The organism is Marinobacterium marinum, assembly GCF_013868415.1.
GTDB lineage: Bacteria > Pseudomonadota > Gammaproteobacteria > Pseudomonadales > Balneatricaceae > Marinobacterium > Marinobacterium marinum.
In genome coordinates this window covers 116516-173611 of the sequence record NZ_JACEMT010000053.1, presented here as the reverse complement: position 1 = coordinate 173611, position 57096 = coordinate 116516, and the positions used below count along the sequence as shown (strand labels likewise).

General features: G+C 57.2%; 59 protein-coding genes (2 of these 59 only partly in view). 19 read left to right on the top strand and 40 right to left on the bottom strand.

Features of this window, described 5'->3' with window-relative positions; translation table 11 throughout:
* The 3 genes from ntrC to glnA form a co-directional block, all read right to left on the bottom strand.
* Nucleotides 1-379 carry the 5' end (the start) of a nitrogen regulation protein NR(I) gene (gene ntrC, locus H1S06_RS13970; RefSeq protein WP_181741277.1) on the bottom strand. 1058 nt of this gene lie to the left of the window's left edge, so the window shows 379 of its 1437 coding nt (coding positions 1-379); its start codon is at nt 377-379; its stop codon lies off the left edge, out of view.
* Complete coding sequence (gene glnL / locus H1S06_RS13965; RefSeq protein ID WP_181741275.1) at nt 363-1436, bottom strand: nitrogen regulation protein NR(II); 1074 nt, start codon at nt 1434-1436, stop codon at nt 363-365. Before glnL ends, ntrC begins: the two co-directional genes overlap by 17 nt.
* A 214-nt stretch (nt 1437-1650) precedes the next feature.
* A complete protein-coding gene (gene glnA / locus H1S06_RS13960; protein WP_181741273.1) occupies nt 1651-3057 on the bottom strand; it encodes a glutamate--ammonia ligase in 1407 nt (468 codons plus the stop codon).
* 354 nt (nt 3058-3411) lie between these two features.
* Between glnA and H1S06_RS13955 the strand changes: the two genes are divergently transcribed.
* The 5 genes from H1S06_RS13955 to dtd all read left to right on the top strand — a co-directional run bounded on the left by H1S06_RS13955 (nt 3412) and on the right by dtd (nt 7990).
* Entirely contained in the window at nt 3412-3777 is a 366-nt protein-coding gene (locus H1S06_RS13955) for a hypothetical protein (RefSeq protein ID WP_181741271.1), read from the top strand.
* Between the two features lie 66 nt (nt 3778-3843).
* Nucleotides 3844-5655, top strand: a complete 1812-nt coding sequence (gene typA / locus H1S06_RS13950) for a translational GTPase TypA (RefSeq protein WP_181741269.1) — start codon at nt 3844-3846, stop codon at nt 5653-5655.
* Between the two features lie 120 nt (nt 5656-5775).
* Nucleotides 5776-6267: a YehS family protein gene (locus tag H1S06_RS13945; RefSeq protein ID WP_181741267.1), complete on the top strand. Its 492-nt coding sequence runs from the start codon at nt 5776-5778 to the stop codon at nt 6265-6267.
* A gap of 307 nt (nt 6268-6574) precedes the next feature.
* Complete coding sequence (gene pip, locus H1S06_RS13940; protein ID WP_181741265.1) at nt 6575-7525, top strand: prolyl aminopeptidase; 951 nt, start codon at nt 6575-6577, stop codon at nt 7523-7525.
* 15 nt (nt 7526-7540) lie between these two features.
* Nucleotides 7541-7990 (top strand): D-aminoacyl-tRNA deacylase, encoded by a 450-nt coding sequence (gene dtd, locus H1S06_RS13935; RefSeq protein ID WP_181741263.1) that lies wholly within the window; start codon nt 7541-7543, stop codon nt 7988-7990.
* A 19-nt stretch (nt 7991-8009) separates the two neighbouring features.
* On the opposite strand, the gene H1S06_RS13930 is transcribed toward dtd, so the two are convergent.
* Both H1S06_RS13930 and H1S06_RS15625 read right to left on the bottom strand, forming a co-directional pair.
* Nucleotides 8010-8465 (bottom strand): OsmC family protein, encoded by a 456-nt coding sequence (locus H1S06_RS13930; RefSeq protein ID WP_181741261.1) that lies wholly within the window; start codon nt 8463-8465, stop codon nt 8010-8012.
* Nucleotides 8466-8594: 129 nt separating this feature from the next.
* Nucleotides 8595-8726 carry a hypothetical protein gene (locus tag H1S06_RS15625; protein ID WP_255483110.1) on the bottom strand — a complete coding sequence of 44 codons (132 nt, stop codon included), beginning with the start codon at nt 8724-8726 and terminating at the stop codon, nt 8595-8597.
* Here H1S06_RS15625 and H1S06_RS15790 point away from each other — a divergent pair.
* On the top strand, nt 8712-9332 hold the full coding sequence (locus H1S06_RS15790; protein WP_407658787.1) for an RHS repeat domain-containing protein: 621 nt from the start codon (nt 8712-8714) through the stop codon (nt 9330-9332). The two genes, H1S06_RS15625 and H1S06_RS15790, sit on opposite strands and share 15 nt — an antisense overlap.
* Before the next feature lie 20 nt (nt 9333-9352).
* Entirely contained in the window at nt 9353-9727 is a 375-nt protein-coding gene (locus tag H1S06_RS13920; protein WP_181741259.1) for a hypothetical protein, read from the top strand.
* A 312-nt stretch (nt 9728-10039) separates the two neighbouring features.
* Here H1S06_RS13920 and lipA read toward each other — a convergent pair whose 3' ends face one another.
* The 13 genes from lipA to H1S06_RS13855 form a co-directional block, all read right to left on the bottom strand.
* Nucleotides 10040-11032, bottom strand: coding sequence for a lipoyl synthase (lipA, locus tag H1S06_RS13915; RefSeq protein WP_181741257.1), 993 nt, complete (start codon nt 11030-11032; stop codon nt 10040-10042).
* Between the two features lie 5 nt (nt 11033-11037).
* Nucleotides 11038-11694, bottom strand: coding sequence for a lipoyl(octanoyl) transferase LipB (gene lipB / locus H1S06_RS13910; protein WP_181741255.1), 657 nt, complete (start codon nt 11692-11694; stop codon nt 11038-11040).
* Nucleotides 11694-11969 (bottom strand): YbeD family protein, encoded by a 276-nt coding sequence (locus H1S06_RS13905; RefSeq protein ID WP_181741253.1) that lies wholly within the window; start codon nt 11967-11969, stop codon nt 11694-11696. Before H1S06_RS13905 ends, lipB begins: the two co-directional genes overlap by 1 nt.
* On the bottom strand, nt 11969-12832 hold the full coding sequence (locus H1S06_RS13900; protein ID WP_181741251.1) for a D-amino acid aminotransferase: 864 nt from the start codon (nt 12830-12832) through the stop codon (nt 11969-11971). The genes H1S06_RS13905 and H1S06_RS13900 overlap by 1 nt, the downstream gene beginning before the upstream one ends.
* A 66-nt stretch (nt 12833-12898) precedes the next feature.
* Entirely contained in the window at nt 12899-14071 is a 1173-nt protein-coding gene (locus tag H1S06_RS13895; RefSeq protein WP_181741249.1) for a D-alanyl-D-alanine carboxypeptidase family protein, read from the bottom strand.
* Nucleotides 14072-14157: 86 nt separating this feature from the next.
* Entirely contained in the window at nt 14158-14985 is an 828-nt protein-coding gene (locus tag H1S06_RS13890) for a septal ring lytic transglycosylase RlpA family protein (protein WP_181741247.1), read from the bottom strand.
* A 3-nt stretch (nt 14986-14988) separates the two neighbouring features.
* Nucleotides 14989-15999, bottom strand: a complete 1011-nt coding sequence (gene mltB / locus H1S06_RS13885; RefSeq protein ID WP_181741245.1) for a lytic murein transglycosylase B — start codon at nt 15997-15999, stop codon at nt 14989-14991.
* Nucleotides 16000-16010: 11 nt separating this feature from the next.
* Complete coding sequence (rodA, locus tag H1S06_RS13880) at nt 16011-17153, bottom strand: rod shape-determining protein RodA (protein WP_181741243.1); 1143 nt, start codon at nt 17151-17153, stop codon at nt 16011-16013.
* Nucleotides 17153-19051, bottom strand: a complete 1899-nt coding sequence (gene mrdA / locus H1S06_RS13875) for a penicillin-binding protein 2 (protein WP_181741241.1) — start codon at nt 19049-19051, stop codon at nt 17153-17155. Before mrdA ends, rodA begins: the two co-directional genes overlap by 1 nt.
* A gap of 8 nt (nt 19052-19059) precedes the next feature.
* Nucleotides 19060-19527: a 23S rRNA (pseudouridine(1915)-N(3))-methyltransferase RlmH gene (gene rlmH, locus H1S06_RS13870; protein ID WP_181741239.1), complete on the bottom strand. Its 468-nt coding sequence runs from the start codon at nt 19525-19527 to the stop codon at nt 19060-19062.
* A 10-nt stretch (nt 19528-19537) separates the two neighbouring features.
* Nucleotides 19538-19885, bottom strand: coding sequence for a ribosome silencing factor (gene rsfS / locus H1S06_RS13865; RefSeq protein WP_181741237.1), 348 nt, complete (start codon nt 19883-19885; stop codon nt 19538-19540).
* A gap of 18 nt (nt 19886-19903) precedes the next feature.
* Nucleotides 19904-20548, bottom strand: a complete 645-nt coding sequence (gene nadD, locus H1S06_RS13860) for a nicotinate-nucleotide adenylyltransferase (RefSeq protein ID WP_181741235.1) — start codon at nt 20546-20548, stop codon at nt 19904-19906.
* Complete coding sequence (locus H1S06_RS13855; protein WP_181741233.1) at nt 20548-21804, bottom strand: glutamate-5-semialdehyde dehydrogenase; 1257 nt, start codon at nt 21802-21804, stop codon at nt 20548-20550. Before H1S06_RS13855 ends, nadD begins: the two co-directional genes overlap by 1 nt.
* 165 nt (nt 21805-21969) lie before the next feature.
* Between H1S06_RS13855 and H1S06_RS13850 the strand changes: the two genes are divergently transcribed.
* A complete protein-coding gene (locus tag H1S06_RS13850; RefSeq protein WP_181741231.1) occupies nt 21970-23529 on the top strand; it encodes a hypothetical protein in 1560 nt (519 codons plus the stop codon).
* A 22-nt stretch (nt 23530-23551) separates the two neighbouring features.
* Here H1S06_RS13850 and parC read toward each other — a convergent pair whose 3' ends face one another.
* Nucleotides 23552-25801, bottom strand: a complete 2250-nt coding sequence (parC, locus tag H1S06_RS13845; RefSeq protein WP_181741229.1) for a DNA topoisomerase IV subunit A — start codon at nt 25799-25801, stop codon at nt 23552-23554.
* A 265-nt stretch (nt 25802-26066) separates the two neighbouring features.
* Between parC and H1S06_RS13840 the strand changes: the two genes are divergently transcribed.
* The 7 genes from H1S06_RS13840 to H1S06_RS13810 all read left to right on the top strand — a co-directional run bounded on the left by H1S06_RS13840 (nt 26067) and on the right by H1S06_RS13810 (nt 32484).
* Entirely contained in the window at nt 26067-27959 is a 1893-nt protein-coding gene (locus H1S06_RS13840; RefSeq protein ID WP_181741227.1) for a TonB-dependent receptor plug domain-containing protein, read from the top strand.
* 81 nt (nt 27960-28040) lie between these two features.
* The gene (locus H1S06_RS13835) at nt 28041-28202 is read left to right on the top strand and encodes a hemin uptake protein HemP (protein WP_181741225.1); all 162 of its coding nucleotides are present in this window, start codon (nt 28041-28043) and stop codon (nt 28200-28202) included.
* Between the two features lie 103 nt (nt 28203-28305).
* Nucleotides 28306-29385, top strand: a complete 1080-nt coding sequence (locus tag H1S06_RS13830; RefSeq protein WP_181741223.1) for a hemin-degrading factor — start codon at nt 28306-28308, stop codon at nt 29383-29385.
* Complete coding sequence (locus tag H1S06_RS13825) at nt 29382-30269, top strand: heme/hemin ABC transporter substrate-binding protein (protein ID WP_255483109.1); 888 nt, start codon at nt 29382-29384, stop codon at nt 30267-30269. Before H1S06_RS13830 ends, H1S06_RS13825 begins: the two co-directional genes overlap by 4 nt.
* Nucleotides 30259-31299, top strand: coding sequence for a FecCD family ABC transporter permease (locus H1S06_RS13820; protein WP_181741220.1), 1041 nt, complete (start codon nt 30259-30261; stop codon nt 31297-31299). The genes H1S06_RS13825 and H1S06_RS13820 overlap by 11 nt, the downstream gene beginning before the upstream one ends.
* Nucleotides 31296-32072 (top strand): heme ABC transporter ATP-binding protein, encoded by a 777-nt coding sequence (locus H1S06_RS13815; protein WP_181741218.1) that lies wholly within the window; start codon nt 31296-31298, stop codon nt 32070-32072. Before H1S06_RS13820 ends, H1S06_RS13815 begins: the two co-directional genes overlap by 4 nt.
* 82 nt (nt 32073-32154) lie before the next feature.
* Nucleotides 32155-32484 carry a hypothetical protein gene (locus H1S06_RS13810; protein WP_181741216.1) on the top strand — a complete coding sequence of 110 codons (330 nt, stop codon included), beginning with the start codon at nt 32155-32157 and terminating at the stop codon, nt 32482-32484.
* A gap of 43 nt (nt 32485-32527) precedes the next feature.
* Here H1S06_RS13810 and H1S06_RS13805 read toward each other — a convergent pair whose 3' ends face one another.
* Nucleotides 32528-33001: an LEA type 2 family protein gene (locus tag H1S06_RS13805; RefSeq protein WP_181741214.1), complete on the bottom strand. Its 474-nt coding sequence runs from the start codon at nt 32999-33001 to the stop codon at nt 32528-32530.
* A gap of 154 nt (nt 33002-33155) precedes the next feature.
* Between H1S06_RS13805 and H1S06_RS13800 the strand changes: the two genes are divergently transcribed.
* Nucleotides 33156-33977: a TlpA disulfide reductase family protein gene (locus H1S06_RS13800; RefSeq protein WP_181741212.1), complete on the top strand. Its 822-nt coding sequence runs from the start codon at nt 33156-33158 to the stop codon at nt 33975-33977.
* Here the strand turns inward: H1S06_RS13800 and H1S06_RS13795 are convergent.
* Together H1S06_RS13795 and H1S06_RS13790 are read right to left on the bottom strand one after the other, a co-directional pair.
* The gene (locus H1S06_RS13795; protein WP_181741210.1) at nt 33962-34552 is read right to left on the bottom strand and encodes a YcbK family protein; all 591 of its coding nucleotides are present in this window, start codon (nt 34550-34552) and stop codon (nt 33962-33964) included. The genes H1S06_RS13800 and H1S06_RS13795 overlap by 16 nt on opposite strands.
* 93 nt (nt 34553-34645) lie before the next feature.
* Nucleotides 34646-36301: a L,D-transpeptidase family protein gene (locus H1S06_RS13790; protein WP_181741208.1), complete on the bottom strand. Its 1656-nt coding sequence runs from the start codon at nt 36299-36301 to the stop codon at nt 34646-34648.
* A gap of 137 nt (nt 36302-36438) precedes the next feature.
* Between H1S06_RS13790 and H1S06_RS13785 the strand changes: the two genes are divergently transcribed.
* A complete protein-coding gene (locus tag H1S06_RS13785; protein ID WP_181741206.1) occupies nt 36439-38568 on the top strand; it encodes a hypothetical protein in 2130 nt (709 codons plus the stop codon).
* A 73-nt stretch (nt 38569-38641) separates the two neighbouring features.
* On the opposite strand, the gene parE is transcribed toward H1S06_RS13785, so the two are convergent.
* The 18 genes from parE to ffh all read right to left on the bottom strand — a co-directional run bounded on the left by parE (nt 38642) and on the right by ffh (nt 55751).
* Complete coding sequence (gene parE, locus H1S06_RS13780; RefSeq protein ID WP_181741204.1) at nt 38642-40537, bottom strand: DNA topoisomerase IV subunit B; 1896 nt, start codon at nt 40535-40537, stop codon at nt 38642-38644.
* Nucleotides 40538-40550: 13 nt separating this feature from the next.
* Nucleotides 40551-41168 (bottom strand): YqiA/YcfP family alpha/beta fold hydrolase, encoded by a 618-nt coding sequence (locus H1S06_RS13775; RefSeq protein ID WP_181741202.1) that lies wholly within the window; start codon nt 41166-41168, stop codon nt 40551-40553.
* The gene (locus H1S06_RS13770) at nt 41161-41955 is read right to left on the bottom strand and encodes a metallophosphoesterase (protein WP_181741200.1); all 795 of its coding nucleotides are present in this window, start codon (nt 41953-41955) and stop codon (nt 41161-41163) included. The genes H1S06_RS13775 and H1S06_RS13770 overlap by 8 nt, the downstream gene beginning before the upstream one ends.
* A complete protein-coding gene (locus tag H1S06_RS13765) occupies nt 41952-42395 on the bottom strand; it encodes a DUF1249 domain-containing protein (protein ID WP_181741198.1) in 444 nt (147 codons plus the stop codon). Before H1S06_RS13765 ends, H1S06_RS13770 begins: the two co-directional genes overlap by 4 nt.
* Nucleotides 42385-43017 (bottom strand): NUDIX domain-containing protein, encoded by a 633-nt coding sequence (locus tag H1S06_RS13760; protein ID WP_181741196.1) that lies wholly within the window; start codon nt 43015-43017, stop codon nt 42385-42387. Before H1S06_RS13760 ends, H1S06_RS13765 begins: the two co-directional genes overlap by 11 nt.
* An 84-nt stretch (nt 43018-43101) precedes the next feature.
* A complete protein-coding gene (gene nfo, locus H1S06_RS13755) occupies nt 43102-43947 on the bottom strand; it encodes a deoxyribonuclease IV (RefSeq protein ID WP_181741194.1) in 846 nt (281 codons plus the stop codon).
* 136 nt (nt 43948-44083) lie between these two features.
* The gene (locus H1S06_RS13750) at nt 44084-44263 is read right to left on the bottom strand and encodes a hypothetical protein (protein WP_181741192.1); all 180 of its coding nucleotides are present in this window, start codon (nt 44261-44263) and stop codon (nt 44084-44086) included.
* 99 nt (nt 44264-44362) lie between these two features.
* Entirely contained in the window at nt 44363-46105 is a 1743-nt protein-coding gene (gene recJ / locus H1S06_RS13745) for a single-stranded-DNA-specific exonuclease RecJ (protein ID WP_181741190.1), read from the bottom strand.
* A gap of 90 nt (nt 46106-46195) precedes the next feature.
* Nucleotides 46196-47590 carry a threonine synthase gene (gene thrC, locus H1S06_RS13740; RefSeq protein WP_181741188.1) on the bottom strand — a complete coding sequence of 465 codons (1395 nt, stop codon included), beginning with the start codon at nt 47588-47590 and terminating at the stop codon, nt 46196-46198.
* 10 nt (nt 47591-47600) lie between these two features.
* Nucleotides 47601-48902 carry a homoserine dehydrogenase gene (locus H1S06_RS13735; protein WP_181741186.1) on the bottom strand — a complete coding sequence of 434 codons (1302 nt, stop codon included), beginning with the start codon at nt 48900-48902 and terminating at the stop codon, nt 47601-47603.
* Nucleotides 48903-49039: 137 nt separating this feature from the next.
* Entirely contained in the window at nt 49040-49774 is a 735-nt protein-coding gene (locus H1S06_RS13730; RefSeq protein ID WP_181741184.1) for a DsbC family protein, read from the bottom strand.
* A gap of 58 nt (nt 49775-49832) precedes the next feature.
* Nucleotides 49833-50714: a site-specific tyrosine recombinase XerD gene (gene xerD / locus H1S06_RS13725; RefSeq protein WP_181741327.1), complete on the bottom strand. Its 882-nt coding sequence runs from the start codon at nt 50712-50714 to the stop codon at nt 49833-49835.
* A 44-nt stretch (nt 50715-50758) separates the two neighbouring features.
* Complete coding sequence (locus H1S06_RS13720) at nt 50759-52120, bottom strand: hypothetical protein (protein WP_181741182.1); 1362 nt, start codon at nt 52118-52120, stop codon at nt 50759-50761.
* A 136-nt stretch (nt 52121-52256) separates the two neighbouring features.
* Nucleotides 52257-52613, bottom strand: a complete 357-nt coding sequence (rplS, locus tag H1S06_RS13715) for a 50S ribosomal protein L19 (RefSeq protein WP_181741180.1) — start codon at nt 52611-52613, stop codon at nt 52257-52259.
* Nucleotides 52614-52622: 9 nt separating this feature from the next.
* Nucleotides 52623-53381 (bottom strand): tRNA (guanosine(37)-N1)-methyltransferase TrmD, encoded by a 759-nt coding sequence (gene trmD, locus H1S06_RS13710; protein ID WP_181741178.1) that lies wholly within the window; start codon nt 53379-53381, stop codon nt 52623-52625.
* 3 nt (nt 53382-53384) lie between these two features.
* Entirely contained in the window at nt 53385-53924 is a 540-nt protein-coding gene (rimM, locus tag H1S06_RS13705; protein WP_181741176.1) for a ribosome maturation factor RimM, read from the bottom strand.
* Between the two features lie 15 nt (nt 53925-53939).
* Nucleotides 53940-54191: a 30S ribosomal protein S16 gene (gene rpsP, locus H1S06_RS13700; protein WP_181741174.1), complete on the bottom strand. Its 252-nt coding sequence runs from the start codon at nt 54189-54191 to the stop codon at nt 53940-53942.
* Between the two features lie 177 nt (nt 54192-54368).
* Nucleotides 54369-55751 carry a signal recognition particle protein gene (gene ffh, locus H1S06_RS13695; protein WP_181741172.1) on the bottom strand — a complete coding sequence of 461 codons (1383 nt, stop codon included), beginning with the start codon at nt 55749-55751 and terminating at the stop codon, nt 54369-54371.
* 151 nt (nt 55752-55902) lie between these two features.
* On the opposite strand from ffh, the gene H1S06_RS13690 reads away from it, so the two are divergent.
* Nucleotides 55903-56700: a cytochrome C assembly family protein gene (locus tag H1S06_RS13690; protein WP_181741170.1), complete on the top strand. Its 798-nt coding sequence runs from the start codon at nt 55903-55905 to the stop codon at nt 56698-56700.
* Nucleotides 56701-56772: 72 nt separating this feature from the next.
* Nucleotides 56773-57096, top strand: the start of a protein-coding gene (locus H1S06_RS13685; protein ID WP_181741161.1) for an HlyC/CorC family transporter. It continues 951 nt past the right edge of the window; the window shows 324 of its 1275 coding nt (coding positions 1-324); the start codon lies at nt 56773-56775; its stop codon lies beyond the right edge, outside the window.

The following is a 57096-nucleotide window of genomic DNA, read 5'->3' as shown; positions in this document are numbered from 1 at the left end:
CCTGCTCACGGGCATGTGCAACTGCACGCTGTACCAGCGAGACGGCTTCATCCACATCAAAGGGCTTGGGCAAATACTCGAACGCACCGCCCCGATAAGAGGACACGGCACTATCCAGATCGGAGTGCGCGGTCATGATGATTACCGGCAATGCCGGATAATTGTCATGCAGATGCTCCAGCAACTTGAGTCCATCGATTCCCGGCATGCGCACATCACTGAGCACCGCATCCGGCATACTCTCTTCCAGACGGGTCATCAACGCGGAGGCTGTGTCAAAGGTTTCAACATCCAGGCCCGCCGAGGTTAAAGCCTTGTCCAACACCCAGCGAATGGAACGATCGTCGTCTACGATCCAGACATTAGCGACTTGTGTCATGACTTGGCTCCAGTGGTATAAACAGGTTGAAACGGGTGCAGCCGGGCACCGAGGTAAACTCGATCAACCCCTTATGTTGATTCATAATCGATTGCGCAATCGACAGCCCCAGTCCTGATCCCTGGGCGCGGCTGCTGACCATCGGGTAGAACAGCGTGTCCAGCAGTTCGTCCGGTATGCCCGGGCCATTGTCGGTAATCTCCAGCGCACAGACCAGACGATGGCGCTCGGCACCCAGAGTGATCTGCCGCAACGCCCGGGTTTTCAGCGTGAGGCAGGGATCCGGAGTCTGCGCTTCTTCCATGGCCTGCATGGCATTGCGGACAATATTGAGTACAGCCTGTATCAGCTGGCCACGCGCACCGCTGAACTCGGGAATACTGGGATCATAGTCACGCACGATGGTGATTTGTCCCCCCGCTTCCGCGCTGACCAGACTGCACACATGCTCCAGTACGGCATGAATATTGACCGCTTCTATCGGTGGCAGGGTATGCGGCCCCAGCAGTCGATCCACCAGGTGACGCAGACGATCGGCTTCATCGATGATCACTTGGGTGTATTCATGCAGTTCTTCACGGTCCAGCTCCCGATCCAGCAACTGAGCCGCCCCTCGAATACCACCCAGGGGGTTCTTGATTTCATGCGCCAGTCCACGCACCAGCACACGCGCACTGGCATGACGGGTCAGCAGCTCCTCTTCACGCTCGATCCTGATCAATCGATCCCGTGCCTGAATTTCCAGCAAGACCCCCGCCTCGGGAACCGGGTTCACACTGTAATCCACTGTCATTTCGCGCCCCACCTGAGTGATCAGGCGCGCTTCACGCTTGCTGTAGGGGTGTCCACTGGCCAACGATTGACGCAAGACCGACAGCTCATCCTCACTGGAGGACAACCACTCCTCAATGGGCCGGTGTTTCAAACGCCGCGCTGTCGCCTCCAGCAACATTTCAGCCGCCGGGTTCATGTATTGGATACACAGCTGTTCATCCAGCACCAGCACGGCACTGGTCAGGTTATCCAGAATCTGTTTATGCGACTGTGTATAAGACATAGGCTCTCGTCACGCGGGTCTGTCGTTACAATTAACTAAGCAAGAAAAGCGCCAACTCCCGTGTTTACCGGCTTCACGCAGCCAGAACACATCTCTTACACCCTCAGCCTTGCCACCTATGCACCATATTAGTGCACAGCAGTAACAACTGCCCGGCAGACCCGGCATAAAAAAGGCTTCCCGAAGGAAGCCTTGTTCATACGACCGCTCCTGCTTAAACGGAGTAGTACAGGTCGAATTCAACCGGGTGAGTCGTCATATTGACCTTGGCCACTTCTTCACGCTTCAGCTTGATGTAGGCATCCAGCATATCGTCGGTGAACACACCACCACGCGTCAGGAACTCGCGGTCTTCTTCCAGTGCATCCAGAGCTTCGGTCAAGTCTGCAACAACGGTCGGGATCTCTTTCGCCTCTTCCGCCGGCAGGTCGTACAGATCCTTGTCCGCCGGATCGCCCGGGTGGATCTTGTTCTGGATACCGTCCAGACCAGCCATCAGCAGCGCCGCGAAGCACAGGTACGGGTTGGCCGCCGGGTCAGGGAAGCGAGCTTCTACACGACGCGCTTTCGGGCTGGTCGTGTACGGAATGCGCAGGGATGCAGAACGGTTGCGAGCCGAGTACGCCAGCATAACCGGCGCTTCGAAACCCGGCACCAGACGCTTGTAGGAGTTGGTGGACGGGTTGCAGATCGCATTCAGCGCCTTGGCGTGCTTGACGATACCACCGATGTAGTACAACGCGTAGTCGCTCAGGCCACCGTAACCGTCACCGGCGAAGATGTTGGCGCCGTCCTTGGACATGGACAGGTGCACATGCATACCGGAGCCGTTATCACCTACCAGCGGCTTCGGCATAAAGGTAGCCGTCTTGCCATAGGCATGAGCAACGTTGTGGACGCAGTACTTCAGGATCTGGACTTCATCTGCCTTGCTGACCAGGGTGTTACCGCGTACGCCGATCTCGCACTGGCCGGCTGTCGCCACTTCGTGGTGGTGCACCTCGATGGTCAGCCCCATGGCCTCCATGGCATCACACATCGCGGCGCGCAGATCATGCAGGGAGTCGATCGGCGGAACCGGAAAGTAACCGCCTTTCACGCGCGGACGGTGACCGGTGTTGCCGCCCTCAATCTTGTGATTGGATGCCCAGGCCGCTTCTTCGGACTGAATGCTGTAGCCACAACCGCTGATATCAGCGTGCCACTCGACACCGTCAAACACGAAAAACTCAGGCTCCGGCCCCAGCATGGCAGAGTCGGCAATACCCGTGGACTTCAGGTACTCTTCGGCGCGCTTGGCAACAGAACGCGGGTCGCGTTCGTAGCCCTGACCGGTGGCCGGCTCGATAATGTCACAGCGCACGATAACGGTCGCATCTTCAGCGAAGGGGTCCAGTACGGAAGCGCTGTCATCCGGCAACAGGATCATGTCGGACTCTTCGATGCCCTTCCAGCCGGCAATGGAAGAACCGTCAAACATCTTGCCTTCTTCGAAGAAATCATCGCCCATGTCGGTGACAGGGATGGTGACGTGCTGCTCCTTGCCCTTGAAGTCGGTAAAGCGCATGTCGATCCACTTTGCGCCACTCTCTTTGATCAGATTCAGAGTCTTCTCTGACATTTGGCTATCCCCACTCGTTATCAGTTTGCCAGGGCAAAACATCTTTACATTAGGATCCGGAAACCGGTTGCCAGAACATAAAGCAAAGGTCGTGCCAGCTTCAAGAAAAAGCTAAGTCTTTGATTTGTTTAATTCGTCAGGTATAGATACGCCCACAACGCACCAAAATAGTGCACAAAAAGACCTTTTGCACCAAACCGGTGCGTCCGTATCCAGAACCCGAGTACATACCTGCACTCACGCTGCCTATAATAGTGCAAAGCAAAAATGAATGCTGCCTGTCGGTGCACTTCTCATCACTTCCGGAGCAGAGTACCCTGCACTTTCTTTCACCCTTATGAACACTGTCACTCCATGTCCATGAAAGCTCTACTTTCCCTGTTGTGCTGCACCCTGCTGCTGGCGATGTCTGCGGGGGCTTCAACCGGTTCACATCTTGGCTATGGCAAGCGCTTTCCGGCTCGCTGGCTGGAACACGAGAATCAAATCCGACTGGACACCGTGTGCTACAACTACCCCGAAAGCAGCTACATGTACCATTTTTGCCGCCAGGAGGCCGGCAAGACATTGGCGACACGTTGTCAGCGCTACCGCAACGCCCAACAGCGCCAACCGGACAACAGCCACTACCTGAAACTGACCGAGAAATACTGTACCGCCGCCCGGCTGTACCAGCCTTTTCCATCCCGAGAACACGCCCGATACGATAACGATCAGTAAATGATCGATTGTTTCACATCCCTTCCGTATAATGACGCGCTTTAACACATCACCAAGGTACTACGCGTGATCGATAACCTCCGAAATATTGCCATTATTGCCCACGTTGACCACGGCAAAACCACTCTGGTCGACAAGTTGTTGCAACAGTCCGGCACTCTGGGGCGCCGTGACGAAGGCGCCGAGCGCGTCATGGACTCCAACGACCAGGAACGTGAGCGCGGCATTACCATTCTGGCCAAAAATACGGCCATCAGCTGGAACGATTACCGCATCAACATCGTCGACACCCCGGGACACGCGGACTTCGGTGGTGAGGTTGAGCGCGTTCTATCCATGGTAGACTGCGTACTGCTGCTGGTGGATGCGCAAGACGGCCCCATGCCGCAGACTCGCTTCGTAACTCAAAAGGCCTTCTCCCGTGGCCTGCGCCCCATCGTGGTAATCAACAAGGTCGACCGCCCCGGCGCTCGCCCTGACTGGGTTCTGGACCAGGTTTTCGACCTGTTCGACAACTTGGGTGCGACCGATGAGCAGCTGGATTTCCCGGTTGTCTATGCCTCAGCCCTGAACGGCATCGCCGGCAATGACCCCGCTGAAATGGCCGACGACATGACCCCCCTGTTCGAGGCCATCGTGCAGCATGTCGATGCGCCGCATGTGGATACCGAAGGTCCTTTCCAGATGCAGATTTCAGCACTGGACTACAACAGCTACACCGGTGTTATCGGTGTCGGCCGTGTTTCCCGCGGCAGCGTCAAAACCAACACCCAAGTCAAAGTCATCGATAGCCACGCCAAGGTACGCAGCGGCCGCGTTCTCAAAATCATGGGCTATCACGGCCTGGAACGTGTTGAAGTCGACTCCGCTCAGGCCGGCGACATCATCTGCATCACCGGTCTGGACGAACTGAACATCTCCGACACCCTGTGTGATCCGGAAGTTGTGGAAGCGCTGCCGGCCCTGTCCGTAGACGAACCGACCGTTTCCATGACCTTCCAGGTCAACGATTCGCCGTTCGCCGGTCAGGAAGGCAAGTTCATCACCAGCCGTAACATTAAAGACCGTCTGGAGCGTGAACTGATTCACAACGTCGCCCTGCGCGTTGAGCCGGGCGACACCCCGGAGAAATTCCGCGTTTCCGGCCGTGGCGAGCTGCACCTGTCAGTACTGATCGAAACCATGCGCCGTGAAGGTTTCGAGCTGGGTGTTTCCCGTCCGGAAGTTATCCAGAAAGAAGTCGATGGCGAAATCCACGAGCCATACGAAGTTGTCATGATCGACGTGGAAGACGAGCACCAGGGTTCAATCATCGAGGAACTGGGCAAACGTCGCGCCGACATGACCAACATGGAAGTGGATGGCAAGGGCCGTGTGCGCCTGACCTTCATGATGCCGTCACGCGGTTTGATCGGCTTCCGTAGCCAGTTCATGACCATGACCTCCGGTACCGGCATCATGACCTCCATCTTCGACCACTACGGTCCGGTCAAGCAGGGTGACGTGGTCTCCCGTCACAACGGCGTTCTGGTCTCCATGGTCAACGGCAAGGCGCTGGGCTACGCCCTGTTCACTCTGCAGGAACGTGGCCGCCTGTTCATCGACCCGAACATCGAGGTCTACGAAGGCATGGTGCTGGGTATCCACAGCCGCAATAACGACCTGGTCGTCAACCCGACCAAGGGCAAGCAGCTGACCAACGTTCGTGCCTCCGGTACCGACGAAAACATCGTGCTGACCCCGCCGATCAAGTTCTCCCTGGAGCAGGCGCTGGACTTCATCGAAGATGACGAACTGGTCGAAGTTACTCCGGAAAGCATTCGTATCCGCAAGAAGCTGCTGAAAGAAAACGAGCGCAAGCGCGCCAACAAGAAGTAAGCACTACAACTGTGGATAACACCAAGGCCGGCGGCGCAAGCCCCGGCCTTTTTTATTATTGCCGCCCTCTCATACACCTATCAGCCATGCCCCTGCGCATGGGCAACATCAGGACCAACCGTGAACAACAACGATATTCTACGCCGCCTGCGCTATGCCTTCGACTTCAAGAATACGAAGCTGATTGAGATCTTTGCTGCGGCCGACCATCAGGTCACTCAGCTGCAGGTGATGAACTGGTTGAAGAAAGAGGATGACGCGGCGTACTGCGCGGCGACCGATCGCGAACTGGCCATTTTCCTCAACGGCCTGATCAACACCCGGCGCGGCCGACGAGAAGGCGAACAGCCCCAGCCGGAAACACGGCTGAGCAACAACATGATCCTCATGAAGCTGAAGATCGCCCTCAACATGACTTCGGATGATATGCTGCAAACCCTGCAGGCCGCCGAGTTCTGCCTGAGTAAGCATGAACTGAGCGCGTTTTTGCGCAAGCCTGGCAACAAGCACTACCGCGAATGCAAGGACCAGGTTCTGCGCAATTTTTTGGTGGGCATACAACGCCGCTTTCGCCCCGGTACGCAGCAGCCCGTGACACGCCAGCCCGTTTGAGGGCGACCCGGTCAAATAGCGCCTCAGGCGCCCGGAGCTTTCCCCCTGTAGCTTCACGCTTTTATCACGGGCAACAGCGCCATACTGGGACGAAAGTACCTATTACCAGTGTGGCAGCCACACTTCGTGTCGGCCTCTAGCTGGCAAACGACCAGCCTGCCGCTATCTCGATCCGTGAGGACCGCAACAGAATCACTCAGAACCAGTCCCGCTTCCTGCCTTATATCATTCCGGATTGACGCCAGTCCTGTTCAAGTCCCGCGTGCCGCTGGCTATACTGGGGCCTCAGCGGCTCAAGGAGACCCCTATGCGCACCCTCTACCCCGAAATCGGCATCAATCACGAGTACTGTCTGAACGTGGACACAGGCCACGCACTGTTCGTGGAGGAAAGCGGCAACCCCAACGGCATTCCCGTCCTGTTCGTCCATGGCGGCCCCGGCGGCGGTTGCAGCCCCGAGCATCGGCGCTTCTTTAATCCCGAACGCTATCGCATTGTCCTGTTCGATCAACGAGGCTGTGGCCGCTCCACCCCCCACGCCAGACTGGAGGATAACAACACCCAGGCGCTGGTCGATGACATGGAACGCATCCGAGAACACCTTGGCATCGAGCAGTGGCTTCTGTTTGGTGGCAGCTGGGGATCAACACTAAGCCTGGTCTATGCTGAAACATATCCCGAACGCGTTTCCGGCATGATTCTGCGCGGCATTTTTCTCTGCCGCGATCGGGATATCCACTGGTTCTATCAACAAGGGGCCAGCGCCCTTTTTCCTGATTACTGGCAGGACTATCTTGAGCCCATTCCCGCAAGCGAGCACAATGACCTGCTCGGCGCCTACTACACGCGTCTGACTTCCAGTAACGAGCTGGCACAAATGCAAGCAGCCAAAGCCTGGTCTGTGTGGGAAGGTCGCTGTTCCACTCTGATGCCCAACCCCAGTGTAGTTGATCATTTCGGTGACCCTCATTTTGCCCTGGCAATGGCACGTATCGAGGCGCATTACTTTATCCACAAGGCGTTTCTGGAGCCGGATCAGATTTTGCGCAATGCGGCCAGGCTACGCGATATCCCGCTCACCATTGTCCATGGACGTTATGATGTGGTGTGCCCACTTGAGCAGGCCCATGCACTGCATCAAGTGTTGCCACAATCGCGTCTGCACATTGTGCGCAATGCCGGCCACTCCGCCTTCGAACCCGGCATCATCGACAACCTGGTGCAGGCAACCGACGAATTTGCCGCACAAAGCGCATAACCACAAGGAGCTGTAGTGAAAGGACTGATCCAACGTGTACGTCACGCCAGCGTAACGGTAGAAGGTGAAATCATCGGCCAGATCGAAAACGGCATACTACTGTTGTTGGGGGTCGAAAAAGGCGATAACGAAACAACTGCCGACAAACTGCTGCAGAAGGTATTGAAGTACCGTATCTTTGCTGATGCCGACGACAAGATGAACCTGAGCCTGACCGATATTGGTGGCGGCCTGCTGGTAGTATCCCAGTTCACTCTGGTGGCCGATACCCGCAAAGGGCTCAGACCCAGCTTCTCATCCGGCGCAACACCCACTGACGGCGAGCGCCTCTACAACCATTTCGTTGATCAGGCTCGACATGCCCACACCCCGGTTGCAACTGGCTGCTTCGGTGCCGACATGAAGGTAGAACTGCTGAACGACGGGCCGGTAACCTTCCTGCTGGACGTACCGCCCGCCGATTAAATCAACGCCGGGCTGACGTTCAGGCCATGCAGCTCGGCGCTACCAGGCTGTGGGTAACTCGCGTTTCCAGCTTGATGTTGTCATGCAATGGACAACGCTCACAAATCGCATCCAGAAATGCCAGCTTTTCTTCGTCGGTCATATCCGCATCGATTTCCGCCGACACCTGCACCTGTTGAAACCCCGTACGGTCTTCGCTCGGTTTGCCCAGTAAGCCCGCCGGATTGTAATCTCCCTCAACACTCACTTTCATACCGCGCAGATTAATTTTCTGTTGCATCGCGGCAATACGGCCAATGGTGCAGATACACCCGCCGAGCGAAAACAGAAAATATTCCAGTGGTGTAGGCCCCTGATCACTGCCACGAGCCGCTTCCGGCTGGTCTATTTTGACTTGGTGACCTCGAATATCGGCACTGACCAGAAATCCTGCGTTCATCTCGGCACTGACGGAAACACGCTTGTTCGCACTCATCACATACCCTCGAATTTTAAATAAGAATTTACTAATACTATGGATTTGAGCGCTCCTGCGCAATCCGTAACAGCACGAGACATGACTGCCGAACCTCCGAGCACACTCGGCTACTTGTCACGTGTATTCTTACTCAATCCATGAAAGGCAGGCGAATATGATGCCAACGGCCAGCTCATTCAGGAAACCGTCTGGCTTGGCAACATCCCGGTTGCAACCCTGCGCCCCGCCGGCACTGGTGTTGCGGTGTATTACATCCATACGGATCACCCCAACACCCCACGACGCATTAGCCGAGCCAGTGACAACCAAATTGTCTGGCGTTGGGATAACGACCCCTTTGGTCGCCACACAGCCAATGAAGACCCGGACGGTGACAGTCAGCTATTCACCTTCTCTCTGCGCTACCCAGGGCAGTACTACGATGAGGAAACCGGGTTACACTACAACTATTTCAGGGATTATGACCCCAGTCTTGGGCGGTATTTGCAGAGTGATCCGATTGGTCTTCAAGGCGGCATAAACACCTACCTTTACACCAATGCAAACCCTCTTGTTTATATTGACCCTTTAGGTTTAGCTCCTGGTATGGGAAGTCGAGGTGCCTCTGCTATGGAAGCTATAGGGGATGCTATTGACCAAGGTTTGTGTGGGTGGTGGCCTGGTCATCCTGATTGTTGGTCTATGTGTGTACGCTGGAGATGTGAACGGGATGGTGACTGTGGTGAAAAAGAATATTACTCCATTGGTCGAGGATCTCCTTACGTTGCCAGTCCGAGTTATGACCCGAATAATGATGATAAATGTGAATGTGTCATGCGTTGCGTCCCAGGACAGCCTAATTGTAGAGGCCTGAATACGCAGTAATATTAACGGAGGATGGTGGCATGAAAAATCGTATCTTATTTAGTTTAGCTATTTTTTCTATGCTTATTGCCTATTTTATAGGTGTGTCCGTTGGGAAGCAGGGAATTAGTTATGCGCTTGATGTTACCCAAGGGGAGTTGGCTTTCAACCATCTTAAAAGGTATCGGGTGATAAAAGAAGATCTGGAAAGTGGGTGTCTTGAGGAGGCCTTAGAAAAACTAAGTTTCTATGTTGATGAACAAATGATGTTACTGGCTGAATATGTTCAGCATCATAAAGTTGAAGCAATTAACTCTTACATTGCTAAAAGGGACGACACTTTATTAGGCCAATTAAAATCTTATGAAATTGATTGGAAAAAGGAATGGGTTGAGAAAAAATGCCAGGAAATATGAGGGTTTTCAAAACTCTGCATCAGCCAATTAGCCCTCATAGGCTGATGTGATTTTCCAAGTTTTGGGGAATATATCCTAGCGGTTATTACACATCTGAGATGACTCCAATTCGTTGTGGAAATGTTCCACCAGCTCCGCCGGAGGGTTCGGTTGGCATGAATATGTGGATAGCCGATGTAGTTATAACCCTTTCTGGTATAAGGCCCAGGTAAGAGGAAAAGCTCCATGGGACTATAAGCAGCAAGAGAGTCCCGGAGCAACGCATGACCCATTGATACTCAAAGTCAAACGTTACCCAGGGCATCGGAAAATTTACTTTTCCTTGTAACCAACCACTTTTTCGCCTTTTGCTTGAAGATCGGCATGGTAAGAAGAGCGCACCAACGGCCCGCTGGCCACATGGCTAAAGCCGATTTCTTTGGCTATGCGCTCAAATTCGGCGAATTCTTCCGGCGTTACATATCGATCCAGTGCCAAGTGGTTACGGCTTGGCTGCAGGTACTGACCAATGGTGATCATATCGACATTGTGGGCACGTAGATCATGCATCACTTCGATAATTTCCTCATTGGTTTCACCACAGCCCACCATCAGGCCAGATTTGGTACGTACATTCGGTTGCAGTGCCTTGTAGCGCTTGAGCAAATCCAATGACCACTGATAATCGGCTCCCGGGCGCACCTTGCGGTACAGACGTGGGACAGTTTCCAGGTTGTGGTTGAAGACATCCGGCGGTGTCTGATCCAGAATTTCCAAAGCGACATCCATGCGGCCTCGGAAATCCGGTACCAGGGTTTCGATCTGAATGCTGGGAATACGTTCACGTGTCTCACGAATACAATCGGCAAAGTGCTGCGCACCACCATCGCGCAGGTCGTCTCGGTCTACCGAGGTAATCACGACATACTTCAGCCCCATGTCGGCGATTGCTTCTGCCAGTTCACGTGGCTCTTCCGGCGCCAGCGCATTAGGGCGCCCATGAGCCACGTCACAGAATGGGCAGCGACGAGTACAAATATCGCCCATAATCATGAAAGTGGCGGTACCATGACTGAAGCACTCCCCCAGATTGGGGCAACTGGCTTCTTCACAGACTGATGCCAACTTATGTTTGCGCAGCTTATCCTTGATCCGTTTTACTTCCGCATTGGAGCCCATACGTACGCGTAACCAGTCAGGTTTGCGTAGCATTTCTTCCTTTTCCGTTGGAATAACCTTAATCGGAATGCGGGCAACCTTGTCGGCACCACGCAGTTTAACGCCTTGCTCGACCCGGCCGGTTTTGTTTTCGGAGGATTCAGCCATACTAATCAGTCTTCCAATATCTGTGTGCGGGTGAGGGCAGTATACCCCAATCTTTTAACCAAGTAATTCACTAGGTTATTCGGAACAGATGTCAGATCGGCATTCGGAGCCAGGGCATGTAACTGTGTCATCTGCAGTCCTGCGTAACCGCAGGGGTTGATCCGCAAAAAGGGTTCAAGATCCATGTTCAGGTTCAGAGCCAATCCATGGAAGGAACACCCCCGCCGAATGCGCAACCCCAGCGAGCATATTTTCTGTTCATCGACATACACCCCGGGTGCATCGGCCTTGGGATAAGCACGGACACCATAGTCAGCAAGCAATGCGACAATCGACTGCTCAATGATATCGACCAGTTCACGCACACCCAGTTTGCGTCGGCGCAAATCCAGCATAAGATAGGCAATCTGCTGTCCCGGCCCGTGATAGGTAACCTGGCCACCACGATCCACCTGTACGACCGGAATATCTCCCGTCGCCAACAAATGTTCGGCCTTACCGGCCTGCCCTTGGGTAAAAACCCGTTCATGCTGCAATAGCCAGATTTCATCCACCGTGTCGGCATCACGGCGAGCCGTCAAGGCCTGCATCGCCTGCCAAGCGCGCTCATAGGGCTGTAGCCCAGGCAGTTCGCGGATGATCAACTCGTCAGCAATCGCCATCAGAGGACCATTTTAACGCGCCCGGTGGCCTTGAGTTCCTCGTGCAGACTCACCAGTTGCTGCTCACTGGTTGCAGTAATTTTGAATCGCACAGAGCTATAGTTACCCTTACCGCTCTCCTGTACAACCACCTGCTCGATATCCAGATCGGGCACATGCACCTGCACGATTTCGATGACCATTCCCTTGAAGTCAGCCTGGTTATCTCCGATCACCTTGATCGGATAGTCGGGGTGCGGAAATTCGATTTTTGGTGCTTCGATCTCAGTACTCATTAAGCCTCTCCGGTCATTAGCCGGTGTTGAAAACAGGTAAACAAGGCAAACATTTTCTGCCATAGCGGGCCTTTCCGGCCATCGGCTACGGGTTCGCCGTCAATACTCAACACAGGTATAACACCTCGTGTCGAGCTGGATATCCACACTTCATCGGCCGTGGCCAGCTCTTCCGGTCGCAGATCAACCTCCTGATAAGGAATACCGGCTTCTGCGGCCAGCTCCAGTATCAGCTCTCGCGTTGTGCCACCCAGAATTTCCGAACTGCGCTTCGGGGTATAAAGCACTCCCTGGCGTACCAGAAACAGGTTGCTCGATGTACCCTCACTGAGCAGGCCATCACGCACTAACAAAGCTTCATCGGCACCGGCTTCCCTCGCCTGCTGCAAGACCAAAATATTGGGCAACAGACCGGTCGATTTAATATCGCAGCGATGCCACCGCAGATCTGCGGTGACAATCACGTGGTACCCCTGAACCTGATCCGCCCCTTCGCCATAAATATCCCGAATGGGCGAGGTGCAGGCAAATACCGTTGGCTGCATACGGTCATCGTAGGTATGGGTACGGTAACCGGCGCTGCCACGACTGACCTGTAAGTATACGGATAGACTGCCGCCGCCATTGCGCTGTACCAGTTCGTCCAAAATAGCGGCCCAGTCTTCATTAGCCTGGATACGAATGGCTCTCAAACTATGGACAAGTCGATCCAGGTGCTGTTGCAGCCGAAAGCCAATTCCTCGGTAGTACGGAATGACTTCATAAACACTGTCAGCAAACAGAAAGCCCCTATCAAAGACGGACACGGATGCTTGATCAGGCGCTACAAACCGCCCATTGAGGTATACGACTTCGTTATTCATAAAATGCAACTGCCCACATCCTTAGATGTGGGCAGCATAAACCGGTTTCAAGGTTTTGTCTGTTTTTTAGCCGATCAGGCCCAGGAAGAACAGCAGGATTGCATGCCAGATCCGCTTGAACAGACCACCTTCTTCAACTGACTCCAGTGCCACCAAAGGAACAGTTGTCACTGTTTCCCCACCTAGGCTCACACGTACCTTGCCAAGCTCCTGACCTTGCGCCACAGGCCCCTTGATCACCTTATCCAGTTCAATACTGGCTTCCAGCTGATCTGTCTTGCCACGCGGAACCGTAACAGCCAAATCTTCCTTCAAACCCAGACGAATCTGATCGCGGCTGCCCGCCCAGACCTTGCTGTTTTCCAGCACCTGTCCGGCCGTGTACAGCTGGTGGGTACGATAGTAACGGAAACCGTAGGCCAGCAGTTTCTGGCTTTCACGTGAGCGGGCTTCTTCGCTGTCAGTGCCCATCACAACTGACACCAGTCGCATGTCATCACGTTTGGCTGAAGCCACCAGGCAGTAACCGGCGTCGTCAGTGTGCCCTGTTTTGATACCGTCCACGCTGTTGTCACGCCACAGCAACTGGTTGCGGTTCGGCTGGCGAATATTGTTGTAGGTAAAATATTTCTGTGAATAAATCGCGTAATGATCCGGGAAACGGGTAATCAGCGCCTTGGCCAGTTTGGCCAGATCGATAGCGGAAGAGTAATGATCATCTGCAGGAAGCCCTGTCGCGTTAACAAAGTGAGTGTCATCCATGCCCAGCAGGCGCGCATGCTGGTTCATCAAGTCGGCAAACGCACGCTCACTCCCCGCGATGTGCTCAGCCAAGGCAACTGACGCATCATTACCCGACTGGATAATAACACCACGCAGCAAGTCCCCCACCTTCACCTGGGTTCCTTCCTGAATGAACATGCGCGACCCTCCTGTACGCCACGCTTTTTCACTCACCAGAACCAGATCGTCTTCAGCAATATTACCTTTGCTGATTTCATATTCGACGATGTAGCTGGTCATCATTTTGGTCAGACTGGCGGGAGCGAAACGCTCGTCCTCCCGATCGGCCGCAATGATATGCCCGGTGTCGGCATCCATCACCAGATAGGAGCGCGCCGACACCTGCGGCGGGGCCGGAATCAACGATGAAGCAGCCTGCGCCGTACTGGTCAGCAGCAATGCCGATAACAGGGTTAAGTAGAAGAGTGCTGTCGAGAAGGGAATTCGTTGCGCCATAGTCTGTCAGTTACATCGTTTTTAATGGGTGAAGGTGCAGCCGCCTGTGCGACCCCACACACAAGGTTTCCACTCTACCGGTGGCATCAGGGCAAGTCTACCAGATGCGCGCCGGAGTACCCTGCCTGTGACAACTGCTGCAGCAACCAGTTCAATGTATGGCTGCCACTCAATGGCCCCAGACGAACACGGTACAGGGCCCGGCCGTCCCGTTCTGCAGACTCGACAAGCGCAGGCTCGTTCAACAAAGCCTGCAGCTCTGCCGCTAGAGCTTCGGCCCCGCTGACACTACTCAACGCCGCGACCTGTAACAGCCGCCCGGTAATCGCGGCGTCGCCGGCCGGTACGCCGCTGCGCCCGTGCTCAGCAGTCATCAACCCGGCATCGGCAGTGATCGCTTCCACCTCGACCCGTGCAGTCCCCTTACCCAACATATCGAGACGATAGGCGGCGGCATAAGAGAGGTCGATAATGCGCTCGTCGTGAAAGGGTCCTCGATCATTGACCCGGACGACAACCTGACGGCCATTATCCAGGTTAGTCACGCGGACATAGCTCGGCAGCGGCAACGCTTTGTGTGCCGCGCTCATCTGGTACATGTCATAAACTTCGCCATTGGACGTAGTATGACCATGAAATTTCTTGCCATACCAGGAGGCGACGCCACGTTGCTGATAGCCCTCGGCACTGGGCATAACGCTGTAGCGCTTGCCCAGGACCGTATATGGGCTCTTGTTGCCCCAGCGACTGGGCGGCTCCACACGTGGAACCGCATCAGGTACCTTCGACATATCCACATCGCTGTCAGGCCCCCGATCCTGCTGGATACTATAACGCCCTGCGTTATCCTGCTTGGAAGCGCAACCACCCAGTAACAGAGCGGCACCAAGACCCGCTATCAGCCAGGGTTTCATAAATCAGGACTCCTGCGCGGTTGCCGAGGGCCCACGTGCATCCTTGATCGCCTGGCTGAGTTCGTACACGGCCATGGCATACAGGCGGCTGTGGTTATAGCGGGTGATAACGTAGAAGTTATGCAAACCGAACCAGTAGTGCTCGCCATCTTCCATGGTCATTTCCATCAACGTGGCGGGCTGCTGCAAATTCAGCCCGTCTCGGGTAGACACGCCTCGCTCCGCCCACTGCTCCAAAGTCAGCTCGGGTTTAAGCCCGGCGTTGAACCAGCTTGCATCCGCTTCCTTGTTGAACACCACATTCGACCGAACCGGTTCCCCCGCCTTCCAGCCATGCTGGCTGAAGTAGTTGGCGACACTACCGATAGCATCCACTTCATTGGTCCAGATATCACGCTTGCCGTCGCCGTCAAAATCAACCGCATAATGGCGGAAGCTGGAGGGAATGAATTGCCCATACCCCATGGCACCGGCATAAGAGCCCAGAGGCTCGGACGGGTCCAACTGTTCTTCACGTGCCAACTGCAGGAAATGTACCAGCTCTCCACGGAAGAAGTCGGCGCGTTTGGGGTAATCAAAACCCAACGTTGCCAAGGCGTCCAGAACCCGGTAACGCCCCATGATGCGGCCGTAGCGTGTTTCGACACCGATAATGGAAACGATAATTTCGGCCGGTACGCCATAGGTCTCTTCAGCACGCTTCAATGTTTCTTCGTGCGTGTTCCAAAAAGCGACACCCTGTTTGATCCTTGGGGTCTCAACAAAAATCTTGCGGTATTCGCCCCAGGTCAGGCGTCGCTCGGCGGGACGCGAGATCGCTTCCAGGATAGACTCCTGACGTTTGGCCTTGGCCAGTACTGCACGTATTTCATCGGCTTCAAATCCTTCATCCACCAGCTGCTTGACCAGCTCTTCCGCCCGCGGATGTGCTTCGTAGCCGCTCGTAGCCCAGGCCGTCGCACCGGTTGTCATCAGGGCGCCGGTCAGCAGCACGCGTCCTAGTGTTTTGCGCATTTTTTTCTCCATCATCGGGTCAACATCTGCCGGTGTGTACTGATTGACATCAGGATACCAAAACCGGCCATCAGAGTTACGATCGAGGTGCCGCCATAGCTGACCATCGGCAGCGGGACACCCACCACCGGCAGCAAGCCGGTGACCATGCCAATATTCACGAACACATAGACAAAAAATGTCAGTGTTATACTCCCCGCCAATAAACGGGAAAAACTGTCCTGCGCACGAGTGGCAATAATCAGACCTCGAGCGATAATCATCAGGTAGATACCGAGCAGAATCAGCACCCCGGTCATGCCCAGTTCTTCACCAATCACCGCAATAATGAAGTCGGTATGCGATTCGGGCAAGAAATCGAGCTGTGATTGCGTCCCCTGCAACCACCCCTTGCCCGGCAACCCTCCCGAGCCAATTGCTGTTTTCGACTGGATAATATTCCAGCCCGCGCCCAAGGGATCACTTTCAGGATCAAGAAACGTCAGTACGCGCTGCCTTTGGTAATCTTTCATCACAGCCCAAAGTGCCGGCAATGCAGCTCCAGCCAGCCCCAAGGCGATGAAAATCCAGCGCCAGTACACACCCGACAACAGAATAACAAACACACCTGACGCCGCGATTAACAGCGACGTCCCCAGGTCGGGCTGTTTCATGATCAGGGCCGTGGGTATGGCCAACAACACCAGGGTGCTCAACAGGTGCTTGAACTGAGGCGGCAACTCTTCTCGCGTCAGCCAGGCTGCCACCATCATCGGTAACACCAGCTTCATGACTTCCGACGGCTGGAATCGGAACCCTGATACTTCCAGCCAGCGCTGAGCACCTTTCGCCCCGACACCGAACAGCAACACACCAACCAGAAGCCCGGCTCCGGCCAGATAGCCCCAGGGTGCCAGGCGACGGAAGGTACGCGGCTTGAATTGGGCCAGCAGAATCATCACACCAAGACCGGCTCCCATGCGCGCCGCCTGGCGATAGACATAGTCCATGTTCTGCCCTGAGGCACTATAGAGCACAAACAGACCGAACCCACACAGAATCAGCAACAACGACAACAGCCAGGCATCCAGATGGGTGTAATGCCAAAGGCCTGTCGGGCGCTGCAGGTGAACGCTGCTGCCCGGCATGGTGCGCTGAAAGTCACGATTGACCATTACTTGGCCTCCAGGTCATTTACGTAATCTCCCAACAACCAGGCGTCCAGTATTTCACGCGCAACCGGTGCCGCCGTACTGGAGCCGCCGCCGCCGCGTACACCACCATTCTCCACCACGACTGCCAATGCAATTTTGGGGTCTTCCACCGGCGCGAAGGCTACAAACAGGGCATGGTCACGATGGCGCTCCTCCAGTGCTTCGGCATCATAGACCGCGTCCTGAGCGATACCGACGACCTGCGCCGTACCCGTCTTGCCCGCTATATTGTAGGTTGTACCCTTGGCTGAGCGACGCGCCGTCCCCCTCGGGCCGTGCATCACCGACACCATGCCGTCAATGACTTGCTGCCAGTGCTCAGGGTTCTTCAACACGATATCATCCGGCTTGGTTTTTCGATTCAGCATGGGAGCAAAGGGTTGAGGGTCACCGCCCGGCTGCTCCAAAATCCCCTGCAGCATGCGCGGCTGTACCCAGCGCCCCCGGTTGGCCAATACGGCGGTTGACGTCGCCATCTGCAACGGCGTCATCACCAGAAAGCCCTGACCGATACTGAGGTTGATCGAGTCCCCCGGATACCAGGGCAAACGACGACTGCCTTCTTTCCATTCCCGGGACGGCAAAAAGTTGGTGAGTGCCTCCGGCTGGTCCAGACTGGCATCTTCGCCGACGCCAAACTTGCCCAGCATTTCCGACATGGGGCCAACCCCCATTTTATGACCGGCCTCGTAAAACCAGACATCACAGGATTGCGCCAGAGCATCATCCAGGTTCACCCAGCCATGCCCCCAACGTCGCCAGTCACGATAGCGGCGGCCGTTTTTGGTAATCTGATAAAACCCAGGGTCCCACACCTTGTCCTCAGCGCTCAACGTACCGGTTTCCAGCACTGCCAGGGCAATGATCGGCTTTACTGTCGAGGCTGGCGGATAACTGCCGCGCAGGGAGCGATTGAACAGCGGAAGATCCGGGGAGTCACGCAAGGCGCTGTAATCCTTACTGGAAATACCGGTAACAAACAGGTTGGGGTCATAGGTCGGCGTACTCACCATCGCCAGGATTTCGCCGCTCTTGGGGTCAATGGCGACAACAGACGCTCGCTGGTCCTTGAGCAGGGTTTCGATGAACTGCTGCAGACGCAGGTCCAGGCTCAGCTGCAAGTCTCGGCCCGGCACGGGGTCTTGCCGTTCAAGAACACGCAGGATGCGCCCGCGTGCATTGGTCTCAACTTTTTGAAACCCTACCTGCCCGTGCAACACATCTTCATAGAATTTCTCGATGCCAAGCTTGCCGATATAATGGGTGGCGGCGTAATTTTGCTCGTCCACCATGCCCAGCTCACGCTCGTTGATCCGACCGACATACCCCAGTGCATGTACCAGCGAAGCTCCGTGCGGATAGTAGCGGATCAGGTCAGCTTCGACCTGAACCCCCGGCAGACGGTGATAGCTGAGTGAAATCCGGGCAATCTCCTCCTCGGTCAGACCAAAACGCAGGGGAACCGTTTCATAGGGGCGACGCCGCTGTCCCAGGCGTTTGCGAAAACGCTCCACATCCCGCGCGTCCAGTTCGATCAGTTCGCCCAATGCGGTCAGCGTCTCTTCCAGGTCCCCCACCTCTTCCTTCAGCAGTGTCACACTGAAATTGGGGCGATTGTCGGCCAACAGAACACCGTTGCGATCGTAAATCAGGCCACGACGCGGAGCCACCGGTTGCAGCTGGACGCGATTTTTCTCCGAAATGGCTGCATAGCGTTCGTGTTCGACCACCTGCAGGTAGTAAATACGCCCGACCAGGACCAGCATCAGCAATACAACCAGTACGAACGCCAGCACGGAACGACTGGTAAACGTTACGCTCTCTCGTGAGTAGTCCTTTATGCGGTCGAAGGATGCCATGTACGAAATTATTTATGGTAGGGATGGCCCTGGAGAATACTCCAGGCACGATACAGCTGTTCCGCCAGCACAACCCGTACCAGCGGATGCGGCAGAGTCAGGGCCGACAAGGACCATTTTTGATCAGCCAGTGCCAGACAACGCGGGTCCAGACCATCAGGGCCGCCGACCAGCAGACTGATGTTACGACCATCCATACGCCAATTCTCGGCCTGTTCCGCCAACTGCTCAGTCGACCAGGAGCGCCCTTTCACGTCCAGCGCCACCACCCGGTCTCCCTTGCCGATCGCGGCCAGCATGGCATCACCCTCGCTGCGAATCGCCCGGGCCAGATCGGCATTCTTGCCTCTGTGCCCCGGTGCCAGCTCAATCAGCTCCAGCTGAAAGTCGGACGGCAAACGGCGAGCATACTCGGCGTAGCCCGCCTCGACCCAGTCCGGCATCCGGTTTCCCACTGCCAGCAAACGGATACGCATGATTCAGTCGTTACTCCGCAGCCGCGTCATCATCAGCATCAAAACGCCACAGGCGTTCCAGATCATAGAAACTGCGCGCATCCGGCATCATGACATGAACAATCACATCGCCCAGATCAACCAGAATCCAGTCTCCGGCACCCTGACCTTCAGTCCCCAATGGCTGCAGACCTGCCGCCTTCACCTTGTCCAGCACTTCCTGCGCTACCGACATCACATGACGCTTGGAGCTGCCGCTGGCAATCACCATATAATCAGTAACGCTGGATTTGCCGCGAACATCCAGTTCCGTGATATCACGTGCCTTCATGTCGTCCAGTGCACTTTGCACCAGTTCACGCAGTTGATCGATCTCCATCAGAGCCTTGTACCTTTGTTAGTGATAACCATAAAGTTTATGTTGCCGAATATAGTGCCATACCGGCTCCGGCAGCAGGTATCGCGGTGACTGCCCCTGAGCAATCAGCCGACGAATCTGCGTGGCCGAAATGCCCAGTGGCGTCAATTCCTGTATGTGTACCTTCCCTGCCGGCTGGCCCAGCAATTCGCCAACCGCCGAGGTCTGGTGCTCGCGGGTAAACCGCAACAGCCGTTCGTCCGTTCCCGATCCTTCGTAACCCGGCCGAGCCAGCACCAGAATATGGGCATATTCCAGAAAAGATTCCCACTCGTGCCAGCTGGGCAGGGTTCTGTAGGCATCCATGCCCATGGTCATGATGATCGGGCAGCTTTCCCCGCGTTCGCGACGCAAGGCCTGCAAGGTCAACAGAGAATAGGATGGCTCCGTCGACTCGACCTCACGCGGATCGACCCCCAGCGCAGACTCATCCTGCACTGCCAGCCGCACCATATCCAGCCGTTGCCGTGGCGTACACCCCGGCGCATCTCGATGCACCGGAGCCCCGGATGGAATCAGGCACACCTGATCGACACCCAGCCACTGCTTGAGTTCCAGCGCCGTACGCAGATGGCCATTATGAACGGGATCAAATGTCCCGCCCATGAATACCAGCGGTTGCATTAAACGCGAACCTGACCGTCGCCCAACACCACGTATTTTTCCGAAGTCAGCCCTTCCAGTCCAACCGGACCTCGCGCGTGGATTTTATCGGTCGAAATACCGATTTCCGCACCCAGACCATACTCAAAGCCATCGGCAAAACGCGTCGATGCATTGACCATCACCGAGCTGGAATCCACTTCGCGCAGAAAAGCCCGCGCCTTGGTGTAGTTTTCAGTAACGATGGCATCAGTATGATGCGAACCGTGGCGGTTGATATGCGCAATCGCCTCAGCCATGTCTGCAACCAGCTTCACCGCCAGTACCGGCGCCAGGTATTCCGTATCCCAATCGGCAGCCGTCGCGGGCTGTATTCCCGGTAACAGTTCACGGGTCTGCTCACAGCCACGCAGTTCAACTCCCAACTGGCCATAGTGTTCGGCCAGCTCCGGCAACAGCTCACCGGCCACAGACCGATCCACCAGCAGTGTCTCCATCGTGTTACAGGTGCCATAGCGGTGGGTTTTGGCATTAATGGCGATATTCAATGCCTTGCTTTTGTCCGCTTCGGCATCGATAAAGACATGGCATATACCATCCAGATGCTTGATAACCGGCACCCGAGCATCAGCGGAGATACGTTCGATCAGCCCCTTGCCACCACGCGGTACAATCACATCGACATATTCCGGCATGGCAATCATATGACCAACCGCCTCACGATCGGTGGTTTCCACCACCTGTACAGCTTCCTGTGGCAAACCGGCAGCACTCAACCCCTGGCGAATGCAGGCTGCAATGGCCTGATTCGAGTGAATGGCTTCGGAACCGCCACGCAAGATGCTGGCATTACCGGATTTCAGACAAAGGCTGGCCGCTTCGCAGGTTACGTTGGGCCGGGATTCATAAATAATCCCGATCACACCCAACGGCACACGCATCTTGCCGACCTGAATGCCGGACGGACGATAATTCATGTCACGCATACCACCGATGGGGTCAGGCAGAGCCGCCACCTGACGCAGCCCTTCGATCATCCCGTCAATACGAGCCGGAGTCAGTTCCAGACGGTCCAGCATGGCCGCATCCAACCCCTTGTCACGGCCGCTCTGCATATCCAGCGTATTAGCCTCGGCCAGCGTCACGCGATTGGCATCAATGGCATCAGCCATGGCCATCAATGCCTTGTTCTTGTTGGCGGTATCAGCACGCGCCATCAGCCGGGAAGCAGTACGGGCGCGCTCCCCCAATTCAGTCATATAGGCTTCAATATTCATCTCATCTATCCAGCTCGATGATTTTAGCGGTACAGTATAACCTTAACCTGGATCAAAGGTCTTTGAGATCCATGCATATTCCGGCAACGCTTTACCCTTTAAAGGGGATGTTGCAACGATCAGACACTAACCCAAGCATCTGCCTGCTTCGGATGTGGAGCCTTGATGAAGCCGACAGCCAATAATTCAGTCCGTACCCCCCAAATGACCTTGCGCGCCCTGCTGCTTGTCGCTCTGCTGTTGCTGCTGAGCCTCGCGCTTGCCGGCATCATCGAGTACCTGCGCCTACAGGAACGCGCCAACGATCAGGCTACTGACGTCAGCCAAGCGTTCGGAAACAGCACCGCGATCCTGGTGCAGCCCCTGGTACTCTCCGACGACCGTATCAGTCTGAACTATCTGCTGAACGAGCTGGCCAGCCTCTCGCTGATCAGTGGCGTCCGCTTGACCGCACCGGATCAGACTCTGATTGCTCTGTCCGGCAAGGATCAAGGACACCAGCACACCCTCGAACTGGTCCAGGGCGAAGTGCCCATCGGACAGCTGACCATCTGGAGTAACCCAACCGTTTTCAGCACAGCACTGCAGACACAGCTGACCGAAATCCTCCTGCTGCTCGCGCTCTGTTTCGGTATTACCCTCGTGCTGATGCTGTTCGGCCTGACACGCCCCCCCCGCACCCAAGCGACCATCGGTTCAGACCCGGCCGAGGCAATGACAGACACTGTCCCCATGAACACGCCTGTGGTGAGCGACACCCCGGCGGCGTCCACTGATCATGAACAACCTGCCACTGACAGCGACCTGATCCCGGATTTCAGTTTTGCCAGGAACGGCCAACCTCCCGCTTCCGCTGCCCCCAAAGCACCGGCACCGCCCGATATTCAGGCAACACCGGCACAACCTGAAGACGATACCGACATGCTCCCGGACTTCCCCCCTCTCCAGTCCGAGCCCGAAACAGTATCCGTGGAGGTAGAAGAGGAGGAAAACGAGCGCGACAGCACACCCGCACTGCCACCGCTGGCCGAGACTCCGTTGGATACAGAGCCAAGTTCCGAGCTTCCCACGACGACGAATCGTGAGCGCGAGCGAGCGCCACTGTACGTACTGGAGGCTGAACCGGAGTCGACTCTGATACCGGAAGAGGCCGGTTACCTGTTCCTGATCGACACCCGCAGTGCCCATTCAGACAATCTGGATGAGCAGGAGCGTGACCAACTACTACACAATTACCGTATTCTGGCCAACTCGGTCGCCCGCATTTACAGCGGCGAAACCCGTACGCTCAATAATGGCGACCTGTGCATTCTGTTTGCGGAAAGTGACGACAAGGACACCCATGGCATTAACGCACTCTGCTGCGCCATGCTGTTTGCCGGACTGTACAAGCAGTACAACCAGAAACAGATTCGAGCATTTCAGCCGGTCATCAACCTGCACATGGCGCTGGTGCGCGGCGCACGCGAGCAGATGAACACCTTACTGGAGCAGGCACAGCGACTGACGCAGACAACGCAGAGCAACGAGCTGATCAGCCATGCTCCGCTGACCGATGCCGACGCACTGCACGAAGTCCTGTTGCAAGACGGCAGAATCCGTCACGAAGATGAGGACAAGGTCCTGATTATGGAGATCTGTGCCACTTATCAGGAGCTGCTGGACAAGCAGGCACAGCACCTGTTGAACAAGCTTGATGAGCGCGATCAGGGCCAGGCTGACTGAAACAACGGCCCGGCCCTGCTTATCAGGCGTCCAGCACGTCCAGACTGTCCACTTTCTGATACCCGCGCGGCAGCTTGTTGCCGCGTCGGCCGCGCTCGCCACGATAATGGTCCAGCTCACCTCCCTTGAGCTTCAAATGCTGGCGGCCAGCATTCACGACCAGGGTATCATCCGGCCCCAACACGACAATGCGTGTCATCAGCTCCTCTCGTGCGGCCGCTTTAGCGGCAGGGATATTGATCACCTTGTTACCCTTGCCACGCGCCAACTCCGGCAGCTCGGCCACCGGGAACACCAATAGCCGTCCTTCATTGCTGACAGCCGCGACCAGGGATTCGTCGTTTGGCACCAGTGCCGGTGGCAGTATCTTGGCCCCGGCAGGCAGTGTTAGGGCCGCCTTGCCGTTCTTGGTCTTACTGGTCAGCTGATCAACACGTGTCGTAAAGCCGTATCCCGCATCGGACGCCAGCAAAACCACATCACTGTCACGGCCGCACACCAGGGCATCCACCACAGCCCCTTTGGGCAGGCTGACGTGTCCGGTAACCGGCTCCCCCTGGCCACGCGCTGATGGCAATTTGTGCGCTTCCAGCGTGTAACTCCGTCCGGTCGAATCCAGCAAAATACAGGGCTGATTCATCCTTCCCTGACTGGCCAGCTTGAAACCGTCACCTGATTTGTAGCTCAACCCGCCCGCATCGATATCGTGCCCCTTGGCGGCACGAATCCAGCCCTGCTTGGACAACACGATAGTAACGGGGTCCGCGCTGAGCAGGTCCTTCTCGTTGAACGCCTGAGCCTCGTGACGCTCCACCAGCGGCGAGCGACGCGCATCACCGAACTCCTCGGCTGTCGCTTCAATCTCTTCGCGAATCAGAGCCCGCATCAACTCGTCAGAACCCAGTATTTCTTCAAGATGCTGACGCTCCTGATCAAGCTCATCCTGCTCACCACGAATCTTGAATTCTTCCAGGCGCGCCAGATGACGCAGCTTGAGATCCAAAATCGCATCCGCCTGCACATCGCTCAATTCAAAGCGACACATCAATTCTTCTTTTGGGCGGTCTTCTTCCCGAATAATCGCGATCACCTCGTCAATATTGAGGTACGCGACCATCAGGCCTTCCAGGATATGCAGGCGGTCACGCACCTTCTGCAAACGATACTCAAGACGACGGCGCACCATACCGGTTCGCCAGCTCAACCATTCAGTCAGAATCTGCTTCAGATCCTTGACCTGCGGCCGACCGTCGATTCCGATCATGTTCAGGTTGACACGGTAACTGCGCTCCAGGTCAGTCGTCGCAAACAGGTGAGCCATCAGTTGCTCGCAATCGATCCGATTCGAGCGCGGCACGATGACCAGGCGCGTGGGGTTTTCATGATCCGACTCATCACGCAGATCACTGACCATCGGCAGTTTCTTCTGCTGCATCTGCGCCGCGATCTGTTCCAGCACCTTGGCACCGGACACCTGAGCCGGCAATGCGGTGATCACGACCTCACCTTCTTCCCGGTTCCAGATGGCACGCATGCGGAAACTGCCCTTGCCACTGGCATACAGCTTTTTCAGCTCTTCGGTCGGAGTGATGATTTCGGCCTCGGTCGGCATGTCCGGCCCCGGCACCAGGGCGCAGATATCCTCAAGCGTCGCCATCGGATGATCCAGCAGGTGACAGCAAGCAGCCGCCACCTCGCGCAGGTTGTGTGACGGTATATCGGTTGCCATGCCCACCGCAATGCCGGTACCGCCGTTCAGCAGTACATTGGGCAATCGGGCCGGTAATACCTCGGGCTCATTCATTGAGCCATCAAAGTTGGGCACCCAGTTCACGGTTCCCTGCCCCAACTCCTTGAGCAGGACTTCTGCATAGGGTGCCAGACGCGACTCGGTGTAACGCATGGCCGCAAACGATTTGGGGTCATCCGGCGAGCCCCAGTTGCCCTGCCCATCCACCAGCGGATAGCGATAACTGAACGATTGAGCCATCAGCACCATCGCCTCATAACAGGCGGAATCACCATGGGGGTGAAACTTACCCAGCACATCACCGACGGTACGGGCCGACTTTTTGTGCTTGGCCGTCGCCTTGAGCCCCAGTTCGGACATCGCATACACAATACGCCGTTGTACCGGCTTCATGCCATCGCCCAGATGCGGCAAGGCACGGTCCAGAATGACGTACATGGAGTAATCCAGATACGCCTTTTCGGTAAAATCTCGAAGTGACAGCTGCTCGGTTTCGCCGTCAAACGTGGTGTCTACACTCATCAACTGATCCTTGCACGGAAGCGCCCACAACCTGATATGGGGCCAATTGCGGATATGGCGGCAGTATGCCAGCTCATCCGCGAATGCGCACCTGCACCCTTACCAATTGATATCGAATATCATTTGCATCAAGAGGCAGTTCTGTTATGCTCCCAAGTGTTCATAGGCTCTCCCGCCAGCCAGGCTCTCTCCCTCTCTCCCTTTCTCTGAGCCAAGCCAGCCTCGCCGCCTACTTAATTCAAAACAAGACAAGGCTTGAGGCATCATGCGTACCCGTTTTTCCCTGCATCTGTTGGCACTGGCGCCCCTGGGGCTCGTGCTCACGTCTCCGGTGACCGCTGCGGCGTCCATGGACAACCATGTTATTACCGCCAAGGCTCCAGTGGACGCTACCCGTTATTCAGGCACCGTCAGCGTGCTCACCGCCGACGACATTCGCCGTTCGGGTGCCACCACCCTATCCCGCGCATTACAGCACCTGCCGGGGGTTTACTTGAGCCACACCGGCAACGTATCACAGCAGGCACCGCGAATTCGCGGTTTTTCCCATGAACAAACCCTGGTACTGATTGATGGCAAGCGTGTCCCCAATACTGACCGCAACCTGAGCTTTGCGCCAGCCTATCGCTATAACTGGGTTCCCATGAGTCAGGTCGAGCGCATTGAAGTCATTCGCGGTCCGGGCTCCAGCCTATATGGTGCCGATGCCATGGCCGGTGTCATCAACATCATCACCAAAAAGGCCAGCAGCCAATGGCAGGGGAACCTGAACGGCAGCCTGGGCCACTTGGACGGCTCGCATCAGAACGACGATTTTGGCGCTGCCCTGCGAGGGCCGCTGGGAGACAAGGCCGACCTCAGCCTGTCCGTTTCCGAACGCAACGAGGATGCCATCAAGGACGACAACGGTGCCTCATTGACCTCCGACATGCGCTCTCGCACCTTGCAGGCTGATCTGGGCTTCGATTTCAATACCGACAACCGGCTGGAACTGGGCCTGCTGTACGGTGAAGAAAAGGGCGGGGATATCGACATCTCCGACTTCATGGGTACCACATACACCAGTGACTACCGTCTGGACCAAACGCGCCGCCGCCTGAGCGCCGACTATCTGACACGCCTGGGCGGTTTCGACTTTCAGGCCGGAGCCAGCCAGGGCAAAGCCGACCTGACCGAGGGCCGCAGCGACTGGACCATCGATGAAGACAACTATCAGCTTGAATTGAATGGTGCTCTGGGTACCTCACAACACCTGAATATGGGCCTGCAACATCGTCGCGAAACCGTATCCCGCAGTGACATGAACTTTCACGAACAGGTCGATGCAACTACTCTGACACTGCAGGATATTATTGCCCTGACCTCCGAACACAGCCTGACCCTCGGGCTGGCCTACGATCATCACAGCAAGTACGACGCTGAATTCAGCCCCAAACTGTACTGGAACTGGCAGGATGACTCGGGTTGGGGACTCAGAGCCGGCTATGGCCAAAGCTATCTGGCACCATCCTTGCGGGAAGGCTCATCCGAGTACGTGATCCAGGCCGGCCCCTTCCGCCGTTACGAAGGCAACGACGACCTTCAGCCTGAAACCAACCGCACCTATGAACTGGGCCTGAGCTATATCCAACCGGACTGGCGCAGCAAGTTGACCCTGTTCCACAACCGAATCGACAACCTGATCAGCACCCGCGAATTCCAGCAGGGTCCCGTGACCGTTGCCCGTTACAGTAACGTCAACAAGGCCCAGACCCAGGGACTGGAAGCCGAGTTTGATCTGAACCCGACCGAACACAGCCGCGTCAGCGTCAACTATACCTGGCTGGACAGTCAAAACCGCTCGGGACCCCATGACGGCAAAACACTGGTCGATACCCCCGAACATCTATTCAAGGTAAGACTGGAACACGACCTCCCCCGGCATGACAGCACTCTGTATGCCGCCTGGCGCTACACCGGCAGCCAGTACACCAACGCCATCAACAGCGACAAACTGGATGCCTATCAAGTTGTCGATCTGGGCCTTGGAACCCGGCTGGGCGCACATGCCCACATGCGTTTCGGCATCAACAACCTGTTTGACGAGGTCATCGAGCAGGGGGGGGAATTGCTGGAACCGGGCCGCGAGCTGAAACTGACGCTGAGCGCCGATTTCTGACGAAGGCCAGAATAGACTTGCATTAAAACTTAATGCGCATTATTCTCATTTGCATCCAATATCGAACCAAGGATAGTCAAGATGCCCAACAAGACCGAAATGCACAACGACGATGCCCGTAATGCTCCCTGGATACGCAGCGACGAGCTGGTTCCGGGACCGTCCGGTCTGGTAATCCTGCACAACGATGAGCCCTATCGGTTGCGTATTACGCGCAAGGGCAAATTGATTTTGACCAAGTAACCTTTCACCCAACCAACAGTGACTAGCCAGCACGCCACGCGTTGTCAGCCAACTCTGTTACTTGATACCGGCCTTTACAATCAGGGCAAGGAGACAGACGGGTATGCACGCCGCATTCAACATTCCGATTACAACATCCGCGCTGCATAGCGCCTACTCTCGGCTTCAACATGAACACTCGCACCTGCGCCGTCGGGACCTGGCAGCCGCACTGGACTGCAGCGAAGCCGAGCTGATCGATGCCCAGCTGGACTGTCGTCGCCTGCGTCTGCAGGAAGACTTCCCGCAATTGATCGAGCAGCTGCACCAACTGGGCTACATCATGACACTAACGCGTAACGAGGCGGCCGTACACGAGCGCAAGGGTCGTTTCCCTCACGCCCACATTCACCGCCCAATCGGACTGGTCATGGCAGACGATCATAAAATCGATCTGCGTATTCTGCTGAACCACTGGCATCAGGGCTTTGCGGTTGCCGAACCGATCAAGGACGGCGTTCGCTACAGCCTCCAGTTCTTTGACGTTCACGGCGTAGCCATTCAGAAAATTTTTCTCCAGCCCGACAGCAACCTTCAGGCCTACTTCACTCTGCTCGAACAGTTCCGCGCCGAGGATCAGGACAGTCCACTCCATTTCAAGCCGCAGGCTCATGGCGCCGAAGATACGCCAGACACTCGCATTGACACCCCTGCCCTGATCCATGACTGGCAAAACATGACCGATGTGCATCAGTTCTTCGGCATGCTGAAAAAACACGGCGTCTCGCGCCAACAGGCCCTCCGCCTGGCCGGCCCGACCTGGGCGCAGGCCTTCGCCCCTGAGCGGCTGGAAACACTGTTGACTCAGGCCGCCAAACAGGCCTTGCCGCTCATGTGTTTTGTCGGCAACACGGGCAACATCCAAATCCATTCAGGGCCCGTCAAGCATATCAAACCACTCGGCCCCTGGCTCAACGTGCTTGACCCAGAATTCAACCTGCATCTGCAAATGGAGCGCATCAGTACAGCCTGGCTCGTCCGCAAACCGTCTCGGGATGGCATCATCACGTCGCTGGAGCTGTATCTGGCCAATGGTGACATTGCCGTCCAGTTCTTTGGCGTACGTACCGAAGGCAGCCCGGAAAACCCAGATTGGCGCCGCCTGGCCGAATCGCTCCTGCAATCGGAGCGGGCGTGCGCATGAACAGGCTCTGGTCACAACTGACAATCCCTCTGGTCGGCCTGTCTCTGCTGGGACTGATGCTGGCCGGACCGGCACAGGCCACCCCGGAGCGCATTGTCAGTGCGGATGGGGCCTTGACCGAAATCCTGTATGCCCTGGGGGCGGATGCACAGCTTGCGGGGGTAGATACTACCTCCCTGTACCCGCCGAATGCACAGGATCTGCCCCAGATTGGCTATAAACGCGCCCTGTCGGTGGAGGGTGTGCTGTCACTGAACCCCGACCTGATGCTACTGACGGATGATGCCGGTCCCGAGAAGGCTCTGCTGCAGCTGGATCACAGCCGGGTCCCCATGCATACCTTTTCATCCGAGCCAACCCTTGAAGCCGTGCGCGAAAAAATTCTCGGTGTGGCTCGCCTGCTGGATAAGCTCGATCAGGGCCAAGCACTGTGGCAGCGCATCGCCCGAGAGGTCGACGCTGCCCGGGCTGCCGGCCAGCAGGTGCAACGGCCCGTCAAGGTCCTGTTTGTTCTCGGCCTGAATGATCGCAGCCCATTGGTCGCGGGACGCAACAGCCACGCCGATACCATGATCAAGCTGGCGGGCGGCATCAATGTGATCGACAGTTTCGACGGCTATAAAACCATTTCACCCGAGGCCGTCGCCATGACCGAGGCCGATGTAGTGCTGATGATGGAACAACGCAATCAGGCCACCACTGCCGAAAAACTGTTTAAACAGCCCGGTTTCTCCAGTCTCCCCGCCGCTACCGAGCACCAGCTGATCAAGCAGGATGGGCTCTTGATGCTGGGGTTTGGCCCCCGCATCGGGCAGGCCGTGCGCCAACTGCATGCCGCCTTTTATCCTGCAACATCTTTGACGGAGGTCGTTCATGCTCGCTAGGGCTCATTTGGGCCGTCAGGTACTGGTCGTACTGGGTGTATTGCTACTGATGGTCATGCTGTTTTCCACCACCGTCGGCCCGATGCATATCCTCTGGCGTGACAGCCTGGATGTTCTGATCGGCCTGGGTGGCAGCAACGGCCCGGCAGACACCATCATCACATCAATCCGCTTGCCTCGCGCTCTGTTGGGCATGCTGGTTGGTGCTGCGCTTGCCGCCAGCGGAGCCGCCATTCAGGGACTGTTTCGCAACCCGCTGGCCGATCCGGGACTGATCGGTGTTTCAGGCGGAGCCGCTCTCGCCGCCGTAGCCGTCATCGTGCTCGGCGGTACCACCCTGGGGTCACTGGTCAACTGGATGGGCCCGTATAGTCTCATGCTGGCTGCCTTCGGCGGCGGTTTTGCCACTACTTTGATTGTGGCTCGCATCGCCACGACACGCACCGGCGGAACCTCCACCAATACACTACTGCTGGCCGGTATTGCCATCAATATCATTACCGGTGCCGGTATCGGCCTGTTCACGTACATGGCCGATGACACTCAGCTGCGTACCCTGACCTTCTGGTCCATGGGGAGCCTGGGGGGCGCACTCTGGGAGGTTGTCCTCAGTGCCGGATCATTGATTGTTCTGGTTCTGCTGTTGCTGCCGGGGCTGGCACGTCCCTTGAACGCACTATTGCTGGGCGAGTCTGAAGCCCGCCATCTCGGCGTGAATGTCGATCGCGTCAAGCGCCGAGTCATGCTGCTCAGCGCACTGGCCGTCGGTGCAGCCGTGGCCGCAGCCGGCATGATCGGGTTTGTCGGACTGGTCGTTCCCCACCTGGTCCGCCTCACACTGGGCCCCGACCACCGTTATCTGCTGCCGGCATCCGCCTTGCTGGGTGGTCTGTTCCTGCTGGTGGCCGATATGCTCGCGCGTACGCTGATAGCACCGGCCGAGCTGCCGATCGGACTTCTGACCTCCATCATCGGCGGCCCCTTCTTTATCGCATTGATCATGCTGCAACGTCGGAGGTATTCACTATGACACTGGGCGCCACCGCACTGGGCTATCGGATCGGCCACTCTCAATTACTGGAAGGCGTTGATCTGGATATTCAACCCGGTCGGATGACAGCGGTTCTGGGCCCTAACGGCGCGGGTAAAAGTACCCTGCTTCGCCTGCTGGCCGGCGAGATGGCACCGGATTCCGGCACTATCCACCTCAATGGACGCCGCTACCAGCACTGGAGCCGAGAGGAAGTCGCCCGTCAGGTAGCGGTACTGCCGCAAAGCTCATCGCTCGGCTTTGCCTTCACTGCGCTGGAAGTCGTACTGATGGGGCGTATCCCGCACGCCAGCGGGCATACACGGGATCTGGAAATCGCCCAAGCGTGTCTGCAGGAAACCGATTGCTGGCATCTGCGTCATCGTCCGTTCCCGGTCCTGTCCGGCGGCGAACAGCAGCGCATCCAGCTGGCACGCGTCTTGGCCCAGCTGCAAGACCAAACCGACAATCATCCCCGCTATCTGCTGCTGGATGAACCGACCGCCGCACTGGACCCCGCCCATCAGCTGCTGACGCTGCAATTGGCCCGCAGACGGGCGGACCAGGGGATGGGCGTACTGGTGATTCTGCACGACCTCAATCTGGCGGCCCGCTTTGCGGACCGGGTGCTTCTGCTGCAGCAGGGACACCCGCTGGCTCTGGGGCCGACAGACGAAGTCCTCACGCCCGACCGGCTGTCCGGCCTCTATCAACTGCCAATGCAGGTCATCGATCACCCGAACGGACAGGGCAAGCTGGTGGTCAGTCTATAGGTATGACAGCGGGCACGCCCGCTGATTACTTTTCGGTCAATTGTGCTAGATTGAAGGCGATATCTCAGCAAGGAGCTGCCCCATGTCGACCGACAACAACCGCCTGTTACTGGAACTGGACCGTTATCGCCGGGAAATCAACCGCGAGATCATCAATCCCCACTTCCCCGAGATGACGCTGGACGACCTCAAGCCGGTGCTGACCATGGTCGCTCATGCCCGCGCCAACTACACGGCGGCCCTGATGAATCTGGCCACCACGGGTGAGGGCCAGGCACCAACTCCCGAACAGATCACCACCCTCAGACAGAGCCGTGAAACCTTCGACGAACTGGTCACGGCAGTCAACGCACTGGAAACCCTGATCTCACGCGACTACCTGGACGTCAAGACAGGCACTTCAGAGCACTAGACCCTGGCCAGGCAAGGTCTCTCATCGATGTCCTGCCGACGGCCTAACGCGTCGGCAACAGGGGCAGCTGCCCCTTTTCTTCCACACGTACCGGCCAACGCAGGCCGCCACCATCCAGCTTGGCCTCGACCCGATACTCAAGCGCCTCAATTTGCGGCGTGTTCATCAGCTCGGTCAGCAGGCGGATACCACCAAACAACGCCGGGGTTGCGCTGACTTCAACGGCCTGATCGGAGTATCCGGCCACCGCCGGCAGGTCTCGCGCCACACCGCTGAGAACCCGCTGATTCTGTAAATACAGGTTGTAGCTGATACCATCCAGGCGCAATGTTTGTCGGTTGGGATTGATCACCCGCAGGCCGATCAAAAATTGCGGTACGGCACCACGGCTGGACGGGTCCAGAGTCACGCCGGTCACTTCCAATGTAGGTGGCTCATACCCCGGCTGCAGGCCAGCACAGCCCGACAGGAACACGCCGAACATCAGTAGGCAGATGGTATAGAATCGAAGCCGCATAGTGTTTCCCTCGTTGAATTCGTCCGCCATTGAAGACAGCCACGGATGAAGCCTGGCTGAACCCAAGCCGCCCGGCGCGGTCCACTGTCAGACCTGCACCCGAACCTGAGCCGGATTATCGCGTCTGCGATCTGATAATTGAAGGAGTTTTGTCATGCAATCCCTGGCCCTGGGGCCTTTCGCCCTGTCCATCGATCGTTTGCTACTGCTGATTGCCGTATTGGCCGCGCTGTTTGCCGGCTGGATCAGCAGTCGCCGCCGTGGCCGTAACCCCGAGCCCGCGCTGCTGATGACCCTGCTGGTGGGGGTACTGAGCGCACGTCTCGGCTTCGTAATGCGCTACAGCAGTGATTACCTGGCCGATCCACTGCAGATCATCGACATTCGTGATGGCGGCTTCTGGTGGGTCAGCGGACTGGTCGGTGGCCTTCTCTGCAGCGCCGTCTACCTGTGGCGGCAACCGGCTCTGCGTCGCCCATTGAGTGTCGCACTTGCCACCGGCGCACTGGTCTGGGGCAGCACGGCAATCCCCTTGGCCCAGATCCAGAAAAGTACCCGTTCCCTGCCCAATATGGCGCTGATGACACCCGCCGGCCATCAGGTCAACCTGCAGGACTACACCGGTCATCCGATTGTCCTCAACATCTGGGCCAGCTGGTGCCCGCCCTGTGTCCGCGAAATGCCGGTGCTGGAACAGGCCCAGCATGATTACCCCGAGATTCAGTTTCTGTTTGCCAACCTGGGCGAAGACAGTGCAACCGTGGAGGCCTTTCTGGAGCAACTGGGCGTCGAACTGAGACATGTGCTGCTGGATCAGCAGAACCAGCTGGGCCTGCACTACGGTTCTCGTGCGTTACCGACAACCCTGTTCATTGATGCCCATGGCCAATTGCAGGACAGCCACCTGGGAGAGCTGTCCGTGGCCAGCCTGAAAAGTCGGCTGAACAGTATTCAGTCGACTCAACTGCCCCAGTAACGTACCCGTCCAGTATCGATATGCACAAAGTTGGAGCGGGTATAAAGGCCGACCCCGCCCACTTTGGCCTCACAAGCCAGCCGGTGCAGCTCACTCAGGGCGGTGCCCGGCAGGCGAATATCCAGCGCCCTTCCCTGCATATGCAGGCTTTTCTTGGCAACACCGCCGCTGGCAGATCGCAGCTGTGCATTGGTTTTCGGTGAACGGTAGCCGGATATGATCTGGAAGGGATTGCTATTACCGGTCAATCGCCGCAGGCGGTGCAACAGGTCCAGCAGTTTCGGGTCGATCGGATGCTCTTCACCGGTACGGAAATCCCGCAACAGGTGATTGATCTGCGCCAGGCTGGTGCTGATATATCGCCCTTCGACCCAATAGGTCGTACTCAGCTGTTCGCCGGTATGCAGATGATCCAACATCAACTCCCGTCCAGACAAGGCAGCAATATTGGCGCGGGCGGCCGGCAGGTGGAACAGGGCTGCCGAACCGACCAGCCCACCAATCAGGCGACGGCGTAAACGGCACTCCGGGCCATCGGTTTCGGAGCACTCGGAACGACGTGGCGTCAACAGCATAGGGAACCTCGAAAGATGAACTACTGTACAAAATACAAACAGATCGAGAATTCTACTCTACCGCATCGGATCTGACTACTTTTGGAGCATATTTTAAGGTCCGTCTCTATTCTCACCCAGTGGCACAGGCAGAGGGCCCAGAAATTCGACCATCCGCGCATCGAGACCATAGGCATCCGGGTAGTAGTATGCCTGACGGTCCTCATCCACCCAGACACTCAAATATACCAGGTAGACCGGCAGAGGCCGGGGCAGCATCAGATCACGAGGGCGGTCGGTGGTCAGCGCGGCGGACAACGGCGTATCGTCCAGCAGGGTCTGGGCCAAACGGTCGATCTCCCGCACGCGAATACACCCTGAACTGATATCGCGAGAGCGCCGGGCAAACAGAGACTGCTGCGGCGTGTCATGCAGGAAAATACTGTAGGGATTGGCCATGCCGAAACGTATCTTCCCCAGACTGTTCTGCGGCCCGGGACGCTGCCGCAACAAATAGTGGAAGTTCCGGCGCGAGACCGCCGTCCAGTCAACTGTTGTACTGTCGACCGGAACCCACTGCCCCTGTTGCCGCGCCAGTACTTCGATTCCCTGGCGCTCGAAATAGCGGGCGTCACGCTGCTGCTTGGGCAGCAGATCTTCAACCGCCAGCCGGAACGGAACATTCCAGTAGGGATTGACGGTCAGGCTGTTCATTTCAGCGACAAAGGACGGGCTCGGTCGTTGCGGCCGCCCGCTGATCACCGCATGACGTGCCACCACCTGGCCCTGTTCTACCAGGTCCAGACTGTACGACGCCGTCCGCACCAGCAGGTAACGTTCACCCAACGCGCTGGGCAACGCTCGCCAGCGGGCCAGATTCGCCCGCACGCGCTGGCGTCGCTCAACCGGGCTAAGCAGCATCAGAGCACGGGTTTCCGGCCCGTAGATGCCATCAACCTCCAGCCCTTCCCGCTGTTGATAACGGCGTACCGCATCAGCCACCTGTGGCGTGTATAACTCATCCGCCCTATCAACTTCAGGAGCCAGCAACCCCAATCGAACCAGCCCCTCACGCAAAACGGTAACATCGACATGCCGATCTCCCGGATGCAGCACGGCATTCGGCAGGCGCAGCGACTGGTATGGCCGCCGCGTCTGCTGCGCCAGCTTCGCATGCAGCGCCACCAACCGTTCATACTCTGCCGAGCGCGGCAGCAGATCGCCGAGCAACTGGTCAACGCTGCTACCCTGCTCCAGCCGAGACAGCAACGCCACCGAATCCAGCGACTTGGCCGGCAGCCGCCACAACGGATCAATTAGGGCCAGGTCAATCCCGCTGCCAGACAGATCACTGGCCAGCCGCATGAACGCGGCACTCATCAACAGGTCGTTCAACAGTATTTCGCTGCTGAACACGGGTATCGGGCTCCCTTTCACAGACACCAGACGCATCCGCTGACCGCCATAGGCGGCGGGATCCAGCCCCTGAGTGTAGGCACGCCCAAGCCAGGCAGCCAGCTGCTGACGCCGTTCCATCCGGGGAGATCCCCTGTGATCAGACCAGATCAACCGCCCATTCTGATTGGCATACAAACGCTGCAACTCGGGCCACTGCTCTATATCGACCCCGGGCAGCTCACCGCGTTGCCCAGCTGTCATCAAGGCCTGCAGGCGTACTGCCATCTCATCCGCCATGACGGCAAGCGGTGACAGTGATACCAGCAGTGGCAATAGCAGATGGCTGAACACCCGTATACCGGCGGCTTTCATCGCCCTTCCTTCACAGTTTTAGCTGTTCTCTACTATAGCCTGTTTTCACTTGATGTTATGCTTTGCCCCTTACGCAGGCACGGCAGTTTCAGGCCGGTCGCTGCAGAATTCATAACCCGAGTACGATGGAGAAACGGATGCAAAAATGGATAGGTGCGGGTGTACTGGTCGCGGTCGCAGGCGCAGGTATTGCCTGGCAACAGGGCTGGTTCGGTGACAACGGCAGCGGCTTGGGCGGCATTGGCAGCATCACCAGCAGTGAACCACTGACAGCCTACATCCCGGCGGACACCATCTTGTATGCCGGAGGCCATGCCGACGCCAAACAGATGGAATACCTGCAACAACTGCCGCTGATGGCCAACTCCCAGTTCCAGACCAAAGCATTGCTGGACGAGCTGCGACGCAGCAGCGGCAACCAGTCCCCGCAGGGCCGTTTTGGCGCGACCCTGCTGACCGACTTCATCAGCCACTCGGGCACCTATGGCGACATGGCCGAATTCTACGGCCTTGACATGACCCAACCTCAGGCCATCTACATGGATGGCATGGTACCCGTTGTCCGTTTCGGTCTGAAGGATGAAAGCAAGTTCTGGCAGGCACTGGAACAGGCATCTGCCGAAAGCGGTCTGCAGCCTCGCGAGGTGAGCATTGGCGAAACAGCGGTCAAACTCTGGCGTCTGAGCCCGGAAGACGAAAAATTGTTGGAGCTGGCGGTCAATGTTCGTGACGGCATTGCCACTATCACCGCCTTCCACTTCCTCGATCAGGAAGCAGACCAGAAACAGCGTCTGGCACTGGTCAAACCGGCGAAGTCTCTGGCTGACAGCGGCGAGCTTGAACAACTGCAGAAAACTTACAAGTTCGATACCAGCATGCAGGCGATCCTGCATTTCCACCGCCTGACCCAAGGCATCCTGCAGCCGGAAAGCAACGGTTTTGGACAAGACCTCAGCGCCCTGCTGACAGCTCTGGAAAAGCCGCTGCCCGCCCAGGAAATGGATGCAGCCTGCCGAACCGAACTGCTGGACCTGGTCGCCCAGGTACCACGCGCCGTTTCCGGTACGACCAGCACCCTGAATGGCAACCAGCTGGAAATGAACAACCGCTCCGTGCTGGAAATCAAAAATGCCGAAGTGGTTGAGACACTGTCGTCCATGCGCGGCCACGTTCCGAGCCATACTCGTCACTCCGACGGACAGATGCTTGGCTTCGGCATTGGCCTGGATATCGACAATCTGGTTCCGGCTGCCACGACCCTGTTCAACAAGGCGACCGCAACCGAATCCAGCTGTGACCACATTCGCCGTATTCAGAACGACCTCAGCGGCGCAAACCCGGCCATGCTGGGCATGTTCACGGGGATGATTCAGGGCTCCAAGGGCGCCGGTTTCTCCCTGTACGACCTGCAACTGGATGCCAACAAGCCGATTCCGTCCAGCTATGACTTCCTGGTAAGTGTCGCCACCAGCAATCCGCAGCCACTGCTGGGCATGCTGGCCATGTCGCCACTGGGTCAGCAGATCCAGATCCCGACGGATGGCAGCCTGGCCGACGTTGATCTGTCCTTCGTCGCACCGGGGCTGAGCCTCAAGGCCGGCATGCAAGGCAACCACCTGGTGGCTTTCGCCGGCGAAAAAGCCCAGGCAGCCGTCAATGCATTGAAGGAAGAATCCCTGGAGCCCAACGGCCTGTTCCAGCTCTCAGCCGACTATACCCGCTTTGCCGACCTGCTGGATGCCATCCCGCCCGAGCTTGCCAGTGAAATGAATACCGGCATGCCGGGTACCAGCGGTTGTGTAGCTCAGGCGCAACTGTCACACATGTTGCGCAGTCAGGGTCTCAACATCGACTACACGATCGGTGTCATCGATCAAGGCGTGAATACCGACATCAACATGCTGCTGGATACCTCCTCTCAGCTCCCCATCAATCCGGTGGGCACCTATACGCTGATGGACCAGACCTACGACTGCGCCTCTGGCGAAGCCCTGGGTACCGAGGAGATTCGCGACGATAAGACCGGCTCTTACACCTATGAGGTTGATGGCTGCGAAATCTACCGTTCCGAGTATACCTGGAGCCAGCAGGGCAACCGCCTCGATGTCATGCAGACCAAGGCTGAAAGCCGCAGCAGCTGTGAAGACGAGTGGAATCAGGATGAACTGGTCAATAGCCAGTGCCTGATGCTGCCGACCGAACAGGGTTTCCGCTGCCTCTACAGTGACGATGACCGTGAAGCTCTGTTCAACTATGTTCCTCGTTAAACACCTGTGACTTGAACGCAAACGCCGGGCATTGCCCGGCGTTTTTGTTTGTCCCGCACAACCTTGTCCCGCGTCAGATCACTTCCGCCAGGTTGCCCTTTTGTTCCAGCCAGCGTTTGCGGTCACCGGACCGCTTTTTCGCCAGCAGCATGTCCATGATTTCCATTGTTTCGTCACCACGCTCCAGGGTGAGCTGTACCAGGCGACGGGTATCCGGCGACATGGTGGTCTCCCGCAGTTGCAGCGGATTCATCTCGCCCAGCCCCTTGAAACGCTGCACGCCGATTTTGGCGTTCTTGCGTTCGGCCCGAATACGCTCAACGACCCCGTCCTTTTCCGCATCGTCCAGGGCGTAATACACCTCCTTGCCGAAATCGATACGGTACAGCGGCGGCATGGCTACATAAATATGTCCGGCTGCCACCAGCGGCCGGAAATGACGCACGAACAAAGCACACAGCAGAGTCGCAATATGCAGCCCGTCCGAGTCCGCATCCGCCAGAATACAGATACGGTTGTAGCGCAGTCCCTCCAGCTTGTCGGAACCGGGGTCAACGCCGATTGCCACCGAGATGTCATGAATTTCCTGCGAGCCCAACACTTCGGCCGGATCGACTTCCCAGGAATTCAGAATTTTGCCCCGCAACGGCATGATCGCCTGGAATTCACGATTGCGGGCCTGCTTCGCCGATCCCCCGGCCGAGTCGCCCTCGACCAGAAAGAGTTCCGACTGACTGGCATCCGCACCGGAGCAGTCCGCCAGCTTGCCCGGTAACGCCGGTCCCTGGGTCACTTTTTTGCGCACCACCTTGCGTCCGGCTCTCATCCGGCGCTGCGCGCTGGCAATTACCAGCTCGGCCAGTTTTTCGCCCTCTTCCACGTTGCTGTTCAGCCACAGCGAGAATGCATCCTTGATCGCGCCTGCAATAAACGCCGCAATCTGACGTGACGAAAGCCGTTCCTTTGTTTGCCCCGCAAACTGTGGGTCCTGAACCTTGGCCGACAGGATATAGCAGCAACGATCCCAGATATCGTCCGGGCTGAGCTTGACGCCACGGGGCAGCAGATTGCGGAACTCACAAAATTCACGCATGGCGTCCAGCAGACCGGTCCTCATACCGTTGACGTGTGTACCGCCCTGAGCCGTGGGAATCAGGTTCACATAACTTTCCGCCGTAACTTCACCGCCATCGGCCAGCCACTGCACCGCCCATTCAACAGCATCTTCTTCGCCCTTCAGGCTGCCGCTGAAAGGCTCCTGTGGCAAGGTTTCATACACCTGAGTCGTACCACGCAGGTAAGCCACCAGACCATCCTCGTAATACCACTCCTCCTGTTCCTTGGTACCACCGCTCAGGTCCGTGAAAATAACCTTGAGCCCCGGACAGAGTACGGCCTTGGCACGCAAATTGTGCTTCAGCCGAGGTACACTGAAACGGGGACTGTCAAAATATTTCGGGTCGGGTAAAAAGCGCACCTGAGTCCCGGTGTTGCGCTTGCCGCATGTGCCGACCACTTCCAGCTCTGACACTTTGTCGCCGTCGGCAAAACCGATGCGGTACACCTGGCCACCACGCTTGATTTCCACGTTCAGCAGTTTTGACAACCCGTTGACGACCGATACCCCTACACCATGCAGACCGCCGGAGAAGTTGTAGTTGTCGTTGCTGAATTTGCCGCCGGCATGCAGGCGGGTCAGAATCAGTTCGACCCCACTGACGCCCTCTTCCGGGTGAATATCCACCGGCATGCCGCGCCCGTCGTCAGACACGCTCAGCGAGCCATCCTCATGCAGGCACACCTCGATCTGCCGGGCATGACCGGCCAGCGCCTCGTCAACAGAGTTATCAATCACTTCCTGTGCCAGATGGTTCGGGCGGTCCGTCTCGGTATACATGCCGGGGCGCCGACGCACCGGGTCCAAACCACTGAGAACTTCTATTGCTCCGGCGTTGTATTGCTTCGACATCGAATCTTCCTGTTCAGAGAGAGGCTGCAGGCAGCGGCAAAGGCTCGGGCAGGTCCAGATGACCTTTGGCAAAAGCCCGAATGGCCGGTATCAGCGCCTCGAACTGTTCAAATCCATGACTGCCGCCGGGCTGTACAAACTGAGCACAGGCAGCGTACTTATCCACCGCTTCACGGTAGTCAATCGTTTCATCCGCCGTCTGCACCAGCAGCAGGTAGCGGGACGGATCATCAAGCTGTGGACAATGCAGCGCTTTCAGCTGGGCCAGATGCTCGGTGGTCAACTCATAATGATCCGCTGTGTACAAGTTGGTATTGTGTCCCAACCATTCTTCCAGCAGCCGGAAAGGGTAAACTGCCGGATTGACCAGGACCGCACGCAGCTCGGGATTGTGCTCTACCAGCCAGGTACTGTAATACCCTCCCAGCGAACTGCCCACCAGGGTTACGGGCCCGTTCGCCGCATCAATCTCGGCCTGCAGCTGCGCCATCGCCTGCCGTGGCCAGTGTGACAATGCCGGTACCCGTATTGTCCATTCACATCCCTGCATGGCGCGCTGCAGCAGCTGCGCCTTGACCGATTGCGGTGAACTGTTGAAACCGTGCACATAGATAATAACCGGCTCAGACATGCGGCCATTTCTCCTCGAAACCTGTGGATAACCATACTTCATGTGCCTGTATGCTGCCATCCGCCTCCAGTTCATACCAGCGACAGCCGGGTGTGGATAACTCAGGGTCAGTTTCCAGTGTGAAGGTCTCACATCCGCGAGCAAACTGCACCAGCGTCGAAGGGGCCGACCACAAGGGGCGGTGGACAAATTGAAGGGTCAGGGCTTGGTGTACATGACCGCATACCAGCCCTTGCACCTGAGGTGCCTGCTCCAGCAGCCTCTGCAGCGCCTCCGGGTTACCCAATCGAATTTCATCCTGCCAGCGACTGCCGGTGGCAACCGGATTATGATGCAGCGCCAATAACAGATACCGGTCCTGTAGTGCCGACAGCCGCTCCTGCAGCCAGTTCAGCTCCGCACCGGCCAGCGCGCCACTGCCGCGCCCATCCGGCCGCGCGGTGGTATCCAGCTGCAACAGGGTCCATCGACTGTCCAGCATGACCTCTTTACACCCCAGTTTGCCACCCTTGTCCACCGCTCGCATCAAGTCAATATCATCATGATTACCAGGTAGCCAGTGGCGCTCTCCCGCCAGGGGTTCGATCAGCTGCAACAGGCGGAGGTAAGCGTCAGAGCCAGAATGATGTGCCAGGTCGCCGCTCAACAGAATATGGTCGAATGGCGGCAACTCCAGCAGTCGGGCTACCAGCGCCGCCAGCCCGGCATCAGCATCTCGGCCATGAACCCTCTGGCCCGCCTGCGCCGGCAAATGGCAATCACTCAGCTGCAGCAGGCGTACACTCACCTGGCAAACACCTCTTCCAGTTGCTGACCATGCGCCAGACAATGGCCCAGCCACTCGCCCAAAAACGCATTCAACTGAGCCTTTTCATCCGGCTGGCGCATCTGCCGATTGGGGTAAGGATAGACACCGGACAACTGACGCCGCTGACGTGCGCAGATCACTTCGGCAACGCGAGCATCATGGTACAGACGCACGACCAGTTTAGGGGCCGTCAGCCAGTCAGAAGCATTTTCATAGCGCTGGGACACGACCACACTGGTAGTGTAGGTAAAGCGTTCATCCACCACCAGACTGACCACCGCCCGCTGGTTTTCCACGACGACCTGGAAATCGCGCCGATCACAGTCATCCAGGTCCGGCAGCAGCTTCATCAAACGCAGGTAGTTGGCTTCCCCCTGCGCCATCTGCCGCTTAAGATCGGGCACATACTTACGTTTCATGGGACACCTGCATGGATTGCAGTCGTCCATGATTCAGTTCCAGCCATTGCAGTGCAATGATGGCGGCCGCATTATTGACTTGGCCGTTACATACCAGCGCAAAGGCAGCGGCCCTCGAGAGCACGTGGACCTTGATATCTTCCCCTTCGCTTTCCAGCCCGTGTACGCCATCGGCCGTTCCTGAGTCGACCAGAGCACAAACCAGATCGATCCATTCATCGCAACCACCGGGGCTGGGAAAGTAACCGGTAATCGGAAAAATCCGGCCTAACTCCATGTCGGCTTCTTCCAGGCTTTCTCGCCGTGCAACCGCTTCCGCCGACTCGCCCGGCTCGACCATGCCGGCCACCAGTTCCAGTAACCAGGGGCTGTCCACCTTGCCCACCGCCCCGGCACGGAACTGCTCCACCAAAACTACCGCATCCGCTGCAGGGTCGTACAGCAATACGCAAACGGCATTGCCACGATCAAGCATTTCGCGCTGAATGCTCACGCGACCACCTTCAAAAAGGGGATGACTGAGCGTCAACCGGTGTAAACGGAAAAAGCCGTTGTACAGCGGCTCATCCTGTTCCAGGCGCACATCACGCTGATCAAATACGGGATTCCAGACAGGGGACATAGGGTTCACCTTGGTACTCTTGAATCAAACAGCGACTATACCACCGCCACCAGGCGAGCCCAACGCGTGGCCGAGCATCCTCCATCAGGCAGCAGCCAGTGCCCGTAGCTGCTGGATTTCGTCCGCCCAAATTTCCGGCTCGATCGTTTCCAGAACCAGCGGAATACCTTCAAAGCGTGGGTCCTGCATGATGTATTCAAACGGCGCCCAGCCAATTTCGCCCTGCCCCAGACTATGATGACGGTCGATACGACTCTCCAGCCCGCCCTTGGAATCGTTCAAGTGCATGCCGCGCAGATATTCGAAACCGATCAGCCGCTCAAACTCGGCAAAGGTGTGCTCACAGGCTTCTGCTGTACGCAGATCATAGCCGGCGGCAAAGGTATGACAGGTATCCAGGCAGACACCCACACGCGAGCGATCTTCGACCTGCTCGATAATGGCCGCCAACTGTTCGAAACGGAAGCCCAGATTCGAGCCCTGTCCCGCCGTGTTTTCAATCACGGCAACCACACCCTCGGTGTTGGCCAACGCCTGATTGATCGAGGCCGCAATGGTACTCAGACAGGTGGCTTCATCGACCTTGCGCAGATGACTGCCCGGATGAAAATTCAGAAGTTTCAGTCCCAGTTGTTCGCAACGCTGCATCTCGTCCAGAAAGGCGTTACGAGATTTGTCCAGCGCATCCGCTTCCGGGTGTCCCAGATTGATCAAATAGCTGTCATGCGGAAGAATCTGGTCGGCACCGAAGCCCAAACGCTCGCAGTTGGCCTTGAAGGCCTTGATGCTTTTGCCGGTCAGCGGCTTGGCGTCCCAGCGACGCTGATTTTTGGTGAACAGCGCAAAGGCGTTGGCCCCGATTCTGGCGGCATTCAGCGGAGCATTTTCCACTCCCCCGGCAGCGCTGACATGAGCTCCAATGTAGTACATGAAAACCTCTCGACAGTGTGATTGAGAACCTGTTCGAGGCCATCGCGGCCAGCTGAAAACAGGAAAAAATACCCCGCCTGATACCTGGCGGGGCATTCCGGGTCTGCTTTAACGCGGATCGAGTTCCGGCCGCCAGTCAGAGTTTGCAGGCACCGCCCAGGCAATCATCAAAGTCCAGGCTCTCCAGCTCGCTGCGCTCGGCATGAGCAGCCTTGAGACGGGTCAACAGATCGGATTCCACCCCATCCCGACTGGTGCCGGCACGCTCGAATACGTTCAGCAGTGCGGTCAGTTCTTCCAGTGTGAGTTCGTGCATGATTACTCCTCGGCCGGAATCGGGCCGGTTATCGTTGGCATTAAACGGGGCGCGTATCCTAGCCCAACCGCCGCGAAAACGACATACTCCGTCGTGTCATCAAACCGGATCCGCCCCAAGCCAATCCACCATCAATTGCAGTGTGCGTTGACCGCGAAATTCATTCACGTCCAGGCGATACACCAGACGCACTTTCTGAACGCCGTCATCGGGCCACACCTGAGTATCGACATTGAATGCAATGGCATCCAGTGCCAACGTACCACCTTCCGGCATCACCACCAGCTTCAAGTGACGCTGCCCCACAATGCGCTGTTGCAGCAGATGAAAGCGCCCTTCGAACAGAGGCTCGGGGAACTGGTGCCCCCAGGGGCCGGCATGACGCAAGGCTTCCGCCAGTTCCATGGAAAACGAGGCTTCCGGCAGCTCGCCATCAGTCAAAATCCGCTGCGTCAAATCATCAGCGTCCAGCTGGCGCCGCACTTCGTCATCAAAAGCTTCACTGAACGCGGTCAGGTCATCCGCCGCGATCGTCAGCCCCGCCGCCATGGCGTGCCCCCCGAACTTTTTCAGCAACCCGGGGTGCTTCGCCGCCACCGCATCCAGGCCGTCGCGGATATGAAAGCCGTTAATTGAGCGGGCCGATCCCTTGATCTCCCCCTCATCGCCCGGCGCAAACGCGATCACCGGACGATAAACGCGTTCCTTGATACGTGATGCCAGAATACCGATAACCCCCTGATGCCAATGCTCGTCATACAGACAGAGGCCAAATGGCAGACGGTGCTCATCTTTGAGACTCAGCTGCCCCAGCAGGTCCAGTGCCTGCTGTTGCATTTCCTGCTCGATGCCCCGACGTTCACGATTCAATTCATCCAGATCACGTGCCATCGACAAAGCGCGATCATAGTTTTCTTCCAGCAGACATTCGATGCCGATCGACATGTCTTCCAGGCGCCCGGCCGCGTTCAGTCGGGGCGCGATAGCATAGCCCAGATCGCTGGCCACTATCCGGTCACGACGCCGTCCCGACACTTCGATCAGCGCCAACAGACCGGGACGCGCCTTGCCGGCACGAATCCGCTGCAGTCCCTGCCATACCAGAGCCCGATTGTTCCGTTCCAACGGCACCACATCGGCCACCGTTCCCAGCGCCACCAAGTCCAATAAGTCGGCCAGATTCGGTGCCTGCGCTCCGAAGCGGCCTTGCGCATGCAAAGCCCTGCGCAAGGCAATCAGGACATAAAAGATCACGCCGACGCCACAGGTCGATTTGGCGATAAACTCGCACCCCGGCTGATTCGGGTTCACAATGGCGCAGGCCGCCGGCAACTCGGCACCCGCCAGGTGATGGTCCGTCACCAGAACATCGATGCCCAGCGCGTTGGCCCGGTCGACGCCCTCGATACTGGAAATACCGTTATCCACGGTAATGACCAGGTCAGGAGCACGCTGAGCTGCCACTTCGACGATTTCCGGGCTCAACCCGTAACCGTATTCGAAACGGTTCGGCACCAGATAATCCACATCGGCGGCACCCAGCATGCGCAGCCCCAACAGCGCCACCGCCGTGCTGGTCGCACCGTCACAGTCGAAATCACCAACAATCAGAATTTTCTGTTGCTGTTCAAGCGCCCTCAGCAGGCGCTCAACCGCTGCCGGCACACCCTTCATCTGGCTGTCGGGCAGCAACTCCTGCAGCCGACGCCCCAACTGTTCCGGGTTATCGATGCCGCGTGCGGCATAGACACGCGCCAGGACGGGATCAAGGCCGGACAGGCCCGGGTGGGCAGGGTCAATCGACAGCGCACGTTGCGCAATGATCGGGGCGGATACACTCATGCAGAACAGTCCAGCGGGTGACAACAGGCAGGTATTGACAGGCGGAGCGGACAACAGTCGCCCCGCCCGAACGGTCGAAACCGTCAGAGATCAGTCGCGGTGCACATGTCCGGCAACAAAGGCCTGGACAGTGGACAGATCATTGGCCAGCACTTCGTAGCGCTCTTCACGTTCAAACAGGTTGGCCATGTGTGCCGGCAGCTGCGGTGACTCCAGTCCCGCCTTGACCACCGGCTCAGGGAACTTGACCGGATGCGCAGTCGCCAGGGTAATCATCGGCACTGACTTGTTGCGCCAGCATTCGCGGGCAGCCTTGACGCCAATCGCCGTATGCGGGTCCAGCAGGTAGCCTGTTTCGGCGTGCACATCCTTGATCACGTCACAGGTGGTGTCGTCGTTGACCGCATAGCTGTCAAACAGTGCTCGCACCTGCTCCCAGCGCACCGGGTCCAGCTGAACGGACTCAGACTTGAAGCGTGCCATCAGATCGCTAATCGCCGCTCCGTCATTGTCATACACATCAAACAGCAGGCGTTCGAAGTTGGAACTCACCATGATATCCATCGACGGTGACAGCGTATGCACCAGTTCACCCTTGGACATATCATTGCCGCTGATCACGCGGTGCAGAATATCGTTACGGTTGGTCGCCACCACCAGCTGCTCGATCGGCAAGCCCATTTTCTTGGCCAGGTAACCGGCAAAGATATCACCGAAGTTGCCGGTCGGCACGGAGAAGGACACCGGGCGGTGCGGGCCACCCACGGCCAGCGCAGCCGAAAAATAGTAGACGATCTGGGCCATGATGCGCGCCCAGTTGATGGAATTGACCGCTCCCAGTTTCAGGCCATTAAGAAAGCCCTGATCGGCGAAGCTGTCCTTAACCATCTGCTGGCAATCGTCGAAGTTGCCTTCCAGCGCGACGTTAAACACATTGTCTTCCAGAATACTGGTCATCTGGCGACGCTGTACTTCTGACACCCGCTGGTGGGGGTGCAGGATAAAGATATCCAGGTGCTCGGAATGGCGACAGCCTTCGATGGCAGCAGAACCGGTATCACCGGAGGTAGCGCCCATGATCACCAAACGCTCGCCACGCTCGGCCAGCACATGATCCATCAGGCGACCCAGCAGCTGCAGCGCGAAGTCCTTGAACGCCAGCGTCGGGCCATGGAACAACTCCAGCACCCACTCGTTGGTGCCCAGTTCCTTCAGCGGCGCAACCGCACTGTGATTGAAACCCGCGTAGGTCTCATCAATCATGCGCTTGAGGTCCGCCTCGCTGATGCAGTCATCGACGAACGGCTTGATCACCTTGAACGCCAGCTCGGCGTAGGACAAGCCGGCCCAGGAAGCGATCTCGTCCTTGGAGAAGGTCGGTAGAGTTTCCGGCACATAGAGGCCGCCATCACTGGCCAGACCGGCCAGCAGCACATCGGCGAATTTAAGCTTCGGCGCCTGGCCGCGGGTAGAGATATAGTTCATTACAGAGTCCTCAGTCAGCCAGTTGCTCAACACGAATACGGACGATTTCGCCGAGGATATCCGGCAACGCCTCGATCTCGCGAATCGCTTCGTTCATCATCCGCTCTTCCACGCGCTGGGTGAGCATGATCACCGGCACCTGCGCTTCCGTCGTCTGTTTCTGGATAATCGCTTCGATATTAATGCCTTTTTCACCCAGGATTCGGGTTACGTAGGCCAGAACGCCCGGACGTTCAACGGCCTGCAGGCGCAGGTAGTAGGCGCTGGTGGTTTCATCCACCGGCAGCACCGGCGCGTCGGACAACGCAGACGGCTGGAACGCCAGGTGCGGCACACGGTTGTCTCGGTCGGCGGTCAGGGTGCGCACCACATCCACTACGTCGGCAACCACCGCCGATGCGGTGGCTTCAGCTCCGGCGCCCGGACCGTAATACAGAGTCTGGCCAACCGCATCACCATCCACCAGCACGGCATTCATCACGCCATTGACGTTGGCCAGCAGAACATCCTTCGGAATCAGGGTCGGGTGAACACGCAATTCGATCCCCTTGTCCGTGCGGCGGGTGATGCCCAGATGCTTGACGCGATAACCCAGCTCTTCGGCATACTGGATATCCTGCGGGGTAATCTTGCTGATGCCTTCGGTATATGCCTTGCTGAACTGCAGCGGGATACCGAATGCCAGCGAGGACAGGATGGTCAGCTTGTGCGCGGCATCGATGCCTTCAACGTCGAAGGTCGGGTCGGCTTCGGCATAACCCAGATCCTGAGCTTCCTGCAACACGTCGGCAAACTCGCGGCCCTTTTCACGCATTTCGGTCATGATGAAGTTGCCGGTGCCGTTGATAATGCCGGCCAGCCAATTGATCTGGTTGGCTGCCAGGCCTTCACGGATCGCCTTGATAATCGGGATACCGCCAGCCACAGACGCTTCAAAAGCGACCATGACGTTCTTTTCCTGCGCCGCTTCGAAAATTTCGTTGCCATGCACGGCAATCAGCGCCTTGTTGGCGGTTACGACATGCTTGCCGTTTTCAATCGCGGTCATGACCAGATCACGCGCGGTGTCATAGCCACCGATCAGTTCGATGACGATATCGATCTCGGGGTTGGTTGCCACCTCGAAGATATCCGTGGTTGTCTGCATGCCGCTGGTATCACAGGCGGGGTTATCACGACGCATCGCGATCTGCTCAATCACGATATGGCGTCCGGCACGCCGAGAAATTTCTTCCGCATTACGCGTCAGGACATTGAAGGTACCGCCACCGACGGTTCCCAGACCACAGATCCCTACTTTTACAGGTTTCAAGCCAACACCTCGCAGCTAGTTCGGTCAGATCAATTACCGCCGACGGGCGGCCAAAAAACGGCCCCCATTATAGCGAAAAGGCGGGTCATACACTATGTATGCCCGCCTTCCTCATCAGGGTTTTTCCCGGCTGCAGCTCAGTCCAGTTCCAGAATCTGCTGCAGACGCGCCGCCGGCATGTAGCCCGGCAACAAGGTACCGTCATCGGTAATCAGGGCCGGTGTACCGGTTACACCCAGTTTCTGCCCCAGCATGTACTGATCAAGTACCGGGTTGTCACAGCTTTCCTCATCCAGACGCTCACCATTCTTGATGGAGTCCATACGCTCACGACGTGAGTCTTCGGTACCACACCAGATGGTCTGCATCTTTTTGTGCGCCGCAGAGCCGGGGCCGCCACGCGGGAAGGCCAGGTAATTGACCTGTACTCCCATCTTGTTCAGCGCGGGTACTTCCTCATGCAGCTTGCGGCAATAGGGGCAGTCCACATCGGTAAAGACGTACAGACTGGCCTTGACGTCTCCTTCCGGCTTGTACACCACCATATCGGCTTCGTCCAACCCATCAACCGCCGCCTGACGCGCCTGGTTGCGCTTCTGCTCGGTCAAATTGACCAACCCCTTCTCGGTATCCACTTTGAACAGCTGACCCGCCAGCAGGTACTGTCCGTCCATGTCGGCATACAGGGTTTCACCACTGCTGAGCATGACTTCGTACAATCCGGCGATCGGCGCCGGCTCAACGCTTTGCAGCTGCAGTCGACTGTCGACCTTGTTCAATTGCTGGCGGATATTGTCTTCGGCGCTGTCAGCCGCCCAGACAGAACCTGTCAGGACCAGCATCATTGCCGATGTCAGAGTGGTAGATCGCATGAGAGCCTCAGTAAAAATCGGGTTATATGCCTGTGACCTGCACCGGTCGTTTTAGTTCCTAGCCACGCGGATGATGCTCACTGTGGAGGGATTGCAAACGATGACTGGCCACATGAGTATAAATCTGGGTTGTCGACAGGTCACTGTGCCCCAGTAACATCTGCACAACACGCAGATCGGCACCATGATTCAGCAAGTGAGTCGCAAAGGCATGGCGCAGCACATGGGGTGACAGCGGTTTGTCGATGCCGCTTTCCATTGCATAACGCTTCACACGATACCAGAAAGTCTGCCGCGTCATCATCTGTCCACGCTGACTTAAAAACAGGGCTTCCTCGTGGGCATCGCGCATCAGCAGCGGGCGAGCGCTTTGCAGATAGCGCCGAATCCACAGCAGAGCCTCGTCGCCGACCGGCACCAAACGCTCTTTGCCCCCTTTGCCGACGACCCGAATCACGCCGATTCTGCGATTGATCTGCTCCATCTGCAGCGCGATCAGCTCGCTGACCCTGAGCCCGGTAGCATACAGCACTTCCAGCATGGTACGGTCACGCAGTCCCAACAGCTCTTCGGTATCCGGAGCGCCAAGCAGCGTTTCTACATCCTGCTCAGTCAGGGTTTTGGGCAGGGGCCGCCCACTACGCGGATTATCCAGATTGAGCGTCGGATCCTGAACAATTAGTCCTTCACGCAACAGATAACGGTAAAAGCCACGCAGACAGGACAACAGGCGAGCCGTGGAACTGCTTTTCAGTTGTTCCCCCAGCCGCCAGTGCAAATACTGCTGCAGCTCGGTACGCCCGGCCAGCAGTAGCCCTTTACCCTGTTGGTTCAGCCATAGTGCATACTGAAACAGATCCCGCCGATAGGATGTCCGGGAGTTTTCACTCAGCCCCTTTTCCAGCCAAAGTGCGCTGATCCAGACCTCGACCAGCTCCATATCCTCGGGCTGTGGCTGCACACTCGAACGACGTCGATCTCCATTCACCGATAAACCTCAACCTTTTGAATCCGGTCATGCTCCAGCGGATATTCGGCCACCCCCTGAGCCAGGCGTTGAACCACACGCACGCCATCGGCCTCAACCGCTTTCAAACGCCCCTCCACTCTGTTACCGAAGTAGGTTTCGATCCGCACATGCGCTCCGATGTACCGCTTCAACTGTGCCACCGGTGTTTCACGAAAGCGTTTTGCGGTTTTTGTTACCTGCGGCTCCGGCACCAGCGCCGGCTTTACCGTCTCGATACTCGCCTTATCCACTGCCGGGGCCGGCTCTCTTCTCGATTCAGACGGTCTCCGCTCGGACTCACGCAGCACTCGCCCCGCATCTCCGGCCTGTGCCAGCTGCTGGACCAGCTCGCCCCAGGCAATGCTACCAACATCCAGCGCCGTATCATTCACAACCAGAGTCGGATTGAGCTTTTCGATCATGTAATCAGGGTCCGGTGTCATCGCCAATTCCGACGAGCCAAAACCACCGATGGGGTTCATTTCCAGTGTCAGAGTCGCACCACTCTGCTGCAAGCCTTCATAGGCTTGTAGCCAGGTCTGCGGCAGCTCGACCCCGCCTTCACTCAGCCAGCGATTCACCAGCTCCACATGCAGGGCACGATAATCCGCCGGACGCACCTCCGCTTCCATGGCACACATGTTCACCAGCCTCTGGTTATAACCGCGATCACGATAGCCAAGCAACGCCTTGTGCAAACGAGCATTTCCGCTGGCCTGCAGCGGAGTTTTCAACTGCCGTGGATCGGCACTGAACACCAGCTCCATCTGGGTATCGCCCATATTTTCGACATTAACTCGGGTGTCGAAGTGTATCTTCTTCGTGACTTCATCACCCCGATAATGGAAATCCACATCCATCAACAGGTCGCGATATCCCATCATCCGCAGGGTATTGATATCGAACTGACGAATCGACCCACAGCCAAGGGCTGCAGGGTTGACATGCAGAGGGTTGGCCTCACGTGCAAGATCAAACTGCTTCTGAATTTCATGGTACACCCCCGATTCAAGGCTCTGCGCAAACCCCTTGAAGCTGACTGTCAGCTCTGCCGGAGGCTCATCACCACTCAAGATCAGCGCCATGGGACCGCCTACATTCAGACGTACCTGGCCAACCTCAAACGGCGCATGCATCGGATGCGGAGACACTCGAAGCCCGTTAACACCAACGGTACCATCGGGATGCGCATAAATGGCGTCATACTGCACACTGGCGAAGGGAGACGCCTGCTGTACCAGCTCATCCACTCGGCTTTTGACCTGATACCAATACAGCCCGTACGCCAATGCCGTTACCAACACCAGCGCTCCAAGCAACGTCCCTAGCTTGCGCATGCAACACTCCATAATCCATTCAGTTTCTATTCAGAAAGAGCGATTCTAGGAGTTCACCACGTAAATAGCGAGTACTCAGATCAACAAAAAAGGCAGCCCGAAGGCTGCCTTTTCAATGGTCGCGACCAAGACAAGCTTAGTTAAGCTTCTCTTTGATACGTGCAGACTTGCCGCTACGCTCACGCAGGTAGTACAGCTTGGCCTGACGCACAGCACCGCGACGTTTCACTTCAATCTGCTCAACGGTCGGGCTGTAAGTCTGGAAAGTACGCTCAACACCCACGCCGTGGGAGATTTTACGTACGGTGAAAGCAGAGTTCAGGCCGCGGTTACGCTTGCCCAGAACAACGCCTTCGAACGCCTGCAGACGGCTACGGCTGCCTTCTACTACGCGTACCTGTACGACTACGGTGTCGCCCGGTGCAAAAGCCGGGACTTCTTTGCTCATCTGTTCAGCTTCGATCTGCTGAATAATAGCGCTCTTGTTGCTCATTGCTCGCTCCTAGATATTGCTCCCGCCGGCCGCCCGGGCCTCGCGGATATATTCGCTTAACAACGCTTGCTGTTCCGGGTTCAATTTGATCTTGTCCAACAGGTCCGGACGCCGCTCCCAGGTCCGTCCCAACTGCTGCTTCAGGCGCCAGCGACGGATTTCGGCATGATTGCCACTGAGCAATACCGCCGGCACCCGCTGACCATCCAGCTCCTCGGGACGGGTATAGTGCGGACAATCAAGCAAGCCTTCGAAGAATGAATCTTCCACCGCCGAGTCCTGATGTCCCAGCACCCCGGGCACCATTCGTGCCACGGCATCCATCAACACCATTGCCGGCAGTTCGCCGCCACTGAGCACAAAATCTCCCAGCGACCACTCCTCGTCCACTTCGCTCTGCAACAAACGCTCGTCGATACCCTCGTAGCGACCCGCTACCAGGATCAGCTTGTCGTTTGCCGCCAGCTCGCACACCCCGACCTGATCCAGACGACGCCCTTGCGGTGACAAATAAATCACCCGGGCACCTTCGCCTGCGGCCGTTTTGGCAGCCTGGATCGCATCACGCAGCGGCTGTACCTTCATCAGCATCCCGGGACCTCCGCCGTAGGGGCGGTCATCTACGGTACGATGCCGGTCATGCGTGAAATCACGGGGATTCCAGCACTCCACGTCGATCAAGCCGTTGCGTACGGCCCGGCCGGTGACACCGTAGCGGGTAACCGCTTCCAGCATCTCCGGGAACAGGCTTACAATCCCGAACCACATGAATCAGAAATCCGGGTCCCAATCGACCCGCATCAACCCTGAATCAAGATCAACCTCTTTCACCACCTGATCAGGCAACCAGGGAATCAATCGCTGTTGACGATCGATGCTCTCGGCTGTTCCCTTTACCACCAGCACATCATTGGCACCGGTTTCCATCAGATGGCTTACCCGACCCAGCAACACGCCGGATTCGGTGTATACCAACAGGTTTTCCAGCTGGCTCCAGTAATACTCACCGGTCTCCAGTGTCGGCAGTTCTGAAGCGGGCACCTTTATTTCGCGCCCATTCCACAATCGCGCCTCTTCCGGAGTATTCACACCGGCCAATTTGGCGATCAGACCTTTCCCGTGACGCTTGCCAGCTTCCAGTTTGACCGGCGTCAGACGCCCGTCGCACTCCACCTGCCACGAGTTGTAGTTCAGTACGTTCTCCATCGGGTCGGTGTAAGAGTAGACCTTGATCCACCCTTTCACGCCGTAGGGAGCGGTGAAACGACCCAGTACGACCAGATCTTCTGTATTTTCACTGTTCACTGACACGGTCTGAATCCGACCTTACTCTGCTGCCTTGCGTGCGTCTTTGAGCAGCTGAGCAACACGCTCAGACGTCTGAGCACCCTTGCCAACCCAGTACTCAACACGTTCCAGGTTCACGCGCAGACGCTCTTCCTGACCACGGGCAACCGGGTTGAAAAAACCGACACGCTCAATAAAGCGGCCATCACGCGCATTGCGTGAATCGGCTACGGTGATGTGATAAAACGGACGCTTTTTGGCGCCACCACGAGACAAACGAATAGTGACCATGCGCTGGACCCCTTTATTTCGCTGGATGGGTTTTAAGATCGCCCATCATTTTTGTTTCTCCGCTCCCCCGGCCAAACTGCCCAGGTAAACGAAGGCCAAACTAAACAGGGCGGCAATTTTACGTGAAAATGCCGCCCGTTGAAAGCATAAAGATCAGTTTTCAAGCAGACTCACAGGTCACATACGCGGAAAACCGCCACCACCGCCCATTCCCGGCGGCATCATTCCTTTCATGCCCCGTGCCAGCTTGCTCATGCCTGACTTTGAGCCGAATTTTTTCATCATTTTGGCCATCTGCTTATGCTGCTTAAGCAGACGATTCACATCCTGAATCTGAGTCCCCGACCCCATGGCGATACGACGCTTGCGCGAGCCACTGATGACATCCGGGTGACGGCGCTCATGCGGTGTCATCGAATTGATGATGGTCACCATCTGCTGGATCCCCTTTTCCGCTTGCGCGGCCTGCGCAGCCTGCACCATCTGCCCCATGCCCGGCAATTTTTCCAGCATCGACATCATGCCGCCCATGCTGTGCATCTGCTGGATCTGCTCACGAAAATCCTCAAGATCGAAGCCTTTGCCCTTGGTGATTTTCTTGGCAAATTTTTCCGCTTTGTCCTTGTCGATTTTGTGCTCGGCTTCCTCGATCAGCGACAACACGTCGCCCATGCCCAGTATACGCGAAGCCACACGGTCCGGATGGAAGGGCTCAAGCGCATCGGTCTTTTCGCCGACACCGAGGAATTTAATCGGCTTGCCGGTAATATGCCGTACCGACAAGGCGGCACCGCCACGGGCATCACCGTCCGTCTTGGTCAAAATGACGCCGGTCAGGGGCAGCACCTCATTGAAAGCACGCGCCGTGTTGGCTGCGTCCTGACCGGTCATGGAATCCACCACGAACAGGGTTTCCACCGGATTGACCGAAGCATGCAGACGCTTGATCTCCTGCATCATGTCTTCATCAACATGCAGACGACCCGCCGTATCGACAATCAGGACATCACAGGCCTTAACGCGGGCATGCTGAATAGCAGCCTCGGCAATATCCACCGGGTCCTGCTCGGCAGTGGACGGGAAGAACTCAACTCCCACCTCGCCCGCCAGGGTTTCAAGCTGCCGGATGGCCGCCGGACGGTAGATATCGGCAGATACCACCAGCACCTTTTTCTTCTTGCGCTCTTTCAGAAAACGCGCCAGCTTGGCGACGGAAGTGGTTTTGCCCGCTCCCTGCAGACCCGCCATCATCAGGACCGCCGGCGGCTGGGTAGCCAGGTCAAGCTCGGCGTTAGCTTCGCCCATGACCTTGACCAGCTCTTCGTTGACAATCTTCACGAAAACCTGGCCCGGACTCAGACTTTTGCTGACCTCCTGACCAACAGCCCTCTCCTTGACGCTGTTGATGAACGCCTTCACTACCGGCAGGGCAACATCCGCCTCCAGCAGCGCCATGCGCACTTCACGCAGCGTGCCCTTGATGTTGTCTTCGGTCAGCTTGGCCTGACCGGTCACCGAGCGCAACGTCTGTGTAAGGCGCTCTGTCAGATTATCAAACATCGGATACCTCTATTTGCCGGCGGTACCCTCCCGGCACCCACCCTGTAAACGCTTTGGCGACATATTATACAGAAGGCCCCGCTCCGGGGGCACCTATATTTCCTCCCCCTGGCATTTGTGCCACACTTAGCCGCCATTGAGGAGAATATGGATGCTGATGACCACGACGCTTATCGCTGCACTCTGTTATATCGCTGCAACCGGACTGCAATGGCGTCGCTTGTCGGTCAGCCACCAGGAGCAGCTGCGCCTGCCCATCCGCCTGCTGGGCCTGTCTGGCTTTCTGCTGCAGGGCTGGAGCGTTTACCTGCTGTTGCATCAGCCCACAGGTATCGACCTCAGCTTTTTCCCGGTTGGCTCCCTGATTTCCTGGGGCGTAGTGGGCATGGTCCTGGCCAGTAGCCTGCGTCAACGGCTGGACAACCTGTTCATCGGTGTATTCCCGCTTGCTGCCATTACCGCCCTGCTGGCTGCCGGCATCGACACGGGCTCCACCCCCAAGCCCTATGCCGGCGGGCTGCTCACCCATATTCTGCTGTCTTTGCTGGCCTATAGCCTGTTTACCATTGCCACGGTACAAGCCGTTCTACTGTCACGCCAGGAAACCGCCCTCAAGCAGCACCATACTCGCGGCCTGGTAGCCTCGCTGCCACCTCTGCAAATGATGGAACGCCTGCTGTTCGAGAGCCTGTGGGCAGGCTTTTTGCTGCTCAGTGCTGCCCTGGCCACCGGTTTCCTGTTTGTCGACAACCTGTTTGCCCAGCATCTGGTCCACAAAACCCTGCTGTCACTGTTTGCCTGGGTCGTGTATGCCGTACTGCTGGCCGGACGTCACTTCCTCGGCTGGCGCAGCCGAACAGCGGTTCGCTGGACAATGGGCGGCTTCGTCCTGCTGATGCTGGCGTTTTTCGGCTCCAAACTGGTCCTGGAATTACTACTGAAGCTGTAGTCTCTGTGGCTTGACAGCCTCACCATCTGACCAGAAAATGAGCATCCCTCATTCAATTAAGGTTTTTGTCCCTTGGACGATGCGTCGATAAGCACACTGACCGCCATTCTGGTCCTGCTGATTTTATGCTCAGCCTTCTTTTCCAGCTCAGAAACCGGGATGATGTCCCTCAACCGATACCGGTTGCGTCACCTGGTGAAAAACGGACACCGCGCGGCCCGCAAGGCCAACAGCCTGCTCGAACGCCCTGACCGCCTGATCGGTCTGATCCTGATCGGCAACAACTTTGTCAACATTTTGGCTTCGGCCATTGCAACCGTGATCGCCGTACGCCTCTGGGGTGATGCCGGCATCATGATCGCGACCGCCGGCCTGACCCTGGCCATCCTGATTTTC

What these genes read in the sequence shown, in the direction of transcription:
- glnL (WP_181741275.1), bottom strand. Translation starts at nt 1,436, where the DNA reads ATGTCTTATACACAGTCGCATAAACAGATTCTGGATAACCTGACCAGT.
- glnA (WP_181741273.1), bottom strand. Translation starts at nt 3,057, where the DNA reads ATGTCAGAGAAGACTCTGAATCTGATCAAAGAGAGTGGCGCAAAGTGG.
- H1S06_RS13955 (WP_181741271.1), top strand. Translation starts at nt 3,412, where the DNA reads ATGTCCATGAAAGCTCTACTTTCCCTGTTGTGCTGCACCCTGCTGCTG.
- pip (WP_181741265.1), top strand. Translation starts at nt 6,575, where the DNA reads ATGCGCACCCTCTACCCCGAAATCGGCATCAATCACGAGTACTGTCTG.
- H1S06_RS13930 (WP_181741261.1), bottom strand. Translation starts at nt 8,465, where the DNA reads ATGAGTGCGAACAAGCGTGTTTCCGTCAGTGCCGAGATGAACGCAGGA.
- H1S06_RS15625 (WP_255483110.1), bottom strand. Translation starts at nt 8,726, where the DNA reads ATGGATGTAATACACCGCAACACCAGTGCCGGCGGGGCGCAGGGTTGC.
- H1S06_RS13920 (WP_181741259.1), top strand. Translation starts at nt 9,353, where the DNA reads ATGAAAAATCGTATCTTATTTAGTTTAGCTATTTTTTCTATGCTTATT.
- lipA (WP_181741257.1), bottom strand. Translation starts at nt 11,032, where the DNA reads ATGGCTGAATCCTCCGAAAACAAAACCGGCCGGGTCGAGCAAGGCGTT.
- lipB (WP_181741255.1), bottom strand. Translation starts at nt 11,694, where the DNA reads ATGGCGATTGCTGACGAGTTGATCATCCGCGAACTGCCTGGGCTACAG.
- H1S06_RS13905 (WP_181741253.1), bottom strand. Translation starts at nt 11,969, where the DNA reads ATGAGTACTGAGATCGAAGCACCAAAAATCGAATTTCCGCACCCCGAC.
- H1S06_RS13900 (WP_181741251.1), bottom strand. Translation starts at nt 12,832, where the DNA reads ATGAATAACGAAGTCGTATACCTCAATGGGCGGTTTGTAGCGCCTGAT.
- H1S06_RS13895 (WP_181741249.1), bottom strand. Translation starts at nt 14,071, where the DNA reads ATGGCGCAACGAATTCCCTTCTCGACAGCACTCTTCTACTTAACCCTG.
- H1S06_RS13890 (WP_181741247.1), bottom strand. Translation starts at nt 14,985, where the DNA reads ATGAAACCCTGGCTGATAGCGGGTCTTGGTGCCGCTCTGTTACTGGGT.
- mltB (WP_181741245.1), bottom strand. Translation starts at nt 15,999, where the DNA reads ATGCGCAAAACACTAGGACGCGTGCTGCTGACCGGCGCCCTGATGACA.
- rodA (WP_181741243.1), bottom strand. Translation starts at nt 17,153, where the DNA reads ATGGTCAATCGTGACTTTCAGCGCACCATGCCGGGCAGCAGCGTTCAC.
- mrdA (WP_181741241.1), bottom strand. Translation starts at nt 19,051, where the DNA reads ATGGCATCCTTCGACCGCATAAAGGACTACTCACGAGAGAGCGTAACG.
- rlmH (WP_181741239.1), bottom strand. Translation starts at nt 19,527, where the DNA reads ATGCGTATCCGTTTGCTGGCAGTGGGAAACCGGATGCCGGACTGGGTC.
- rsfS (WP_181741237.1), bottom strand. Translation starts at nt 19,885, where the DNA reads ATGGAGATCGATCAACTGCGTGAACTGGTGCAAAGTGCACTGGACGAC.
- nadD (WP_181741235.1), bottom strand. Translation starts at nt 20,548, where the DNA reads ATGCAACCGCTGGTATTCATGGGCGGGACATTTGATCCCGTTCATAAT.
- H1S06_RS13855 (WP_181741233.1), bottom strand. Translation starts at nt 21,804, where the DNA reads ATGAATATTGAAGCCTATATGACTGAATTGGGGGAGCGCGCCCGTACT.
- H1S06_RS13850 (WP_181741231.1), top strand. Translation starts at nt 21,970, where the DNA reads ATGAAGCCGACAGCCAATAATTCAGTCCGTACCCCCCAAATGACCTTG.
- parC (WP_181741229.1), bottom strand. Translation starts at nt 25,801, where the DNA reads ATGAGTGTAGACACCACGTTTGACGGCGAAACCGAGCAGCTGTCACTT.
- H1S06_RS13840 (WP_181741227.1), top strand. Translation starts at nt 26,067, where the DNA reads ATGCGTACCCGTTTTTCCCTGCATCTGTTGGCACTGGCGCCCCTGGGG.
- H1S06_RS13835 (WP_181741225.1), top strand. Translation starts at nt 28,041, where the DNA reads ATGCCCAACAAGACCGAAATGCACAACGACGATGCCCGTAATGCTCCC.
- H1S06_RS13830 (WP_181741223.1), top strand. Translation starts at nt 28,306, where the DNA reads ATGCACGCCGCATTCAACATTCCGATTACAACATCCGCGCTGCATAGC.
- H1S06_RS13825 (WP_255483109.1), top strand. Translation starts at nt 29,382, where the DNA reads ATGAACAGGCTCTGGTCACAACTGACAATCCCTCTGGTCGGCCTGTCT.
- H1S06_RS13820 (WP_181741220.1), top strand. Translation starts at nt 30,259, where the DNA reads ATGCTCGCTAGGGCTCATTTGGGCCGTCAGGTACTGGTCGTACTGGGT.
- H1S06_RS13815 (WP_181741218.1), top strand. Translation starts at nt 31,296, where the DNA reads ATGACACTGGGCGCCACCGCACTGGGCTATCGGATCGGCCACTCTCAA.
- H1S06_RS13810 (WP_181741216.1), top strand. Translation starts at nt 32,155, where the DNA reads ATGTCGACCGACAACAACCGCCTGTTACTGGAACTGGACCGTTATCGC.
- H1S06_RS13805 (WP_181741214.1), bottom strand. Translation starts at nt 33,001, where the DNA reads ATGCGGCTTCGATTCTATACCATCTGCCTACTGATGTTCGGCGTGTTC.
- H1S06_RS13800 (WP_181741212.1), top strand. Translation starts at nt 33,156, where the DNA reads ATGCAATCCCTGGCCCTGGGGCCTTTCGCCCTGTCCATCGATCGTTTG.
- H1S06_RS13795 (WP_181741210.1), bottom strand. Translation starts at nt 34,552, where the DNA reads ATGCTGTTGACGCCACGTCGTTCCGAGTGCTCCGAAACCGATGGCCCG.
- H1S06_RS13790 (WP_181741208.1), bottom strand. Translation starts at nt 36,301, where the DNA reads ATGAAAGCCGCCGGTATACGGGTGTTCAGCCATCTGCTATTGCCACTG.
- H1S06_RS13785 (WP_181741206.1), top strand. Translation starts at nt 36,439, where the DNA reads ATGCAAAAATGGATAGGTGCGGGTGTACTGGTCGCGGTCGCAGGCGCA.
- parE (WP_181741204.1), bottom strand. Translation starts at nt 40,537, where the DNA reads ATGTCGAAGCAATACAACGCCGGAGCAATAGAAGTTCTCAGTGGTTTG.
- H1S06_RS13775 (WP_181741202.1), bottom strand. Translation starts at nt 41,168, where the DNA reads ATGTCTGAGCCGGTTATTATCTATGTGCACGGTTTCAACAGTTCACCG.
- H1S06_RS13765 (WP_181741198.1), bottom strand. Translation starts at nt 42,395, where the DNA reads ATGAAACGTAAGTATGTGCCCGATCTTAAGCGGCAGATGGCGCAGGGG.
- H1S06_RS13760 (WP_181741196.1), bottom strand. Translation starts at nt 43,017, where the DNA reads ATGTCCCCTGTCTGGAATCCCGTATTTGATCAGCGTGATGTGCGCCTG.
- nfo (WP_181741194.1), bottom strand. Translation starts at nt 43,947, where the DNA reads ATGTACTACATTGGAGCTCATGTCAGCGCTGCCGGGGGAGTGGAAAAT.
- H1S06_RS13750 (WP_181741192.1), bottom strand. Translation starts at nt 44,263, where the DNA reads ATGCACGAACTCACACTGGAAGAACTGACCGCACTGCTGAACGTATTC.
- recJ (WP_181741190.1), bottom strand. Translation starts at nt 46,105, where the DNA reads ATGAGTGTATCCGCCCCGATCATTGCGCAACGTGCGCTGTCGATTGAC.
- thrC (WP_181741188.1), bottom strand. Translation starts at nt 47,590, where the DNA reads ATGAACTATATCTCTACCCGCGGCCAGGCGCCGAAGCTTAAATTCGCC.
- H1S06_RS13730 (WP_181741184.1), bottom strand. Translation starts at nt 49,774, where the DNA reads ATGCGATCTACCACTCTGACATCGGCAATGATGCTGGTCCTGACAGGT.
- xerD (WP_181741327.1), bottom strand. Translation starts at nt 50,714, where the DNA reads ATGGAGCTGGTCGAGGTCTGGATCAGCGCACTTTGGCTGGAAAAGGGG.
- H1S06_RS13720 (WP_181741182.1), bottom strand. Translation starts at nt 52,120, where the DNA reads ATGCGCAAGCTAGGGACGTTGCTTGGAGCGCTGGTGTTGGTAACGGCA.
- rplS (WP_181741180.1), bottom strand. Translation starts at nt 52,613, where the DNA reads ATGAGCAACAAGAGCGCTATTATTCAGCAGATCGAAGCTGAACAGATG.
- trmD (WP_181741178.1), bottom strand. Translation starts at nt 53,381, where the DNA reads ATGTGGTTCGGGATTGTAAGCCTGTTCCCGGAGATGCTGGAAGCGGTT.
- rpsP (WP_181741174.1), bottom strand. Translation starts at nt 54,191, where the DNA reads ATGGTCACTATTCGTTTGTCTCGTGGTGGCGCCAAAAAGCGTCCGTTT.
- ffh (WP_181741172.1), bottom strand. Translation starts at nt 55,751, where the DNA reads ATGTTTGATAATCTGACAGAGCGCCTTACACAGACGTTGCGCTCGGTG.
- H1S06_RS13690 (WP_181741170.1), top strand. Translation starts at nt 55,903, where the DNA reads ATGCTGATGACCACGACGCTTATCGCTGCACTCTGTTATATCGCTGCA.